Annotated in this window: 49 protein-coding genes and 2 pseudogenes (1 of these 51 running past the window's edge); 29 read left to right on the top strand and 22 right to left on the bottom strand. The window is 60.6% G+C overall.

Annotated elements, in window-relative coordinates:
* Together AC2LD7_RS16645 and AC2LD7_RS16640 are read left to right on the top strand one after the other, a co-directional pair.
* On the top strand, positions 1–1,614 hold the 3' portion of the coding sequence (locus AC2LD7_RS16645) for a long-chain fatty acid--CoA ligase (protein ID WP_484598838.1). Its footprint begins 30 nt before the window's first position; the window shows 1,614 of its 1,644 coding nt (coding positions 31–1,644); its start codon lies off the left edge, out of view; the stop codon is at positions 1,612–1,614.
* A 232-nt stretch (positions 1,615–1,846) separates the two neighbouring features.
* Positions 1,847–2,923, top strand: a complete 1,077-nt coding sequence (locus AC2LD7_RS16640) for a CaiB/BaiF CoA transferase family protein (protein ID WP_484598837.1) — start codon at positions 1,847–1,849, stop codon at positions 2,921–2,923.
* A 175-nt stretch (positions 2,924–3,098) separates the two neighbouring features.
* Here AC2LD7_RS16640 and AC2LD7_RS16635 read toward each other — a convergent pair whose 3' ends face one another.
* From AC2LD7_RS16635 to AC2LD7_RS16615, 5 genes are all read right to left on the bottom strand, one after another.
* Positions 3,099–4,232, bottom strand: coding sequence for an acyl-CoA dehydrogenase (locus AC2LD7_RS16635; protein ID WP_484598836.1), 1,134 nt, complete (start codon positions 4,230–4,232; stop codon positions 3,099–3,101).
* 9 nt (positions 4,233–4,241) lie between these two features.
* The gene (locus AC2LD7_RS16630) at positions 4,242–5,429 is read right to left on the bottom strand and encodes an acetyl-CoA C-acyltransferase (protein ID WP_484598835.1); all 1,188 of its coding nucleotides are present in this window, start codon (positions 5,427–5,429) and stop codon (positions 4,242–4,244) included.
* 13 nt (positions 5,430–5,442) lie between these two features.
* Positions 5,443–6,210, bottom strand: coding sequence for an SDR family NAD(P)-dependent oxidoreductase (locus tag AC2LD7_RS16625; RefSeq protein WP_484598834.1), 768 nt, complete (start codon positions 6,208–6,210; stop codon positions 5,443–5,445).
* A 404-nt stretch (positions 6,211–6,614) separates the two neighbouring features.
* A complete protein-coding gene (locus AC2LD7_RS16620; protein ID WP_484598833.1) occupies positions 6,615–7,640 on the bottom strand; it encodes an AraC family transcriptional regulator in 1,026 nt (341 codons plus the stop codon).
* Positions 7,637–8,527: a LysR family transcriptional regulator gene (locus AC2LD7_RS16615; protein WP_484598832.1), complete on the bottom strand. Its 891-nt coding sequence runs from the start codon at positions 8,525–8,527 to the stop codon at positions 7,637–7,639. The genes AC2LD7_RS16620 and AC2LD7_RS16615 overlap by 4 nt, the downstream gene beginning before the upstream one ends.
* Positions 8,528–8,705: 178 nt before the next feature.
* On the opposite strand from AC2LD7_RS16615, the gene AC2LD7_RS16610 reads away from it, so the two are divergent.
* Positions 8,706–9,482: an enoyl-CoA hydratase gene (locus AC2LD7_RS16610; protein ID WP_484598831.1), complete on the top strand. Its 777-nt coding sequence runs from the start codon at positions 8,706–8,708 to the stop codon at positions 9,480–9,482.
* Positions 9,483–9,564: 82 nt separating this feature from the next.
* Here the strand turns inward: AC2LD7_RS16610 and AC2LD7_RS16605 are convergent, their stop codons facing one another.
* Together AC2LD7_RS16605 and AC2LD7_RS16600 are read right to left on the bottom strand one after the other, a co-directional pair.
* Positions 9,565–10,161 (bottom strand): peroxidase-related enzyme, encoded by a 597-nt coding sequence (locus tag AC2LD7_RS16605; protein WP_484598830.1) that lies wholly within the window; start codon positions 10,159–10,161, stop codon positions 9,565–9,567.
* A gap of 58 nt (positions 10,162–10,219) precedes the next feature.
* Entirely contained in the window at positions 10,220–11,896 is a 1,677-nt protein-coding gene (locus AC2LD7_RS16600) for an AMP-binding protein (protein ID WP_484598829.1), read from the bottom strand.
* 229 nt (positions 11,897–12,125) lie between these two features.
* Here AC2LD7_RS16600 and AC2LD7_RS16595 point away from each other — a divergent pair, with 229 nt between their 5' ends.
* The 10 genes from AC2LD7_RS16595 to AC2LD7_RS16550 all read left to right on the top strand — a co-directional run bounded on the left by AC2LD7_RS16595 (position 12,126) and on the right by AC2LD7_RS16550 (position 25,210).
* Entirely contained in the window at positions 12,126–13,289 is a 1,164-nt protein-coding gene (locus tag AC2LD7_RS16595) for an isovaleryl-CoA dehydrogenase (protein ID WP_484598828.1), read from the top strand.
* An 86-nt stretch (positions 13,290–13,375) separates the two neighbouring features.
* A complete protein-coding gene (locus AC2LD7_RS16590) occupies positions 13,376–14,983 on the top strand; it encodes a carboxyl transferase domain-containing protein (protein WP_484596990.1) in 1,608 nt (535 codons plus the stop codon).
* Between the two features lie 95 nt (positions 14,984–15,078).
* Positions 15,079–15,882: a gamma-carboxygeranoyl-CoA hydratase gene (locus AC2LD7_RS16585; RefSeq protein ID WP_484598827.1), complete on the top strand. Its 804-nt coding sequence runs from the start codon at positions 15,079–15,081 to the stop codon at positions 15,880–15,882.
* 505 nt (positions 15,883–16,387) lie between these two features.
* Entirely contained in the window at positions 16,388–18,289 is a 1,902-nt protein-coding gene (locus tag AC2LD7_RS16580) for an acetyl/propionyl/methylcrotonyl-CoA carboxylase subunit alpha (protein ID WP_484598826.1), read from the top strand.
* A gap of 140 nt (positions 18,290–18,429) precedes the next feature.
* Positions 18,430–19,329, top strand: a complete 900-nt coding sequence (locus AC2LD7_RS16575) for a hydroxymethylglutaryl-CoA lyase (RefSeq protein WP_484598825.1) — start codon at positions 18,430–18,432, stop codon at positions 19,327–19,329.
* 130 nt (positions 19,330–19,459) lie between these two features.
* Positions 19,460–19,855 (top strand): MerR family transcriptional regulator, encoded by a 396-nt coding sequence (locus AC2LD7_RS16570; RefSeq protein WP_484598824.1) that lies wholly within the window; start codon positions 19,460–19,462, stop codon positions 19,853–19,855.
* 451 nt (positions 19,856–20,306) lie between these two features.
* Positions 20,307–21,392, top strand: coding sequence for a TRAP transporter substrate-binding protein (locus tag AC2LD7_RS16565; protein ID WP_484598823.1), 1,086 nt, complete (start codon positions 20,307–20,309; stop codon positions 21,390–21,392).
* A 124-nt stretch (positions 21,393–21,516) separates the two neighbouring features.
* Positions 21,517–22,131, top strand: coding sequence for a TRAP transporter small permease subunit (locus tag AC2LD7_RS16560; RefSeq protein ID WP_484598822.1), 615 nt, complete (start codon positions 21,517–21,519; stop codon positions 22,129–22,131).
* 16 nt (positions 22,132–22,147) lie between these two features.
* Positions 22,148–23,515, top strand: coding sequence for a TRAP transporter large permease (locus AC2LD7_RS16555; RefSeq protein ID WP_484598843.1), 1,368 nt, complete (start codon positions 22,148–22,150; stop codon positions 23,513–23,515).
* 207 nt (positions 23,516–23,722) lie between these two features.
* The gene (locus tag AC2LD7_RS16550; RefSeq protein ID WP_484598821.1) at positions 23,723–25,210 is read left to right on the top strand and encodes a sigma-54 interaction domain-containing protein; all 1,488 of its coding nucleotides are present in this window, start codon (positions 23,723–23,725) and stop codon (positions 25,208–25,210) included.
* A 104-nt stretch (positions 25,211–25,314) separates the two neighbouring features.
* Here AC2LD7_RS16550 and AC2LD7_RS16545 read toward each other — a convergent pair whose 3' ends face one another.
* Positions 25,315–26,952, bottom strand: coding sequence for a methyl-accepting chemotaxis protein (locus AC2LD7_RS16545; RefSeq protein WP_484598820.1), 1,638 nt, complete (start codon positions 26,950–26,952; stop codon positions 25,315–25,317).
* Between the two features lie 153 nt (positions 26,953–27,105).
* Positions 27,106–27,876, bottom strand: a complete 771-nt coding sequence (locus AC2LD7_RS16540) for a 3-hydroxybutyrate dehydrogenase (RefSeq protein WP_484598819.1) — start codon at positions 27,874–27,876, stop codon at positions 27,106–27,108.
* Between the two features lie 729 nt (positions 27,877–28,605).
* On the opposite strand from AC2LD7_RS16540, the pseudogene AC2LD7_RS16535 reads away from it, so the two are divergent.
* Both AC2LD7_RS16535 and AC2LD7_RS16530 read left to right on the top strand, forming a co-directional pair.
* Positions 28,606–28,951, top strand: a pseudogene (locus AC2LD7_RS16535) (con-10 family general stress protein).
* A gap of 98 nt (positions 28,952–29,049) precedes the next feature.
* Entirely contained in the window at positions 29,050–29,256 is a 207-nt protein-coding gene (locus AC2LD7_RS16530; RefSeq protein WP_484598818.1) for a DUF2795 domain-containing protein, read from the top strand.
* A gap of 198 nt (positions 29,257–29,454) precedes the next feature.
* Here the strand turns inward: AC2LD7_RS16530 and AC2LD7_RS16525 are convergent, their stop codons facing one another.
* On the bottom strand, positions 29,455–30,522 hold the full coding sequence (locus AC2LD7_RS16525; protein ID WP_484598817.1) for a M28 family peptidase: 1,068 nt from the start codon (positions 30,520–30,522) through the stop codon (positions 29,455–29,457).
* A gap of 198 nt (positions 30,523–30,720) precedes the next feature.
* On the opposite strand from AC2LD7_RS16525, the gene AC2LD7_RS16520 reads away from it, so the two are divergent.
* Complete coding sequence (locus AC2LD7_RS16520; protein ID WP_484598816.1) at positions 30,721–31,119, top strand: DoxX family protein; 399 nt, start codon at positions 30,721–30,723, stop codon at positions 31,117–31,119.
* 80 nt (positions 31,120–31,199) lie between these two features.
* On the opposite strand, the gene AC2LD7_RS16515 is transcribed toward AC2LD7_RS16520, so the two are convergent.
* Positions 31,200–32,261, bottom strand: a complete 1,062-nt coding sequence (locus AC2LD7_RS16515) for an SDR family oxidoreductase (RefSeq protein ID WP_484598815.1) — start codon at positions 32,259–32,261, stop codon at positions 31,200–31,202.
* Positions 32,262–32,346: 85 nt separating this feature from the next.
* Here AC2LD7_RS16515 and AC2LD7_RS16510 point away from each other — a divergent pair, with 85 nt between their 5' ends.
* The 7 genes and pseudogenes from AC2LD7_RS16510 (at position 32,347) to AC2LD7_RS16480 (ending at position 37,558) form a co-directional block, all read left to right on the top strand.
* Complete coding sequence (locus tag AC2LD7_RS16510; RefSeq protein ID WP_484598814.1) at positions 32,347–32,727, top strand: winged helix-turn-helix transcriptional regulator; 381 nt, start codon at positions 32,347–32,349, stop codon at positions 32,725–32,727.
* A 91-nt stretch (positions 32,728–32,818) separates the two neighbouring features.
* A complete protein-coding gene (locus tag AC2LD7_RS16505) occupies positions 32,819–33,220 on the top strand; it encodes a hypothetical protein (RefSeq protein WP_484598813.1) in 402 nt (133 codons plus the stop codon).
* A gap of 291 nt (positions 33,221–33,511) precedes the next feature.
* A complete protein-coding gene (locus tag AC2LD7_RS16500) occupies positions 33,512–34,507 on the top strand; it encodes a DctP family TRAP transporter solute-binding subunit (RefSeq protein ID WP_484598812.1) in 996 nt (331 codons plus the stop codon).
* A gap of 47 nt (positions 34,508–34,554) precedes the next feature.
* Entirely contained in the window at positions 34,555–35,031 is a 477-nt protein-coding gene (locus AC2LD7_RS16495) for a TRAP transporter small permease (RefSeq protein ID WP_484598811.1), read from the top strand.
* On the top strand, positions 35,021–36,316 hold the full coding sequence (locus AC2LD7_RS16490; RefSeq protein ID WP_484598810.1) for a TRAP transporter large permease: 1,296 nt from the start codon (positions 35,021–35,023) through the stop codon (positions 36,314–36,316). Before AC2LD7_RS16495 ends, AC2LD7_RS16490 begins: the two co-directional genes overlap by 11 nt.
* A 318-nt stretch (positions 36,317–36,634) precedes the next feature.
* Positions 36,635–36,853, top strand: a complete 219-nt coding sequence (locus AC2LD7_RS16485) for a gamma-glutamylcyclotransferase family protein (protein WP_484598809.1) — start codon at positions 36,635–36,637, stop codon at positions 36,851–36,853.
* A gap of 85 nt (positions 36,854–36,938) precedes the next feature.
* A pseudogene (locus AC2LD7_RS16480) lies at positions 36,939–37,558 on the top strand (LysE family translocator).
* 10 nt (positions 37,559–37,568) lie between these two features.
* On the opposite strand, the gene AC2LD7_RS16475 reads toward AC2LD7_RS16480, so the two are convergent.
* On the bottom strand, positions 37,569–38,507 hold the full coding sequence (locus AC2LD7_RS16475; RefSeq protein ID WP_484598808.1) for a LysR family transcriptional regulator: 939 nt from the start codon (positions 38,505–38,507) through the stop codon (positions 37,569–37,571).
* A gap of 138 nt (positions 38,508–38,645) precedes the next feature.
* Here AC2LD7_RS16475 and AC2LD7_RS16470 point away from each other — a divergent pair, with 138 nt between their 5' ends.
* Positions 38,646–39,053, top strand: coding sequence for a RidA family protein (locus tag AC2LD7_RS16470; protein WP_408100668.1), 408 nt, complete (start codon positions 38,646–38,648; stop codon positions 39,051–39,053).
* Positions 39,054–39,120: 67 nt separating this feature from the next.
* Here AC2LD7_RS16470 and pgm read toward each other — a convergent pair whose 3' ends face one another.
* The 6 genes from pgm to AC2LD7_RS16440 all read right to left on the bottom strand — a co-directional run bounded on the left by pgm (position 39,121) and on the right by AC2LD7_RS16440 (position 46,267).
* Positions 39,121–40,785: a phosphoglucomutase (alpha-D-glucose-1,6-bisphosphate-dependent) gene (pgm, locus tag AC2LD7_RS16465; RefSeq protein ID WP_484598807.1), complete on the bottom strand. Its 1,665-nt coding sequence runs from the start codon at positions 40,783–40,785 to the stop codon at positions 39,121–39,123.
* Between the two features lie 219 nt (positions 40,786–41,004).
* Positions 41,005–41,598, bottom strand: a complete 594-nt coding sequence (locus tag AC2LD7_RS16460) for a LysE family translocator (RefSeq protein WP_484598806.1) — start codon at positions 41,596–41,598, stop codon at positions 41,005–41,007.
* A 96-nt stretch (positions 41,599–41,694) separates the two neighbouring features.
* Positions 41,695–42,534: a helix-turn-helix domain-containing protein gene (locus tag AC2LD7_RS16455; RefSeq protein WP_484598805.1), complete on the bottom strand. Its 840-nt coding sequence runs from the start codon at positions 42,532–42,534 to the stop codon at positions 41,695–41,697.
* A gap of 208 nt (positions 42,535–42,742) precedes the next feature.
* Positions 42,743–43,981, bottom strand: a complete 1,239-nt coding sequence (locus AC2LD7_RS16450; protein ID WP_484598804.1) for a nucleoside permease — start codon at positions 43,979–43,981, stop codon at positions 42,743–42,745.
* Between the two features lie 42 nt (positions 43,982–44,023).
* Positions 44,024–45,097, bottom strand: a complete 1,074-nt coding sequence (locus AC2LD7_RS16445) for a sugar phosphate isomerase/epimerase family protein (RefSeq protein ID WP_484598803.1) — start codon at positions 45,095–45,097, stop codon at positions 44,024–44,026.
* 12 nt (positions 45,098–45,109) lie between these two features.
* Positions 45,110–46,267: a Gfo/Idh/MocA family protein gene (locus AC2LD7_RS16440; RefSeq protein ID WP_484598802.1), complete on the bottom strand. Its 1,158-nt coding sequence runs from the start codon at positions 46,265–46,267 to the stop codon at positions 45,110–45,112.
* A 311-nt stretch (positions 46,268–46,578) separates the two neighbouring features.
* On the opposite strand from AC2LD7_RS16440, the gene AC2LD7_RS16435 reads away from it, so the two are divergent.
* Both AC2LD7_RS16435 and AC2LD7_RS16430 read left to right on the top strand, forming a co-directional pair.
* Positions 46,579–47,586: a LacI family DNA-binding transcriptional regulator gene (locus AC2LD7_RS16435; RefSeq protein ID WP_484598801.1), complete on the top strand. Its 1,008-nt coding sequence runs from the start codon at positions 46,579–46,581 to the stop codon at positions 47,584–47,586.
* A gap of 283 nt (positions 47,587–47,869) precedes the next feature.
* A complete protein-coding gene (locus tag AC2LD7_RS16430) occupies positions 47,870–48,859 on the top strand; it encodes a formylglycine-generating enzyme family protein (protein WP_484598800.1) in 990 nt (329 codons plus the stop codon).
* 29 nt (positions 48,860–48,888) lie between these two features.
* Here AC2LD7_RS16430 and AC2LD7_RS16425 read toward each other — a convergent pair whose 3' ends face one another.
* From AC2LD7_RS16425 to AC2LD7_RS16410, 4 genes are all read right to left on the bottom strand, one after another.
* Positions 48,889–51,468: a LysM peptidoglycan-binding domain-containing protein gene (locus tag AC2LD7_RS16425; RefSeq protein WP_484598799.1), complete on the bottom strand. Its 2,580-nt coding sequence runs from the start codon at positions 51,466–51,468 to the stop codon at positions 48,889–48,891.
* A gap of 12 nt (positions 51,469–51,480) precedes the next feature.
* Positions 51,481–52,335: a DUF4123 domain-containing protein gene (locus AC2LD7_RS16420; protein WP_484598798.1), complete on the bottom strand. Its 855-nt coding sequence runs from the start codon at positions 52,333–52,335 to the stop codon at positions 51,481–51,483.
* Positions 52,328–54,382, bottom strand: coding sequence for a type VI secretion system Vgr family protein (locus AC2LD7_RS16415; RefSeq protein WP_484598797.1), 2,055 nt, complete (start codon positions 54,380–54,382; stop codon positions 52,328–52,330). Before AC2LD7_RS16415 ends, AC2LD7_RS16420 begins: the two co-directional genes overlap by 8 nt.
* Before the next feature lie 204 nt (positions 54,383–54,586).
* On the bottom strand, positions 54,587–55,114 hold the full coding sequence (locus tag AC2LD7_RS16410; RefSeq protein WP_484598796.1) for a hypothetical protein: 528 nt from the start codon (positions 55,112–55,114) through the stop codon (positions 54,587–54,589).
* A 281-nt stretch (positions 55,115–55,395) separates the two neighbouring features.
* Between AC2LD7_RS16410 and AC2LD7_RS16405 the strand changes: the two genes are divergently transcribed.
* The 3 genes from AC2LD7_RS16405 to AC2LD7_RS16395 all read left to right on the top strand — a co-directional run bounded on the left by AC2LD7_RS16405 (position 55,396) and on the right by AC2LD7_RS16395 (position 57,633).
* Positions 55,396–56,016: a tyrosine-type recombinase/integrase gene (locus AC2LD7_RS16405; RefSeq protein ID WP_484598795.1), complete on the top strand. Its 621-nt coding sequence runs from the start codon at positions 55,396–55,398 to the stop codon at positions 56,014–56,016.
* Positions 56,017–56,343: 327 nt separating this feature from the next.
* Positions 56,344–57,258 carry a hypothetical protein gene (locus tag AC2LD7_RS16400; protein WP_484598794.1) on the top strand — a complete coding sequence of 305 codons (915 nt, stop codon included), beginning with the start codon at positions 56,344–56,346 and terminating at the stop codon, positions 57,256–57,258.
* Positions 57,259–57,261: 3 nt separating this feature from the next.
* On the top strand, positions 57,262–57,633 hold the full coding sequence (locus AC2LD7_RS16395) for a hypothetical protein (protein WP_484598793.1): 372 nt from the start codon (positions 57,262–57,264) through the stop codon (positions 57,631–57,633).
* Positions 57,634–57,671: the final 38 nt, after the last annotated feature.

Raw genomic sequence — 57,671 nt, 5'->3', positions numbered from 1 at the left:
CTGATGATCAGCGGCATCCTGACCCATGCGGCCATGGCCCACGGCGACCGTGAGATCGTCTCGCGACTGGTCGACGAACCTCAATGGCGCTACGACTACGCAGGCCTGGCGAGGCGCGCGGGCCAGGCAGCCTCGATGCTGCGCAGCCTTGGCGTGCAGCCGGGCGATCTGGTGTCATCAATGGCCTGGAACACCCATCGGCATTTCGAACTGTTTTTCGCTGTTCCCGGCATCGGTGCCGTCTTGCACACTGCCAACCCTCGCCTGTCCGACGAACAAATCATCTACACGCTCAACCACGCCGGCAGCGGCGTGCTGCTGTTCGATCGCAGCTTTCTTGCCGTGGTCGAGCGTGTGCGGCCCCGGCTGGAACACGTTCGCACCTTCATCATGTTGTCCGATGCCCAACGCACTGAGCCGGGCGATATCGGTGCACTGAGCTACGAAACGCTGATCGCCGATGAGCAACCCATCACCGACTGGCCGCAGTTCGACGAAAACGCCGGCGCCATGCTCTGCTACACCTCTGGCACCACCGGCAACCCGAAGGGCGTGGTCTACAGTCACCGTTCCGTCGTCTTGCATGCCATGGCGGCGGGGCTTACCGGCGCGTTCGGCTTCTCTGCTTTCGATTGCATCATGCCTTGCGCCTCGCTCTACCATGCCACGGCCTGGGGCGTGCCCTTCACCGCCGCCATCAACGGCTGCAAGTTCGTCCTGCCCTGCGACAAGATGGACGGTGCCAGTCTGCAGGAGCTGATCCAGACCGAGGGTGTGACCTTCTCCGGTGGCGTACCGACCATCTGGACCATGTACCTCAACTATCTTGAGCGCACCGGCGAAGGCACCGGCGAGCTCAAGTGTTTGGTGATTGCCGGCTCGGCCGTGCCCAGGGCGCTGGCCGAGAAATTCGAGACCCGTTATGGCGTCAGCGTCCGCCAATTGTGGGGCATGACCGAAACCAGCCCACTCGGCGTGGTCGCCACTCCAACGCCCAAGCTTGTAGCCATGGGCGAGGCAACCACCAACGAGACCATCTGGACCCGCCAGGGCCGCCTGCAATTCGGCATCGAGCTGAAGATCGTCGACGAAGCGGGCAATGAACTACCGCATGACGGGACCGCCTCCGGCGCGCTGCTGGTTCGCGGCCCCTGGACCGTCGAGCGCTACTTCCGCAGCGAAACCACTGCGCTGGATGAGGACGGCTGGTTCGACACCGGCGACATCGCCACCCTCGACCCCAACGGATACATGCGCATCACCGACCGCAGCAAGGACGTGATCAAGTCCGGCGGTGAATGGATCAGCTCCATCGATATCGAAAACGTCGCGGTGGGCTGCCCAGGGGTGCGCATCGCCGCGGTGGTCGGCGTGACGCACGAGAAATGGGAAGAACGCCCGGTCCTCATCATCGAAGCGCATGACGACACCGAACTGACCACCGAGGCGGTGCTCGCCTATCTCGAACCACAGATCGTCAAATGGTGGATGCCCGACGCGGTGATTTTCGACAGCGTACCCCTTACCGCCACCGGCAAAATCGACAAGAAAACCCTGCGCGACCGCTATCGCAGCCATTTGATGGATATGACCACGAGCGCAGCGAGCATATAGCCGATGTCCCGCTGATCGTAGGATGGGGCGAGCCGCGCAGGTGCAACCCATCAGCGCGACTCGCAGCGACTGGAGCGCCCCGTATGTTCGGGTCGGGTTTCACCATCCTACGGAGCGGTGTGTCGGCGATACACGAGGTAAGTGAAACCCATCGGAAATCCGTATTCTATTCGCCGGCGGTTCCGGCTCAACGCGCGGCATACGCGCTGCGCCCGCTACGCTAGGAGCTACCATGCCAACCGAAAATACCCAACGCCGCCAGGGCCCGCTGGTTGGCCTGCGCGTGCTGGAGTTCACCAGCATCGGCCCCGGCCCGCATTGCGCGATGCTCCTGGCTGATCTGGGCGCCGAGGTGCTGCGCATCGATCGTGACGGCGGCAATGGCTGGCCCAACCCGGTGGCCGATCGCGGACGCAGGCGGCTGACACTGGATATCCGAAGCGATGCCGGGCGTGAGCGCTGTCTGGCCTTGGCTGAAGATGCCGATGTGCTGATCGAAGGCTTTCGCCCCGGCGTGATGGAGCGCCTGGGCCTCGGGCCGGAGCAGGTTCAGGCGCGCAATCCAAAGCTGGTCTATGGGCGCATGACTGGCTGGGGCCAGACCGGGCCACTGGCCAAAAGCGCCGGACATGACATCAACTATCTGGCGATTACCGGCGCACTGGCGGCAATTGGCGACCGCGAAGGCCCGGCGATTCCACCGCTCAATCTGGTCGGCGACTTCGGTGGTGGTTCGCTGTATCTGGCGTTCGGCATCATGGCTGCGCTATGGGAACGAGAACGTTCAGGCAAGGGCCAAGTAGTCGACGCGGCCATCGTCGATGGCGTGTCCTCGATGATGAGTTTCTTTGCGGGACTCCTGCCCAGCGGGGCAATTTCACTTGAGCGCGACCGTAACCTGTTGTCCGGTGCCGCTCCGCATTACCGTTGCTACACCTGTGCCGATGGCCGCGACATCTCCGTCGGACCGTTGGAGCCGCAATTCTTCGCTGAGCTGATGCGGCGGATCGATGCGCCTGAATCGTTGCGCCAAGGCTGCAACGACCCAGCCCTCTGGCAAGATCAGAGCGAACGGCTCGCCGCGCTGTTCGCCAGCCGGACCCAGGCCGAATGGTGCGCCCTGCTCGAAGGCACTGATGCCTGCTTCGCACCCGTACTCACCCTTGAAGAAGCCGCACAGCATCCACATATGCAGGAACGCTGCGTTTATCGGGACATCGACGGCGCCCTGCACGCCGCACCGGCCCCGCGCTTCTCGCGGACGCCGGGAGCGATCAAAGACTCGGAAGAAGCTGAGGGCTGGGATTGAGCTGGAAACCGATTTTATAGAGGTCACGTGACCTCGGTGTGGGCATGCTGGTCTGCCCTCAATAAGCGCTGCAGGACAACTAGGTAGGGTGGGCTTCAGCCCACCGCAGCGGAGTGCGGCGGACGTATTTGGTGGGCTGAACCCAATCGGCGCTGCCACTAAACGAACTGAGGCCTTATTCGCCCAAATTCCGCGCAATCACCAGCCGCTGAATATCGCTCGTGCCTTCATAAATCTGGCAGACCCGCACGTCGCGGTAGATGCGCTCCACCGGGAAATCCTGGAGATAGCCGTAACCACCCAGCGTCTGGATGGCCGCCGAGCAGACTTTCTCGGCCATCTCGGAGGCGAACAGCTTGGCCATGGAGGCTTCGACCAGCGCGGGCTGGCCTGCCTCGCGCAGCGCGGCGGCGTGCAGCACCATTTGCCGGGCGACGGCGATCTGGGTCGCCATGTCGGCCAACCGAAATGCGACGGCCTGATGCTCACTGATCGCCTTACCGAACGCCTCGCGCTCACGGGCATAGTCGCGGGCGGCCTCGAATGCCGCGCGCGCCATGCCGACCGCTTGAGCGGCGATGCCGATGCGACCGCCTTCCAGGTTCGCCAGAGCGATGCGATAGCCCTCGCCCTCCTCGCCCAAGCGCTGGGATTCGTGCACGCGCATGTCTTCGAACGCCAGCTGGCAGGTGTCGGACGCGTGCTGCCCGAGCTTGTCCTCAATGCGCACCACCTGATACCCGGGCGTGTCGGTGGGCACGATAAAGGCGCTGATGCCGCGCTTGCCGGCGTCCGGTTCGGTCACGGCGAAGACGATCACCGTGCCGGCGTGCTGGCCCGATGTGATGAACTGCTTGGCGCCGTTGATCACGTAGCCATCGCCGTCACGCCGGGCGCGGGTGCGCAGACTGCTGGCGTCGGAGCCCGCGTGCGGTTCGGTCAGGGCGAAGGCGCCAATCTGCGCACCGCTGGCCAGGGGCGTCAGGTAGCGCTGCTTCTGCTCCTCGTTGCCAAATCGCAGAATCGGCACGCAGCCCACCGAGTTATGCACGCTCATGATGGTCGAGCAGGCACCGTCGCCGGCGGCAATTTCTTCCAGCGCCAACGCATAGGCGATGTAGCCGGTCTCGCTGCCGCCCCACTGTTCCGGGCAAAGCATGCCGAAGAAGCCAAGCTCGGCCATTTCACCGATCGCCTCGGCCGGGTAGCGATGTTCGCGGTCCCAGTCGGCAGCGAAGGGTTTCAGGCGTTCCTGAGCGAACTGCCGGGCCATGTCGCGGATGCTGGTTTGATCGTCATTGAGCAGCATGGCAAATCCTCAATCGAGCAGTTCGACAGCCATGGCGGTCGCTTCGCCACCACCGATGCAGATGGCCGCGATGCCCTTGCGCAGGCCACGGTCGCGCAGTGCGGCGATCAGGGTCACGAGTATCCGTGCCCCGGACGCGCCGATTGGATGGCCCAACGCGCAAGCGCCACCGTTGACGTTGACCTTGGCGTGATCGAGCCCCAGCTCGCGCACGGTGACCATGCTGACCACGGCGAATGCCTCGTTTATCTCGAACAGATCCACCTCGTCGAGACGCCAACCGGTACGTTCCAGCAATTTGTGAATGGCGCCGATGGGCGCGGTCGGAAACAGATTGGGTGCATCGGCGAACACCGCGTGGCCGTGGATTACTGCCTGTGGCTTCAAGCCCCGGCGCTCGGCTTCGGAGCGGCGCGTCAGCACCAATGCAGCCGCACCGTCGGAGATCGAACTTGAATTGGCCGCGGTCACGGTGCCGCCTTCACAAAACGCCGGTTTGAGCGACGGAATCTTTTCCGGCATCGCCTTGGGCGGCTGTTCGTCGTCACGGATGCTGCGCTGCTCGCGGCCTTGAGTGACCTCCAACGGGACGATCTCGCTGGCGAAGCGGCCGCTAGCGATCGCATCGCGGGCGCGCTGCAGTGATGTCAGCGCGTAGGCGTCCTGTTCTTCGCGAGTGAAGCCATGATTCTGCGCGCAGTCTTCGGCGAAGGTGCCCATTAGCCGGCCCTTGTCGTACGCATCCTCGAGGCCGTCGAGGAACATGTGGTCGAGCACCTTGCCGTGGCCCATGCGGTAACCGCTGCGGGCCTTTTCTAGCAGGTAGGGCGCGTTGGACATGCTCTCCATGCCGCCCGCAACGATCAGGTCCGCACTGCCCGCGCGCAACGCATCGTGCGCGAGGATGGCGGCCTGCATGCCAGAGCCGCACATTTTGTTCAGCGTGGTGGAGGCGGTCGCCTGGCCCAACCCGGCGCCAAGTGCCGCCTGACGCGCCGGCGCCTGGCCGAGACCGGCCGGGAGCACGCAGCCCATCAGCACTTCCTGTATCTGTTCGGCAGCAACTCCACTGCGCTCGACCGCCGCGCGAATCGCAGCCGCGCCCAGCTCCGGCGCGCTGAGGCTTTTCAGATCGCCCTGAAAGCCGCCCATGGGCGTACGCGCACTGCCCAGAATCACGATTGGATCGTTGTTCATCACCTATCTCCCGTTATTTCGCGGCCATGCGCAGGGCGCCGTCGAGGCGGATCACCTCGCCGTTGAGCATGTCGTTCTCGACGATATGGCGGACCAGCGCTGCATATTCTTTCGCTCGGCCCAGACGCGGCGGGAACGGCACACCGGCCGCCAGCGAGTCGCGCACTTCCTGGGTCATAGCGGCCATCATCGGCGTCTCGAACACGCCAGGAGCGATGGTCATCACACGGATGCCGTAACGCGCCAGTTCACGCGCCGCGGGAAGCGTCATAGCGACCACGCCGCCCTTGGATGCGGCGTAAGCGGCCTGGCCGATCTGCCCGTCGTAGGCCGCGATGGACGCGGTGTTGATGATCACGCCGCGATTGCCCTGGGCGTCCGGCTCAGTCTTGGCAATGGCTTCAGCGGCCAGGCGCAACATGTTGAAACTGCCGATCAGGTTGAGATTAATGACTCGGCTGAAGCTCTCCAGCCCGTGCGGGCCTTGGCGACCGAGAATCTTTTCACCGCTGGCGACGCCAGCGCAGTTGACCAGCCCGTGCAGGCCGCCGAAATGTTCGACCGCCGCATTCACAGCCGCCTGCGCCGCGGCTTCGTCACACACATTGGTGATCACAGCGTGAGCGCTGGCGCCTAGCGCATCGCTACGCTCGTTCAACAGCTCGGCATTGATGTCGGCCAACACCACTTTGGCACCGGCAGCGACCAGCGCTTCTGCAGCTGCCGCACCCAGCCCGGAGGCGCCTCCGGTGATCAGGAAAACCTTGTCTTGAATGTTCACGACTCGACCTCGTAGTGATGGTTCGGATCAGGCAGACGCGCGTTGCTTGATCACCCTGACCTCATCTTCAACAGACCAAAAGCCTCCGGCAATAGTCGTTGCACGCAATCGCGATGACTGTTTTGGCCAAATCGTCCCAACGGCGCGGCGTCGGCGTCTTGTTTAGCTTAGCCTCGTTCCCCTCACCCCAACCCTCTCCCAAAGGGGCGAGGGAGCCGGTAGCCGGACGTGTCGGGCGGTGCCTGGCGGAGCACGGTGGTGGTCGTCTTGTCGGAGACGAACGTGGATGAGTGCTACCAGATTCACTTCCGATGACATCGCATATCTGGCTCAGGCCGGGCCCGTGGTTTATCACCTATGCGAGCAAACACGGCGCTCCTCGCTTCGACGGCAATACGCCTGGCCTATTCATCGGCATGAAGAATCAGCCCACGGTACTGGCCCGGATTGGTCCCGGTCCACTTGCGAAATGCCTTGTAAAACGAGCTCACATCAGCAAAACCCAGGCGCTCGGCGATTTCCGCATAACTGATGTTCGGGTCAGCCAGCCACAGCGTGGCCATTTCCTCGCGCACCAGATCTTTTATCGTCTGGTATGGCAACCCGGTGTCGGCCAGGCGCCGGCGAAGAGTCGAGGGCGAGATGCACAGTTGCTGCGCCAAGGCTTCGCTGGTCGGCCATTGCTCGGCAGGCAGAGCGCGCAACTGTGCCTTGATGCGGCTGCCAAGGCTGGTGTTGTCGCGGTATTTGACGAGGATGTTTGCCGGCGCCTGGGCGAGAAAGTCATGCAGCTCCTGCTCGCTGCGCCGCACCGGTAGAGCGAGCACTTCGGCCGCGAAAATGATCCGGGTGCTGGGCCTGGCGAAGCGCAGGTTGTCGGAGAACATCACCCGGTAATCGTCGGTATATGCCGGCTCTTCGCAACGCAATTCGACGGCCAGCAGCGGGATGCGTCGACCGGCCAGCCAGCAGGCAAGTCCGTGCAGCAGCATCCAGAAAGTGAAGTAGCCAAACGCCCGAAGTGCCGGCCCGCCCACCGGCTCTTGCAGGGTGATTTCCGCCAGGCTCTCGCTGCGATGAAGCTTGCCGTTGAACCCCTCGAATGTCAGCCCGAAGAAATCCAGCGCGACGCGCAGCGCACTGTCGAGGGTCGGCTGCGCCATCGCCGCGCGACAGACGAACGCGAAGCTGCCGGCACGCATCCGACGTGAGTCCATGCCAAAGAACTCGTCGTCGAAATGCCGCGCCAATCGACGCCAGAGCTTGCTGTATTCGTCCACATCGATGCGCGCGTCGGCATCTTCCATGTCGATCGGCGCAAGCCCAAGGTTATCCAGCAAGCTGTCGGCCGGCAGCGCCGATGTGCTGAAGGCCAGCAGCGCCTCTTTCACCAACCGCACGGAAATGGTGCCTTTGCCATCACGAATCATGCGCGACCCATCATCTGGTCGTGACTGTGAGCCGCCACTTCCCGCAAGAAATCCCAGCAGACGCGCATCCGCGCCAGATCTTTGTTTTCCACCGGCATCAACATCCAGAAGGTGCGGGTGAATTCGATTTCGTCTACGAGCACCTCCCTGAGCAAGGGCTCCTTGCGCGCGGAAAACGCCGGCAGAATCGCCAGGCCGGCGCCGCCCGCCACGGCTTCCTGCTGCGCAAGGATGCTTGTGCTGCGCAGCGAGTGCTGGCGCGGCCGTACGATTTCGTCGAGAAAGTACAGCTCCTTGCTGTACAGCAGATCTTCGATATAGCTGACGAATACGTGGTCGCTCAGGTCTTCGCGGCTGCGAATCGGTGGATGGGCCGCCAAGTAGGATTCCGAAGCGTACAACCGCAACACATAGTCGGTCAGTTTGGTAATCACGTAGGGGCCGCGCTCGGGGCGCTCCAGGGTGACGACGATATCCGCTTCGTGACGCGCCAGCCGCACCGAGCGCGGCACCGCGAGCAGGTCCACGCCCAGATGCGGATAGTCTCGCGTCAGGCTGGCCAACTGGCCGGCCAGCATGACCGTGCCGTAGCCTTCGGTGGCGCCGATGCGCACCTGGCCCGATAGCTTGTCGGCGGTAAGGCTCGGCTGCTCGATGGAGGTGATCGCGCTTTCCATCGCCTCGGCCTGAGCGAGTAGATCACGCCCCGCCTCGGACAGGCGATATCCCGCCTTGGCGCGGATGAACAACTGGCGATCCAGCGCCTTTTCCAGCGCCTGGACGCGTCGTGCAACGGTCGTGTGATCGACGCCCAGACGCCGCGCGGCGATGGTCAGCTTGCCCGCACGGGACAGTTCGAGAAAAAAACGCAGGTTGTCCCAATCCACTGCAGACTCCAGATCCGTCGAGGTCAGCACGCCCGCCCGCGGCCCACTGTGCAAAAACACAGAATACCTCTGCATTTCGCACCATGGGTTTACTATTTTTACGCTGCTAGGCTCGTTTATTGAACCCTGTTTCGCCGCACTACATTCGCAATCATTTCAACAAGAAGAAGGAATCGACATGAGCCAGAAGATCCAGCTCGAAATGCGCGGCCATACCGCCCTGCTGACCATAGCCAATCCGCCGGCCAATACGTGGGACCGCGAATCACTGGGGGCGCTGGAACAGATGATCGGCCAACTCAACGGCGACGCGAATGTCTATGCACTGGTCATCACCGGTCAGGGCGAAAAGTTCTTTTCCGCCGGTGCCGATCTCAAGCAATTCGCCAGCGGCGACAAGGTTGCAGCTCGCGAAGTGTCCGAGCTGTTCGGCCGCGCCTTTGATGCGCTGAGCCGTTTCCGCGGTGTTTCCATCGCCGCTATCAACGGCTACGCCATGGGTGGCGGCCTGGAATGTGCGCTGGCTTGCGATATCCGCATCGCCGAGGAGCAGGCGCAGATGGCGTTGCCGGAAGCCAGCGTCGGCCTGTTGCCCTGTGCTGGCGGTACGCAAAATCTGCCATGGCTGGTGGGCGAAGGCTGGGCCAAGCGGATGATCCTCTGCGGCGAGCGCATCAACGCGCAGCGCGCCGAGAAGATCGGCCTGGTCGAGGAAGTGGTGCCGCACGGCCAATCTCTGGAAGCTGCGCTTAAGCTCGCCGAAGGCGTCAGCGCACAAAGCCCCTCCTCCGTCAGCCGCTCCAAGCGCTTGGTGATGAATGCCCGCAGCGGTAGCCATGCAGAAGGCTGGGCTGGCGAGCGCGATCTGTTCGTCGAGCTGTTCGATACCCAAGACCAGAAGGAAGGCGTTAACGCCTTCCTGGAAAAACGCAGCGCCAAATGGCAGAACGCCTGACTCACAGACAAGCCATGCTTTCGAGCTCGCCCACGATTTCGCCTGGTTCGGGGTCACCATGCCGCCCAGCAAACGCTCATTGCTATTTAGTGGTGGCGTCCCTGGGCACACGGCCCAGCAAATAGAACTCGTCGTTGGGCGGCGTGCGCGCCATCGACACCAGGCGATTGGAAAGTCCGAACAACGCAGTGATGGCGCCAATGTCCCAGATGTCGTCAGAGGTGAAGCCGGCCTCTTCCAGACGGCCTTGCCAAGCGTCATCAAGCACGCCGCGCTGCGCCCCGATATGCAGGGCGAAATCGAGCATCACCTGTTGACGTGCACTCAATGGCGCGGTGCGGTAGTTGACCGCGAGCTGGTCGGCCAGCAGCGGACTCTTGGCCAGGATTCGCAGAATCGCGCCATGGGCGACCACGCAATACAGACAGCCATGATCGGCGCTGACTGCCACGACAATCATTTCCTTCTCGGCCTTGGTCAGGCTGTCGGACTCTCGCTCCATGAGCGCATCGTGATAGCTGAAAAACGCCCGAAACTCATCGGGCCGATGAGCCAGCATCAGGAAAACGTTGGGGACGAAACCTGCTTTTTCCTGTACCGCCAGAATGCGTTCACGTACATCGTCCGGCAGCGAATCCAGGTGCTCGACAAGCGGAAAACGACTGATGGCTTGGGTCATGAGATGCTCCGTACTCTTCAAGAAAAGCGGTGTGGTCGGGCGTAATCGGCAATTGCCTCTACTCGGCGAGGCCGAGGTCAGCGATGCTCACTTCCCGCATACGGAATTTCTGCACCTTGCCGCTGATGGTCATGGGGAAGTCGTCGACGAACTTGATATGCCGCGGTGCCTTGAAGTGCGCGATCCGCCCCTTGCAGAAATCACGCAGGTCATCGGCGCTGACCTCATGCCCCGGATGCAGCTTGACCCAGGCAACGATTTCCTCGCCGTAGGTCTTGTCCGGCACCCCAATCACCTGCACATCTGCCACCCCGGGATGGGTGAAGAGAAACTCCTCGATCTCGCGCGGGTACACGTTCTCGCCGCCACGAATGATCATGTCTTTATTGCGTCCGACGATCTTGAGATAACCCTCGTCATCCATGATCGCCAGGTCGCCAGTGTGCATCCAGCGCGCGGCGTCGATGGCGCCTGCCGTCGCCTCCGGGTTGTTCCAATAGCCGAGCATGACGCTGTAGCCACGGGTGCAGAGTTCGCCGATCTGTCCGCGCGGGACGATGCGATTGTGCTCGTCGACAACCTTGCTCTCCAGGTGCGGCTGGGTGCGTCCCACGCTGGTGACACGACGCTCCAGATCGTCGTCGGCTGCGGTCTGGGTCGAGACCGGGCTGGTCTCGGTTATGCCATAGGCGATCTGCATTTCATTCAGGTGCATGTCGTCGATGACACGCTTCATCACTTCGATCGGGCAAGTGGAACCGGCCATGATCCCGGTGCGCAGATGGCTCAGGTCCAGCGACTGGCGTTCCGGATGGTCGAGCATGGCGATGAACATGGTCGGCACACCGTACATGCCAGTGGCTTTTTCTTCGGCTGCGGCCTGCAGCGCGGCAAGCGGCTCGAAGGCGGCACTCGGATAAATCATCGTGGTGCCATGGGTCACGCAGCCGAGGTTACCCATGACCATGCCGAAGCAGTGATACAGCGGCACCGGAATCACCAGCCGGTCATGCTCGGTGAGCTTCAGGCTTTCACCAACCATGTAGCCGTTGTTGAGGATGTTGTAGTGACTGAGGGTGGCGCCTTTGGGGAACCCCGTGGTGCCCGAGGTGTACTGAATATTGATCGGGTCGTCGAACTGCAGCTGTTCGCCATATTGACGCAGCTGTTCAGGGCCTACACGTTCGGCCATGTCCAACAGACTGCGCCACAGCAGCATGCCGTCCACTGGTTGGTCGCATAGGCTGATCACGCCGCGCAGGTCCGGCAGCGTCTGGCTTTGCAAAGCACCCATGGTGGAGCGCCTGAGCTCCGGCAGCAGTTCATGGAGCATCGCATGATAATCGGAGGTCTTGAACGCATCGGCGCAGATCAGCCAGCGGCAGCCGGATTGCTTGAGTGCGTATTCGAGTTCGTTGAGACGATAGGCCGGATTGATGTTCACCAGCACCACGCCGATCTTGGCGGTCGCGAACTGCGCGATACACCACTGCGCATTGTTCGGCGACCAAATGCCCAGTCGCTCGCCAGGCTGAAGACCGAGCGCCAACAAGCTGCGTGCACAGCGATCCACTTCTCCAGCCAGCTGCGCCCAGGTGTAGCGCAGGTTCTGGTGACGCACGATCAAGGCCTCACGGTCGGAGAACCGTTCGACCGTCCGATCGAACGCCGCACCGATGGTCATCGCCAACAGAGGCTTGGTCTGCGGTCCGCAGGTGTAGCTCGGAAGACTCATGTCGAATTCCTCAGTCTCATGTTTGTTATGAGGCCTTGGGGCCCGTCGTGCTGGAGTTGACAGCCATTCCGGGCATTGTTACGTTAACGTAAAGGTAATCACGCAACAACCCACCGCACCCCACGCCAAAAACTAGTGTCGAAAGGTGCTAAGAGCAGGGCCAAACGTCAGGTGAAATCAGCCTCACGGCGCGCGGCACCAAACAACTACAAGACAAGCAGGTGGCGACATGAACTACTCCGGCCTCAACTTTGCCCTCGGTGAAACCGTCGACATGCTGCGCGATCAGGTACGCGGTTTCGTTGCCGATGAAGTGGCGCCCCGCGCCGAAGCCATCGACCGCGACAACCTCTTCCCCAGCGACATGTGGCGCAAATTCGGCGACATGGGCCTGCTCGGTATCACGATAGACGAGGAATACGGCGGCGCTGGGATGGGGTACCTGGCACACGTCATCGCGCTCGAGGAAATCAGCCGCGGCTCGGCCTCGGTGGGCCTGTCCTACGGCGCGCACTCCAACCTCTGCGTCAATCAGATCAACCGCAACGGTACACAGGAGCAGAAGGCGAAATACCTGCCGAAGCTCGTCTCCGGTGAGCATGTCGGCGCGCTGGCGATGAGCGAGCCAAACGCCGGCTCCGATGTGGTTTCGATGAAACTGCGCGCTGATCGCCAGGGCGACCGCTTCGTGCTCAACGGCAGTAAGACCTGGATCACCAACGGCCCGGACGCCAACACCTACGTGATCTACGCCAAGACCGACCTGGACAAGGGCGCGCACGGCATCACCGCCTTTATCGTCGAGCGCGACTGGAAGGGGTTCTCGCGCGGCAACAAGTTCGACAAGCTCGGCATGCGCGGCTCCAACACCTGCGAGCTGTTCTTCGATGACGTCGAGGTGCCGGAAGAGAACGTGCTGGGCGTCGAGAATGGCGGCGTCAAGGTGTTGATGAGCGGCCTGGATTACGAACGCGTGGTGCTTGCCGGCGGTCCGGTCGGGATCATGCAGGCCTGCCTCGACGTGGTGGTGCCTTACATCCACGACCGCAAGCAGTTCGGCCAGAGCATCGGCGAGTTCCAGTTCATCCAGGGCAAGGTCGCCGACATGTACACCCAGCTCAACGCCAGCCGCGCCTATCTCTACACTGTCGCACAAGCCTGCGACCGCGGCGAAACCACCCGCAAGGATGCCGCCGGCGTGATCCTCTACACCGCCGAAGCCGCGACCCAGATGGCGCTCCAGGCGATCCAGATCCTCGGTGGCAACGGTTACATCAACGAGTTCTCCACCGGCCGCTTGTTGCGCGACGCCAAGCTCTACGAGATCGGCGCCGGTACCAGCGAGATTCGCCGCATGTTGATTGGGCGCGAGCTGTTCAACGAAACCAAATAAAAGCGGCTGCAGGCTGCAGGCTGCAAGCTACAGGCGAACTGCCTGCAGCCTGCAACCTGAGGCCTGTAGCCAGGACGGAGTCCGTCATGGCTATCCTGCATACCCAAATCAACACCCGCTCGCCTGAGTTCGCCGCGAACCGTGGAGCAATGCTCGCCCAAGTCGAGGACCTTCGCGCCCTGCTCGGTCGTGTCCATGAAGGCGGTGGCGAGAAGGCGCAGCTGCGCCACACCTCGCGCGGCAAGCTCCTGCCGCGCGAACGCATCAACCGCTTGCTCGATGCTGGCTCGCCGTTTCTCGAGGTCAGCCAACTGGCTGCCCATGAGGTTTACGGCGAAGAGGTCCCAGCGGCCGGGTTGGTCGCCGGCATCGGCCGGGTCGAAGGCGTCGAGTGCATGATCATCGCCAACGACGCGACGGTAAAAGGCGGCAGCTACTATCCGCTCACCGTGAAAAAGCATCTGCGCGCGCAGACCATCGCGCAGCAGAATCGCCTGCCATGCATCTATCTGGTGGATTCCGGCGGCGCCAACCTGCCGCGTCAGGACGAGGTATTCCCCGACCGCGAGCACTTCGGCCGCATTTTCTTCAACCAGGCCAACATGAGCGCCATGGGCATTCCGCAGATTGCCGTGGTGATGGGTTCCTGCACCGCGGGCGGCGCCTACGTGCCGGCGATGGCGGACGAAGCCATCATGGTGCGCAATCAAGCGACCATTTTTCTCGCCGGCCCTCCATTGGTCAAAGCCGCCACCGGTGAAGTGGTGACGGCCGAAGACCTGGGCGGTGCCGATGTGCATTGCAAGACCTCCGGCGTGGCCGACCACTACGCCGAAAATGATGAGCACGCCCTTTCGCTGGCTCGCCGCAGCATCGCCAACCTCAACTGGCGCAAGCGTGGTGAAGTGAACAGTCGCGCACCGATTGCGCCGTTGTTCGATGGCGAGGAGTTGTATGGCGTCATCCCCGCCGATGCCAAGCAGCCGTTCGACGTACGCGAGGTAATTGCTCGCCTCGTCGACGGTTCGGTGCTCGACGAATTCAAGGCGCTGTACGGCAGCACGCTGGTCTGCGGCTTCGCGCATATACAGGGCTATCCCATCGCGATTCTGGCCAACAACGGCATCCTGTTCGCTGAGTCCGCGCAGAAGGGCGCGCACTTCATCGAGCTGGCCTGTCAGCGCGGCATCCCGCTGCTGTTCCTGCAGAACATCACAGGCTTCATGGTCGGGCAGAAATACGAGGCCGGCGGCATCGCCAAGCATGGCGCCAAGCTGGTGACCGCGGTGGCCTGCGCCAAGGTGCCCAAGTTTACGGTGATCATCGGGGGCAGCTTTGGTGCGGGCAACTACGGCATGTGCGGCCGCGCCTATGACCCGCGTTTCTTGTGGATGTGGCCCAACGCGCGGATTGGCGTGATGGGAGCGCAACAGGCCGCCGGCGTGCTGGCTCAGGTCAAGCGCGAACAGGCTGAGCGTAGCGGGCAGACGTTTTCGGCCGAAGAGGAAGCCCAGCTCAAACAACCGATTCTTGAGCAGTACGAGCATCAGGGCCATCCGTATTATTCCAGCGCGCGGCTGTGGGATGACGGCGTGATTGATCCCGCGCAAACCCGTGATGTGTTAGGCCTGGCGCTATCGGCATCCCTCAATGCGCCCATCGAGCCGACCCGCTTTGGCGTGTTCCGGATGTAAAGAAAAGCCGACAACGGCGCTGGAGGCTGGAGGCTCGACGTCCAGCTTTCAGCCTTAAGCCAAGGGCCGTAGGCCTTCGTTTGCAGGAACAATTTATGAGCACGTCCAACTTTCAAACTATCGAACTTGAGTATTCCGCCAAGGGTTTCGCCACGCTATGGCTCAACCGTCCGGAAAAGAACAACGCCTTCAATGCCGAGATGATTCGCGAGCTGGTGCTCGCCATCGATCAAATCCAGGCAGATAAGAAGTTACGCTTTCTGCTGCTACGCGGTCGCGGCAGGCATTTCTCGGCAGGCGCCGACATTGCCTGGATGCAGCAGTCCGCCAAGCTGGACTTCGACGCCAACCTCACCGATGCCCGTGAGCTGGCGGAGCTGATGTACAGCCTCTACCACCTCAAACTGCCAACCCTGGCGGTGGTTCAAGGCGCGGCATTCGGCGGTGCGCTCGGGTTGATTGCCTGCTGCGACATGGCCATCGGAACGGCTGATGCCCAGCTGTCGCTGTCGGAAGTGCGTATTGGCCTCGCTCCGGCGGTGATCAGCCCCTTTGTGGTCAAGGCCATCGGTGAGCGAGCCACGCGCCGCTACGCCATGACTGGCGAGCGCTTCAGTGGCGAGCGTGCGCGCGAGCTCGGTTTGTTGTCCGAGACCTATGCGGCAGATTCGCTGGACGACAGCCTAAGTGGCTGGATCGATAACCTGTTACTCAACAGCCCGCAAGCCATGCGCGCCAGCAAGGACCTGCTGCGCGAAGCCAGCAGCGGCTCACTGAGTCCGGCGCTGCGCCGTTACACCGAAAACACCATCGCGCGTATCCGGGTCAGTCCCGAAGGGCAGGAAGGGCTGAACGCCTTTCTGGAAAAGCGCAAACCGGCATGGTCGGGGAATGCTTGATGTCCGGGTTCGTCTGGAGTGCCGCCCCCTCTCCCCAGCCCTCTTCCCGCGGGGGCGAGGGGGTTGGTTTGTGCAGCATTTGGGCTAGGACGCCGGCCCGTGGCGACGGCAACGACGTCAGCGCGGCGCTGCTACAACGAAAGCGCCATTACGCGCATCCGCGTCAGCTCCGAAGAGTAGGACGGGTTGAACGCCTTTCTGGAAAAGCGCAAACCAGCATGGTCGGGGGATGTTTGATGTCCGGGTTCGTCTGGAGCGCCATCCCCTCTCCCCAGCCCTCTCCCCACGGGGGCGAGGGAGTTGTTTCGTGCAGCGTTTGGGCTGCAGCACCAGCCCTCAACACCGATACGCCCATCGGCAGAACCCGCTTTTGGACATTAACCAGACGCGCTAGTAACCGTCAAACCACACCATTGCCCCGCCCCACTCCGTTATCCCCTCGCCCCTTTGGGGAGAGGGCTAGGGTGAGGGGAAAAGTCTTCAAGGCCACGCAGGAGCCACAACAATGATAACCACCCTCCTGGTCGCCAATCGCGGCGAGATCGCCTGCCGCGTAATGCGCACCGCCAAGGCCATGGGCCTAACCACCGTTGCCGTGCACAGCGCCATCGACCGTGACGCACGGCATACCCGCGAGGCCGACATCCGCATCGACCTCGGCGGCGCCAAGCCGGCCGAAAGCTACCTGCTGATCGACAAACTGATCGCTGCCGCCAAGGCCAGCGGCGCCCAGGCGATTCACCCCGGTTACGGCTTTCTCTCCGAAAACGCCGATTTCGCCCGCGCCATCGAAGATGCCGGGCTGATATTCCTCGGCCCTCCCGCCTCGGCCATCGACGCGATGGGCAGCAAGTCCGCCGCCAAAGCATTGATGGAAAAAGCCGGCGTGCCACTGGTACCTGGCTATCACGGCGAAGCGCAGGATGTGGAAACCTTCCGCGTTGCCGCTGAAAAGATCGGTTATCCCGTGCTGCTCAAGGCCACCGCGGGCGGCGGCGGTAAGGGCATGAAAGTCGTTGAGCGCGAAGCCGATCTGGCCGAAGCGCTGCAATCGGCCCAGCGCGAGGCGCAATCCTCGTTCGGTGACTCGCGGATGCTGGTCGAGAAGTACGTGCTCAAACCACGCCACGTAGAAATTCAGGTGTTCGCCGATCAGCACGGCAACTGCCTGTACCTCAATGAACGCGATTGCTCGATCCAGCGCCGCCATCAGAAGGTCGTCGAAGAGGCGCCTGCACCGGGCCTGTCTCCCGAACTGCGCCGCGCCATGGGCGAAGCGGCGGTCAAGGCCGCGCAGGCCATCGGTTACGTCGGTGCAGGCACGGTGGAGTTTCTGCTCGATGCGCGTGGCGAGTTCTTCTTTATGGAAATGAACACCCGCCTTCAGGTCGAGCACCCGGTGACCGAAGCCATCACCGGCCTCGATCTGGTGGCCTGGCAGATCCGTGTCGCCCGTGGCGAACCGCTGCCGATCACTCAGGATCAGGTTCCGCTCAACGGCCACGCCATCGAGGTGCGGCTGTATGCCGAAGACCCGGATAATGACTTCCTGCCCGCCACCGGCACCCTTGATCTGTACCGCGAATCCGCCCCCGGCCCGGGCCGTCGTGTCGACAGCGGTGTGGCCGAAGGCGATACGGTTTCACCCTTCTACGATCCGATGCTCGGCAAGCTGATCGCCTGGGGCGAGAACCGCGAGGAAGCGCGCCTGCGACTGCTGACTATGCTCGATGAAACCTACGTCGGCGGCGTGCGGACCAACTTGGCTTTTCTGCGGCGCGTAATTGGCCACCCTGCTTTTGCCGACGCGGAACTGGACACCGGTTTCATTCCGCGTCATGAAGCGGAGCTGATGCGCAAACCTGGCGAATTGGCCGATGAATTCTGGCAACTGGCCGGCGAGCTCTTCGTGCAGACCGAGCCGGCCAAGGTCCGTGAAGACGATCTCCACTCACCATGGGCAAAGCGCGATGGCCTGCGCTTCGGATTACCGGCGCAAACCAGTGTGCATCTGATGTGCAATGGCGAGAGCCGTCAGGTACGCGTGAGCAGTCGCGCCGCAACCGAGATCACGCATCTTCCAAAAGCCATCCGCCAGGGCTGCACGCTCTATCTGGAATGGAATGGCGAGCTGCACGCCGTAACCGCGTTCGACCCCATCGCTGAAGTCGAGGCCTGCCACCAGCACCAGGGCGGCCTGACCGCGCCCATGAACGGCAGCATCGTTCGGGTGCTGGTCGAGGCCGGGCAAAGCGTCGAGGCCGGCGCCACGCTCATCGTGCTCGAAGCGATGAAGATGGAGCACAGCATCCGTGCGCAACAGGCAGGCGTGGTCAAAGGTCTGTTTTATGCCGAAGGCGATATGGTCAGCGAAGGTGCGGTATTGCTGGAGCTGGAAGACGCCTGACGCAGGATGGAAAACGGCGTGATGCGGAATGTTTTGCATGGCATTGGTGGGCTTCAGCCCACCAGGCACGATAGAAAAGATCTCAGGACTGACATTAACCCAGGTGACGCTGCAAACATCGCGACACCCATGGAGGACACATGACTCTGCCCAAACACGTCCGTCTGGTGGAAGTCGGCCCCCGCGACGGCCTGCAGAACGAAAAGCAGCCGATCAGCGTCGCCGACAAAGTGCGGCTGGTGGACGACCTCAGCGCCGCCGGCCTGCAGTACATCGAGGTCGGCAGTTTCGTGTCGCCCAAGTGGGTGCCACAGATGGCCGGCTCGGCCGAGGTTTTCGCGCAGATCCGGCAAAAACCGGGCGTGACCTATGCGGCCCTGACGCCGAACCTGAAAGGCCTCGAAGCGGCCATCGAAGCCGGTGTCAACGAAGTCGCGGTGTTCGGCGCCGCGTCCGAGGCGTTCTCGCAGAAGAACATCAATTGCTCCATCGACGAGAGCCTGGCGCGCTTCGCCCCGCTGATGGAAGCGGCGCGCGAAAACGGCATTCAGGTGCGTGGCTACGTGTCCTGCGTGCTGGGTTGTCCCTACGAAGGCGAGATCGATCCGCAGCGCGTCGCCCACGTCGCGCGCGAATTATTCGCCATGGGCTGCTACGAGGTCTCGCTGGGCGACACCATTGGCACCGGCACGCCGGGTAAAACCCGCCAACTGATCGAGGCCGTCAGCCGCGAGGTGCCGCGCGACAAGCTCGCCGGCCACTTCCACGACACCTATGGTCAGGCGCTGGCGAATATCTATGCCAGCCTGCTGGAAGGCCTCTGCGTATTCGACAGCTCGGTCGCCGGGCTCGGCGGCTGCCCTTACGCCAAGGGTGCCAGCGGCAACGTTGCCAGCGAGGATGTGCTCTACATGCTTAACGGCCTGGGCATCGAGACGGGTATCGATCTGGATGCGCTGGTCGCAGCCGGGCAACGCATCAGCGATCTGTTAGGTCGCCCCAACGGTTCGCGGGTCGCGCGGGCGCGCAGCGGCACCTGACGCCGCACTGGAGGCGCTAGACGATGGCCGGACGCCACTGTGCATAGTGTCCGGCCGCGTGTAGCCTTGCTCGACAACGACATACCCGGCTCGTCGCGAGCCACGGTTGGACACGCAAGACTGGATACTCATGGCAAAGCAGACCTTCAGCATTTCCGATCTGGCCAACGAACTCGATATCACCACCCGAGCTATTCGCTTTTACGAAGAACAGGGCATGCTCGCTCCGACACGACGAGGGCAGGAGCGTATTTACACACCCAAGGATCGCGTTGCGCTCAAGCTGATCCTGCGCGGTAAGCGTCTCGGTTTTTCGCTGGCTGAATGCAAGACGCTGATAGAGCTCTATGACCCCAAGGCAGGCAACCAGAAGCAACTCAACATCATGCTCGGAATGATCGCCGAGCGTCGCCAGCAACTCGAGCAGCAGCAACTGGATATCCAGCAGATGCAGCTGGAGCTGGACACCGCAGAAGAACGCTGCTTCACCGCTCTGAAAGCGACCCTGGGCAAGCAAACGAGCTGAACCATCCTGCGGTCGTTTCGACGGACTGAACTAGCCCGACCGAGCCCCTCGCGGCATACAAGCGCTGGCGCCCTCCCGCTGCTCTCCTCACGCATACATCGCGGTAAGCCATAGCGCTCAACTCCAGCTTGCCCGCCGCCGCCGTCCAGATAATTAGACATTGATCCAGGGTTATGGACACCCGTCAGACCACTCGCCTTGGATGTCCTGAAAATTGGACATCGACCTCTGAATGCGATTCGTCCAAAGGCTCTGAAACAAGGATTACAGCCGTTTTTCAGAGTCAGGCACAGAACCTGCTAAGCAATAGCTGCCAGACGCCAGAATACTTGGCAGAACGGGAGACGCACCGCTGCACGCAGACGTGCTCACTCGCTCCGCTTTCCGCTGCGCAAACGCGCACCGGCCGCAACCTTCTGGTCACCAAAACAAAAAAAAGAAGGAACCTGTAATGCCGTTAATTCGAAAATTGTCCCGTCTCGCCTATGCCATCGGTGCGACCACGCTTCTCAGCGCCAGCCTGATTAGTGCCGAGGCCACCGCCGCCGAGAAGATCCGCTGGCAGGTGCCGTTGGCCTTCCCCTCGCATCTCGTTGGCCTAACCACGCCGATCAAGCATTTGTCCGAATCGCTGAAAGCCATTTCCGCTGGCGATATCCAGCTGCGCTACTACGAGCCCGGCGAGCTGGTACCGCCATTCGAGATCATGGATGCGGTGAGCAACGGTAAATACCCTGCCGGCTACACCTGGATTGGTTATGACCAAGGCACCATCGCCTCGCTGCCGTTGTATTCCGGTGCGCCGTTCAACATGGAACCGCCGGCGTACCTGGCCTGGTATTACGAGGGTGACGGCAAGAAACTGCTCGAAGAAATCTACGCAGAACGCAACATTCACCCAATGCTGTGCAGCATCATCGGCCCAGAAGGCGCCGGCTGGTTCGCCAAGTCAATCGAGAAGCTGGAAGATATCGACGGACTGCGCATCCGCTTTGCAGGCATCGGCGGCAAGGTGCTGGAAAAGCTCGGCGCCTCGGTCACGATGATTCCCGGCGGCGAGATCTACCAGGCGCTGGAACGCAAGACCATCGACGCTACCGAGTTCTCTCAACCGGCAATCGACAAAATGCTGGGCCTCGACCAGATCATCAAGAACTACATCATGCCGGGCTGGCACCAGACCCTGACCACCTCACACCTGCTGGTTAACAAAGGCGTATGGGACAAGCTGGAGCCGCAAAGCCGCGCGCTGATCGAGATGGGTTGCGAGTCCGCCACGCTCAAGGGCTTCGCCGAAAGCGAGTGGGCCCAACCGACTGCGCTGCGCGAGTACGAAAAGCAAGGCGTGAAGGCCCAGGTTCTGCCAACCGAGGTATTGCGTGAACTGGAGCGGGTCACCAACGAGGTGCTCGACGAAATTGCCGCCGGGGATGAAATGTTCAATCGCGTCCTGACCAGTCAGCGCGACTTCATGAAGCACCACTCCATCTGGCACAGCAAGGGCTATCTGCCGCGCGACTACTACCAGTACGACTGATAGCGCCGCTGAGCCTGGAGGCCTGTGCGGTTAGCTAGCTCATTTACTGGCTAACCAAACAGGCCACTCGAGGCACGGCCACCGCCGTGTCTCTTTTCCCTAGTGCCGGATTGCCGAGGTGGCCGTGTCCGTTCATCCCGTTTCCCCCCACGACGCAGTGCCCGCCGCTCACGCGGATGGGCTACCGCACAACAAACTTTCCTTTTGGCTGGACAAGGCTCTGGTCGCCGTTGGCGAACTCAGCGCCTGGATCTGGCTGCTGGTACTGGCGGTGGTGCTGACCAATGTCTTCAGCCGCTTCGTGCTGTCACGTGGCTCGATTGCATTGGAAGAGCTGTCGTGGCACCTGTTCGGCGCCGCGGTGTTGCTCGCCCTGGCCTACTCCGTGGTCCGCGACGACCATGTGCGTGTCGATGTGCTGCGCGAGAAATTCACCCTGCGCAGCCAGGCCATTATCGAATTGCTGGCGATCTTGATCCTGGCGCTGCCGATCGTGGTGCTGATGGTCGACGCGCTGGTGCCCTTCGCCTATCAGGCGTTCATTTACAACGAACGCTCGCAGGCGCCGAGCGGCCTTCCGCACCGCTTCATCTTCAAAAGCGTGTTGCCTCTGGGCCTCGCACTGGTCGCCCTGGCGCTGCTATCGCGTGCTACGCGCTGCAGCACGCTGCTGTTCAATTTCCCGCGGGTCTTTACGACCCAGACGAATGACCGCAACCGCGCTCATTCGCAGCCCTGATGGAGTCGTCGTAATCATGGGTCTGGAACAAATACTCGTCATCAGCATGTTCGCCAGTTTCATGGCGCTTCTGCTGCTTGGTTTCCCGGTGGCCTGGTCGCTGGCCGGCATCGGGTTGCTGTTTGCCGTGCTCGGCCATGTAATGGTCGAACACTTCGATGCCGATCTCTGGTTCACCTGGGATGGCACCATCGGCGTACTGGATGCACGCATCTACGGCATCGTCGCCAACGAGCTGATGGTCGCCCTGCCGCTGTTCATCTTCATGGGCATCATGCTCGACCGCTCCGGCATTGCCGAGCGGCTGATGCACAGCCTGGTGCGGGTGCTCGGCCCGTTGCGCGGTGGATACGCCGTCACCGTGGTGCTGGTGGGCATACTGCTGGCCGCCTCGACCGGCATCGTCGGTGCTTCGGTGGCATTGCTCGGCATGCTCTCCGTCGGGCCGATGCTGCAGGCCAAGTACAACAAGAGCCTCGCGGTGGGCACTGCCTGCTCGGTCGGTACCTTGGGCATCCTGATTCCGCCGAGCATCATGCTGGTACTGATGGCCGATCGCTTGGGCACCTCCGAAGCCTCGGTGGGCAAACTGTTCATGGGGGCACTGATTCCCGGCATGATGCTGGCGGTGATGTACATCCTCTACATCGTCATCGTGTCCTGGCTGAAAAAGGATTTCGCGCCCGCCCCGGCCAACCGTCCAAAGCTCGACGGTCGCGCGTTGATCGATGTGTTCTGGGCCGTGGTTCCGCCCTTCGTGCTGATTCTGGCCGTGCTCGGCTCGATCTTCTTCGGCATCGCCACCACCACCGAAGCCTCGGCGGTGGGCGCCTTCGGCGCAGTGCTAATGGCCGCCTGCAGTCGCAAACTGAACATGGGCGTACTCAAGGAAGCGCTGTATCAGACCAGCCGCACCTCGGCCTTCATCTTCGGCATCTTCATCGGCGCCACGGTGTTCGCCGCGGTGCTGCGCGGCCTGGGTGGCGATGATGTGATTCGCGCCGCGCTCACCGGATTGCCGTTCGGCCAGACGGGCGTGTTGCTTACGGTATTGTTCATCACATTTTTGCTGGGCTTCTTTCTGGATTGGGTGGAGATCACGCTGATCATCCTGCCGCTGGTGGCACCGGTGCTGTTCTCCATGGGCGTCGATCCACTGTGGTTCGCGATTCTCTTTGCGCTGTGCCTGCAGACATCATTTCTCACTCCGCCGGTAGGCTTCGCACTGTTCTACATCAAGGGCGTCTGCCCACCGGAAATCACTACCCGTGACGTCTATCTCGGTGTGTTGCCCTACATCCTGATCCAACTGCTCGGCCTCGCGCTGGTGTTCTTCTTCGCGCCGCTGGCGACCTGGTTGCCCAACGAGATATACGCTCAGTAAAAAACTACCTGCGTTGGCAATACTGCGTTGAAACCTGCCTCAGAATGCTCATTTACATCACGTAAACTCCGCTTCTTCGGCCGGTTTCGCCTTGTCTTGCCTGCCTCGCTAACGTTTTTTTCAGCCTGCTTGCGGCGCTCCGGCTGCCTTGCCCGAGGCCGCCGGCGCCTTCCATAATCGGCCGAACCCAATCGGATTGCTCTGCCCATGGCGATAGCGCGCAACGACCTCGACCGCAACGGCCTGACCATCGGCGTATCCCCCGAGCGCTTTCGCGCCGTGGCGATGCCACTGTTGTTCGACCACCTCAACGCCCAATGCGAAGGCACCATCGCGGTCAATCGCCAGGCACGCATCGTCTGGATCAACGACAAGTACGCCGAAAAAATCGGCATCAGCGATCCACGCAGCGTGCTCGGCAAAGAAGTTGAGGACGTGTTGCCAGCCAGCCGCCTGCGCGAGGTGATGGAGAGCGGCCAACCGAGCATGCTCGACCTGATGGCTTTCGGCAGTGAGCATTTCGTCGTCACGCGCATTCCGCTGCGAGACGAGGACGGCACGCTGGTCGGCGCGTTGGGTTTCGTCCTCTTTGATCGAGCGCGACACCTGAAGCCTTTGATGGCTAAATTCAATACGCTCCAAACCCAACTGGTCGCCACTCAAAACGAGCTGGCCAAGGCTCGGCGTGCGCGCTACACCATTGCCGGCTTCATCGGCACCAGCCCCGCCGCCAGCGAAGTCAAGCGCCAGGCCCGCCGCGCCGCGCAACTCGACGCCACGGTACTGATCCGCGGTGAGACCGGCACCGGAAAGGAGCTACTGGCGCAGGGCATCCACAATCTGTCGCCACGCGCCAATGGCCCCTTCGTCGCGGTCAATGTCGCAGCGATCCCAGAAACCCTCGTGGAAGCCGAACTCTTCGGCACCGCGCCCGGCGCCTTCACCGGCGCGGATCGCAAGGCGCGCATCGGCAAGTTCGAAGTGGCTAACGGCGGCACCCTGTTCCTTGATGAGATCGGCGATCTGCCATTGCCGCTGCAAGCCAAATTGCTGCGCGTGCTACAGGAGCAGGAAATCGAACCGCTGGGCTCCAACCAGGTCAAGCCGCTTAACGTGCGTGTTATTGCCGCCACCCATATCGACCTGGAGGCCAAGGTCGCGGCCGGGCAGTTCCGCGACGACCTTTACTACCGTCTCAATGTACTCGCGCTGAAGGTGCCGCCATTGCGTGAGCGCGCGAGCGACATTCCCGCCGTGCTCGAGCATTTGCTCGACGACATCGCCAATCGCTCCGGTCAGGCACCGATGGAGCTCACCCCCGCCGCCGTGGCGCTGCTCTGCAGCCAACCCTGGCGCGGCAATGTGCGCGAGCTGAGCAATCTGCTCGAACGCGCCCAACTGAACGCCGATGGCTCGCCGCTGGACGCGCGGCACCTGCTGCCATTGCTGGGAGAACAGAGCGCCAACGCTGCGCCACCGGTGCCGGCCGCCATTACCGTCGCCACCGAACCGCCCGCTTTAGAAGACGCACCGCTGCCATTGCTCGCAGAAAGCATCGCCCAGGCCGAACGCCGTGCCTTGCAACACGCCCTGCATGCCTGCAAAGGCAACCGCCGCCGCGCCGCTGTCGAGTTGGGCATCTCGCGCGCAAGCCTCTATTCAAAGCTGCAATTGCATGGGCTGAGCGAGCGGTAATCGCGGCGAAGCGATTCCGATAACACGACGATCCGGCGGTCCGGCGGTCCGGCGATCCGGCAATCGCCGCGGCTAGAACAGCCCGCGGCACTTCGCCTTCTCGATCACGCCTTCAGCCGCTCCATATGGGTGCCAAGGACTTGCGCCAGTTGGCGCAATTCGGCGCTGGCGCCGCGGGTACTCGTCACCGTCTGCCCTCCCGATATGACCGTATCGCGAATGCCGCTGACGCTGCGGTTGATTTCCTCGGCTGTGACGCTCTGTTGCTCTGCGGCCGTGGCGATCTGCAGATTCATGTCGTTTATCGAGGAAACCGCTTGGGTAATGGCGCTGAGGGACTCGCCGGCGTGCGCAGCCTGTTCCACCGCGAGCTGCGCCTTGTCGGCATTTCGAACCATGCACTCGGCTGCCGTCGCTGCACCCGATTGCAGCCGCTCGATGATCGCGTGGATTTCGCGGGTCGATGACTGGGTGCGCTGCGCCAACGAACGCACCTCGTCCGCGACCACGGCGAAGCCGCGCCCATGTTCACCCGCACGCGCTGCCTCGATCGCGGCATTCAATGCCAGCAAATTGGTCTGCTCGGCCACGCCGTTGATTACGTCGACTACCGTGCCGATGTCCTGCGAGTCCTTGGCGAGCTTCTCGACCACGGCGCGCGACTGCGCAAGATCAGTCGTCAGCACCTCGATTGCACGCATGGTCTGCTCGACGACACGACGTCCATCGGCCGCTTGCATTTCGGTCTGGCGCGTCGATTCGGCGGCGAGACCGGCGTTGCGAGACACCTCTTGCACGGTCGCAACCATCTGGTTCATGGCCGCTGCAAGACTGGTGGTCTCGAGCTCCTGGGATTCGGCATCGCGCTGCGCGTTATCCGTTACCTCGGCAAGATGATCGCTGGCAGCGAGCAGCTTTAGATTCGCCTGGGTGACCTGACCGATGACATCGTTCGCAGCTTCGACCAGCGTATTGAAGCTTCGCGCCAACAGCGCTAGCTCATCGCGTCCTTCGACCGGCAAGCGCACCGTCAGATCGGTGCGCCCATCAGAGGCCTGTTCGAGGACGGCAACAGTCCGGCGCAACGGCCCGGTGATGCTACGAATAAGCAGCGTGCTGAATCCAGTCAACGCCAGAAGAATCAGCGCGCCGATGATCAGCGGCCCCTTCACCTCGCGATTCACTGCTGCATCGATGTCGGCCGGGTGGATGCCACTGGATACCATCCAGCCCCATGGCTTGAAGCCGCGCGCCTCGGTCAGCTTCGGCTCAGGTTCGCTGGCACCCGGACGCGGCCAGAGGTATTCCAGTCGCATCGAGCCGTTGCTACGTACACCCTCGACCAGCTGCTGAACGAAGGGCTTTCCAGCCTTGTCCTTGAGGTCACGCAGGTCTCGCCCGACGAGTTGCGGGCTGACTGGATGCATCAGCCAAACGTAGTCCAGATTGTTGATCCACAGATAATGGTCGCCCAGGTAGCGGATGGTACCGATCACATCCATCGCGCCCGTCTGTGCTTGCTCCAGGGTGAGCTCGCCCGTACGCGCGCGCCTCTCGTAGTGCTCCATGACACGTATGGCCGTCGTGAGAGCGGCGTCTACCGCCGCCAATTTTTCCTCGGTAAGGCTGCGCTGCAAGCTCATCACCATCCACAAGGTGAACAGCACGACAACCAGCCCGAGACCGAGCGTAAGCGCCCAGACACGCTGGGCAATGCGGAACTGACGAAAAAACGTATTCATGGCGGAATCCCTTTTTGAACGCCGAGACGACTTTCGGTCGACTGCTGGCGGCAGGCCCGCTCAGTCACGCGCGCGGGCATCGTTCCATTTCACAAATTGAGATGCGGCTGATCGCTTGTGCAACTGGTCGATGATGCAGCGACGGCGGCTGGACTATCGCGCCAGCCAACCACCATCTACATTCCAGGCGGCGCCGCGGACCTGCTTGGCGGCATCACTGCAGAGAAACAGCGCCAGGTCACCCAGTTCATCCGGCGTCACGAAGTCCAGCGACGGCTGCTTTTCCATCAGCAATTCGCGAGTGGCTCGCTGCGGATCGCCGTGTGCCTGGGTTTTGCTGTCGATCTGCTGTTGCACCAGCGGGGTTAGCACCCAGCCGGGACAGAGCGCATTGCAGGTAATGCCGGTGGTCGCGGTTTCCAGCGCCACGGTCTTGGTGAGACCGATCACGCCGTGCTTGGCTGCGACGTAAGCGGCTTTCTGCGCCGAGGCCACTAAACCGTGGACCGAAGAGATGTTGATGATCCGCCCCCAATTGCGTTGGCGCATGCCTGGCAGGGCCAAACGTGTCGTGTGGAATACCGAGGACAGGTTGATCGCGATGATCATATTCCAGCGCTCTTCCGGGAACGTTTCGATCGGCGCGACGTGCTGGATCCCGGCGTTGTTGACTAGAACATCCAGCGATCCGAATTCGCGCTCGGTCTGGCGGACCATATCGGCAATTTGCTCCGCATCCGATACATCAGCGTGGTGGTGCAGCACGCGCGTGCCGTGTGCCGAGACCTTAGCGATGGCCATATCCACATCGCCAAACCCGTTGAGCATGATGTTAGCGCCCGCCTCTGCCAGCTTGCAGGCGATGCCCAGACCGATACCGCTGGTAGAACCGGTGACGAGGGCGGCTTTGCCTTTGAGGGTCATGGCTGTCTCCGATTGCGACCGGGGGCGATCAAGACGGCGCCGCCAAAGGCAGCGAGTTGAGTACCAGCATAGCGGTTGCTACGGATGGCGCTCGGTGCGGCCGAGCGGAACGGCACTAGACAAGACGCTGGCGTGCCGACTGGTTCGAGAAGGGAATTCATTGCAGTTTTCCTTATTGTTTTTGTCACCTCGCTCGGTTAACCCTGTCGGACCCGAAGCACCAAAACGGCATCAGGAACAAGCGAGACCCCGAAGCTAGAGCGAAAGCCATGCCAGACCGGAATACAGGGCAGCGAAAAAGGCTGGCAGACCACTGCAAACCACGCACAGCAAGGCCCTACAAGCACAGTCGGCCACCAGGCACACAGGGCGTACCTGCACGCAACATGTCCAGCGTCCTGTACATGTTCGCCATGCAATACACATCATGGTGTGTGCATGTCCTGTTAGCTGGACTGACAGCATCTGCTTCGCTGCAGGTGTCGTTGTTCCGCCGGCACTCCAGTAGTTTGGAAAGCGAGCATGTATAAATATTTTTCAGCCCGTTTAACAAGCATCCGCACCGCCTCGTTAATTGCAGCGTAGTTGTTTACCACTCATCAGCTTCCCCCAACTTCCTCGAACTCTTACCTTTGCTTTGTTTCTTAAATTTACGGCGGGGCAAACTACAGCAGAACGGTAGTTCGCCTCGTTTAACCTAGCAACTTTCGAGACAGATAGGAGACAGACATGGCTGACAAGAAAGAAGGCATGAGCGTAAACGAAGCGGGACGTAAAGGCGGCGAAGCGACCTCGGCATCGCACGATAAAGAGTTCTATCAGGAAATTGGTAGCAAGGGCGGTCAGATATAGTGGTGGCAACTTCGCTAACGATCCGGAACGTGCCTCCGAAGCAGGACGTAAAGGCGGTCAAAACAGCGGCGGTAATTTTGCCAACGATTCTGAGCGCGCTTCTGAAGCAGGCAGCAAAGGTGGCCAGAATAGCGGCGGCAATTTCGCCAATGATCGCGAAAAAGCCTCCGAAGCCGGCAAGAAAGGCGGTCAGAACAGCCACGGCGGCGGCCGCAACAGCTGACGCGACAACCTAAGCAACCATCTGAGCAACAACCGACACGAGGATGGGAGTGCCGCTCCCACCTTCGCCTATTACATATGTACGAAGGAGTTTTTAACATGACACGAGGTGTTGGGGGTGAGTCACCTGCGAACGTTACGACTTATCTCAAGGGCATTGATTATCCAGCGAATAAGGAGCAGCTAGTACAACAGGCACAGAAGAACGGAGCGGAATCAGCTGTTATGGATGTGATTAACAATATGCCGGAACAAGAATACAGCAACATGGCTGACGTCATGAAAGGCTATGGTGAAGTTAAATAGAACATAGCCATTCAACTTCAGAGAAAGACATTGAAGATAGTTATACCTCAATGCACTGCACCTGATTGCGCGGATAGATGTTAGTGAATGGTTCGGTTAGCCAGAACAGTAATATATATTTCTAATGGCGAGAAAATAAAAGCGCTAGCTTTCATCCGCCTACGGAGCGACGGATCGTCCCTGTCCCGAAGCGCGGCCTCATGCCACCGTCAGTAGATATTCGGTCAGCGTGCGGCCGCAAGCCTCTATCCCATCATTGGTAATCAGCTCGTAGCCGTGGGTGTTTTCCGTTGGAATGGCCAGACAGCCAGCTCGCGCCGACGATCCCGAGCCAAGCACCGCACTTGCATCAGACGCAAACCCTGGCATCAAGGCTGGCTGCGGTGCATAGCCGCAACGCTCCGCCGCGCTGATTAGGTCGTCAGCGACCGACCTCGAATACAAGCCCTTCTCATCCCCGGTAAGAATGATCGGATCGGCACATAGCCGCGTGGCGTATTCGTCAGCAATCGGACCGACTTCCAAAGCGACTGATATGGCTCCAGGCAGGATGCGTGCGGCATATTGCGCGCCCGAATTGGTTTCCTCTTCGTTTGTCGTCATCACAAAATAGACGTCCCGCTTGAGCTCGCCCTTACGTGCAGCCAGCTGCTCGGCACTGCGCAGGGCCGCAACCACAGGCGCCCGGTCATCAAGGAAATGCGCGGCAATCGCATCGTGGACCCGGAACGGACGCCGCCAATGCTGGCTCAGAACCACGCGGTTTCCGGGCCTGACGCCCATTTGCGTCAGATCCGCCTTGCTGCGTCGAGTGATGACATGCACGTCGGACCACTGCACGTTGCCACTGAGAATATGAGTCGATTGAGGCGACTCGGACGTGCCATGCATCGTCCCGAAAGACAGTACGCCGGGCAAGATTTGCGACTCGCCCATGATGTCTACCGGGCACATGCCGAAGTTGACCGGAAATGCGCCGCCCAGCGCGACAATGTGAAGCCGGCCGTCTTCGGCGATACGCTTTACCAGCATGGCGATTTCGTCCTGGTGAGCCATCACCCGTATCGCCTCACTCTGTGCGGCTTCGCGAGATACGCCCGGCGCACGGATCAACCCGATGAGGTTGTTGGCCGGGTCGAGCCAGACCTCGTCACAGCTCGACTCCAGTTCTCTACGGCAAATCGTCCGCACTTCCTCTTCTTGACCACCCGGCCCGCGAGCAATCAGAAGCTCTTCAAGCAGGGCAAAATCCGCCTCGATCGACATGTAGTCTCCATTAGCTAACTATCCATCGCTATGACATCAAGCTGCCGGGAGCGTGCCACGTGCATCTGAAAGGCGGCGATTGCCCATCTACAGCTAATAGACCTCGTTTTTATTACTGTGAGCATCAGCAAATACCCTGGTCTATGTTAATAAGACGTTGATGCCAGAGCCCTGGCGCCAAATAGGACGAGACGAGCCATGACTGACGACAATGGAAAGCTGGTACTGAGAGTATCGGTAGGGGTGCTGATGCTGTTGCACGGCATCTTCAAGTTGCAAAGCGGGGTCGGTGGGATTGCGGGAATGCTGGGCGGACACGGACTACCCGCGTTTCTCGCGTACGGCGTGTATCTGGGCGAGGTGGTCGGGCCGGTATTGGTGATCATCGGCCTATACACGCGCGTTGGTGCAGTGCTCATGGTCGGCAACATGCTGGTCGCCTTCGCCCTGGCACATATGTCGGACCTATTCTCGCTCGGCAAGATGGGCGGTTGGGCGCTGGAGCTGCAGGGGATGTTCCTCTTCGGTGCCATCGCCATCGCCCTGCTCGGTGCCGGTAGATTCAGCGTGGGCGGAATCAACGGACGATACAACTAGCACGACAGCGCCGGTTGCATGGCACGGTCAGGCAACGACCCGCACAAGCCGAAACCCCCGGCCGTGCGGATCGTTACCAGTCACGGGATCAGCTTGCGCGCTCGCAGGGTAGCGAACACGTCGAAGAAGGCTTGATCGCTGGCCTGGTAATCGAGAAACCCAAGCCGGCGGCTCTTCGACATATCGGTCACCACCTCGATCGGTCGCCCGAGGTCTGCGTCGGTATGCCATGGTGAGATGAGCTGGCTGATGTCTTTCTCGGCAAGCTTGAAGCGTTCAGTCATCTCCTTCCAGATGCTGGCATCCTCCGCCATCTGCTGCTCCAGGGGCGCCGGTTCGCCTGCAAAAGGTGCCGCTTCGATGCCGAACCACTCGGCGATGCGTTGCCACATCCAGCTCCAGCGAAACACATCCCCGCTCACCACGTTGAACGCCTCATTGGCTGCTGCCGGCGTCGTTGATGCCCAGTGCAAGTGCCTGGCAAGCTGACGCGCATCCGTCATGTCCGTAAGGCTGTTCCACTGCACCTCGGAACCGGGAAAACGGAACGGCCGTCCAGTGAATCGGCAGATCGAGGCGTAGACCGCAAGGGTCGTCGCCATGTTCATGGCATTGCCGACCGCAACGCCGGTAATCGTGTGCGGCCGATGCACGCTCCAGTTGAAACCATCACGCGCCGCAGCAGCGAATAGCTCATCTTCCTGGGCATAGTAGAAGTTCTCGACATCCAGACGCCCCTGTTCCTCGCGAAACGGCGTCTGTGGCAGAGCGCCCTTGCCGTACGCCTCGAATGGCCCAAGGTAATGCTTGAGCCCAGTCACCAGCGCCACATGACGCACCGTCGATGACGGGCGAACCGCTTCCAAAACATTGCGAATCATCTGCGCGTTGACGCGGATGTTCTCCGCTTCGCTGGGCTGGCGCGCCCAGGTGGTGAGATAAACATGAGTCGGCGCCAGGCCGCTCAGCGCGGCGCCGAGTGCTGACGGATCCAGCAGGTCTGCGCTAATCTGCGTCACGCCCGCTTCGACGAGCGGTCGGCGCGCAAGTCCCGCCACTGGCCATTTTTCATCGACAAGCAGGCGCGCAATCGCACTCCCTACGATTCCACTCGCCCCGACTACCAGCGCATGATTTGCCATGGTTCGTGCCTCCAACTAAAACAGGTGGGCACCTTAACTGCGGTAAAAACGCAATCCAAGTCGGCACCAAAAGGTGACCACCCGCATGCAGCCTGGCTCTGACGAAGAACAATGGCGCGAAGACTGCGCACCAAGACGTGTGCTCGAACTCTTCTCGACCAAGTGGACCAGCATGATTCTGCACACGTTGCATGCCCGGCATGGCGGACTCGCTCGCACCGGTGTGCTGCACCGAAGCTTGCCCGGCATCTCGAAGAAAATGCTGATCCAGACCCTGCGCGAGTTGGAAGCAAGCGGGCTGGTGGAGCGCCATGTTCACGACACGGTGCCGCCGGCTGTCGACTATGGTCTGTCGCCGCTGGGCAAACTTATGATCCAACCGATCGAGTTGATCTACGAATGGGCTCGAGTCAATGCAGCGGCGCTCGACAGCCTGCAACCCAGGCGAACTTCCAGACGCCGCTGAGCATGCAGAAGCCAGAACCAACCTGTACAAGGGCGCACCACCCGCTGAATGGCCTGGGCAACGCCGCCCACGCATCGCTATGATCTGAGCCATGACCTCATCAGCTCCGATCCGCCAACCCTGCCCGCCCGGCGCCTGCATCTGCGGGCGTGAGGAGCTGCTGGAAGTCCCCGGCAACGATTTGCGCATCCTGCGTTTGACCCGCCAGGAAGAGAACCGGTTGCTGGATCGGCTGGAGAACCTGGCGAGCCTGGCCGACCTGGAGCTCATGCGGCAACGGATCCATGAGCAACTCGGCATTCGCCTGGAAATCGCACCGGGTTTTAATGAGGTACGCAGCATGCGCGGCATCCGCATTGATATCGCAGAGCTGCCCGGCCTCTGCCGCAAGACCCGCCAATCGATCCCCGCCGCGATTCGGCGAGGGTTGGAGAAGCGACCTGAAATCGCCTACAGCCTGCTCAACGCCCACGACCTGTTTCGCGATATTTGATTCGTCGACCTTGACGGTAGCAACGTAAATATCTGGCAATAGCGCTCGTCGGCACCTTCTGCGATAGTTGCCCAGGTCAGCCGCCGTGCGGCTGGCGCGCCCTCACCCACAAGGTTTTCGGCGCTCGTGACGCATTGCTAGCCATGCTGCACCTACCATCCGCAGCCTGCAGCGTCCTTTCGCGCTACCCGCGCGTCCTGATGGCCGACCCGCCATCGCCACAGCCGTCGCTGTTCGTCAGCGCCTGCCGTTCGCCAATAAAACCAAGACTGATCCGAACAAGGACGCCCCATGAAACTAACCCGCTGCTTTACCGCGCTGGCCGCCGCCGCTGCCCTGTCTGCCACGTTCTCCGTATCTGCCCGTGAATATTCTGTATCCACCGTACTGTCCGACGCCTTCCCCTGGGGTCAGGCGGCGCAAAAATGGGCCGACCTGGTCGAAGAACGTTCCAAGGGCGAAATCACGCTACGCGTCTATCCCAACGCGCAACTGGTCGCTGGCGACCAGACCAAGGAATTCTCCGCCATGCGCTCCGGGCTGATCGACATGGCTGTCGGCTCGACCATCAACTGGTCGCCACAGGTGCCGGAGCTGAATCTGTTCTCCCTGCCCTTCCTCATGGCCGACAATGCGGATCTCGACGCCATTACCCAAGGCGAAGCCGGCAAGCTCGCTTTCGCCGCCATCGAAAATCGCGGCATCGTCCCGCTGGCCTGGGGTGAGAACGGCTTTCGCGAAATATCCAACTCGGTGAAGCCTGTGAAGGCTCCGGCAGACCTCGCTGGTTTAAAAATTCGTGTGGTTGGATCGCCATTATTCCAAGACACCTTCAACGCGCTGGGCGCCAACCCCACCCAGATGAGCTGGGCCGATGCCAAACCAGCGCTGACCACCGGCGCGGTGGATGGCCAGGAGAACCCCTTGTCGGTGTTCGACGTAGCGCGCGTCGATCAGGTCGGCCAGAAATATCTGACGCTCTGGCATTACATGGCCGACCCGCTGATCTTCGCCGTCAACCAGCGCGTCTGGAAGCAACTGCCTGAAGCCGACCGTGAACTGCTGCGCCAGGCCGCGATCGACGCAGGCAAGTGGGAGATCGAGCTGTCGCGCAGCGGTGAAGCCAAGCGCCTGGAAGACATCCGCGCGCGCGGCGTCGAGGTAACCGAGCTGAGCGATGCAGAGCATCAGGCTTTCACCGAGGCGACCCGTAGCGTGCATGAAACGTGGACGCCGAAGATCGGCGCTGAACTGGTCGAAGCAGCCCGCACAGCGATCGCCGAGTAAAACCGTTTTACCCGGCGGTGCGACGCCGCCGGGATTCGAGGAAACCCATGAACAATCGACAGGACGCGCGCCTTGAGCGCGTGCTGGCTACCCTGGCGCTGGTGATCATCAGCCTGATCAGCCTGGCCAATGTGGTGGTGCGCTATTTCACCGACGCCTCTTTTGCTTTCACCGAAGAGCTTTCGGTCTTTCTTCTGGTCATCCTGACCTTCGCCGGCGCCTCGGTGGCGATGCGCAGCAACCGGCACATCCGCATCGGCTTCCTCGAGCGGCTATTTCCGCGCCTGCGCGTGCCGCTGATTTTCTTGCAATGGTTGGCCAGTGTGCTTGTGCTGGGCCTGGTGCTCTGGTTCGGAGGCCAGTTCGCGCTGGAGGAATACCAGTGGGAATCACAATCTCCCGGCCTCGGGCTGCCGAACTGGTGGTACGTGATCTGGCTGCCGCTTCTGGCGCTGCTGATGATTGTGCGACTGAGCCAGATGACCCTCGACCGGCTGCGCGGGAGGCTTACCGATGAGCCCTGATTTGTGGATGCTCGCCAGCTTTCTGCTGTTGCTGCTGATCGGCGTGCCGGTGGCATTTTCCCTGGCTCTGTCCGGCGCCATCGGCATCCTCGCCGGTCTCTCGCCGGATATGCTCGCGACTCTCGGCACCAACACCTACAACGGCGTCGCCAAGTACCCGTTGATCGCCATTCCGCTGTTCATTCTCACCGGGCTCGTGTTCGAGAAATCCGGCGTGGCACTGCGTCTGGTGCGCTTCGCTCAGGCATTGATCGGCCCACGCCACGGCGGTCTGGCGATGGTGGCGATTCTGGTCTGCCTGATCATGGGCGGCATGAGCGGCTCAGGCCCGGCGGACGCCGCCGCCGTGGCAATGGTGATGCTGCCGAGCATGACCCGCGCCGGTTACCCGAAGCCGTTTTCAGCGACGCTGATTGCCGCTTCGGCATCCACCGCCATCCTGATTCCGCCATCCATCGCGCTGATTCTTTATTCGATCGTGGTGCCGGGCGTGGATCTGCGCGCGCTGTTCGCCGCGGGTCTGTTCCCAGGAATCATCGCCGGTCTGGTCCTATTGCTACCGGCCTGGCTGCTGGCCCGCCGTTACGGCTGGGAAAACCCAGAAGACGCCGAGCGCCCACCCTTGGGCGAAAGCCTCCGCCAGGCGCTGCCGGCGCTATTCGCACCCGTGCTGATCCTCGGCGGTCTGCGCAGCGGCCTGTTCACCCCAACCGAAGCGGCGGTAGCCGGTGTCACCTATGGTGTAGTGATCGGCCTGTTCGTCACCCGCGAGCTGGACTGGCGCAATCTCTGGAAGCTTTGTGGCGAGGCCGCCGTGATTTCAGGCGTGGTGATGCTGATCATCGCCCTGGCTGGCATCTTCGCCTGGGCCGGCACCATGCTCGGCACCTTCCGCCATCTGGCCGAGTGGCTGATCTCACTTTCGGACAATGGCGCGGTGCTGCTGATTCTGGTGATGATCGCTGTGCTGCTGGCTGGCATGCTGCTGGATGCCATTTCGATCTACCTGATCCTGATGCCGATCCTGATTCCAGTGATGCAACACTTCGGCTGGAACCCGGTATGGTTCGGCATCCTCTTGGCGATGAACATCGCCATTGGCCAGTTCACCCCACCGGTCGCAATCAACCTGATGGTCACCGCCGAAGTCGCCAAAATCCGCCTGGAACAGACTGTCGGCTGGGCGATGCTATTCGTGTTGGTGATGGGCAGTGCACTGGTCCTCGTCGCGGTCTTTCCGGAAATTGCGTTGTGGCTGCCGCGCGTGCTGGGGTACGAGGTTTGAAGTCAGTGCGAAGGGCGACCCATGGCCGCCCTCCGTGCTGCCTTTCTGAGGCGAAATGAAACAAGCGGCGCTGTTTCGCTCTCGCTTCGATCAGGTTGCCCTTCACCCGGAGCTGCTTGCGTCCCCACCCGCCTGAGCGCAAGCATTGCGCCAGGCGGTGGTCGATGAACGCGACAGAATCCAGCTTCGATTCCCATGGAGGAAAGATGACCGAACGACTCTTCGTTTACGGAACCTTGGGGCCAGGCCGGCCGAACGAGCATGTACTAGGCAGCATCGACGGATCTTGGGAAGCCGCGAGCGTGACCGGAACACTCCATGATGAAGGCTGGGGAGCGGCCATGGGTTATCCAGGCATCGTGCTGGACACATGGTGACGTGATCCAGGGTTTTCTGTTCAGCTCGGGCGAGCTCGCCGATCACTGGGCCATGCTCGACGCGTTCGAAGGCGAAGCCTACGTACGGGTATCGACCGAGGTAATGCTCGATGAAAATCGAACAGTGGAAGCCTATATTTATACGCTGAGAGCGAATTAGCGCGGCCACTTGGTCGATGATTTGCTTCTCCGCGGCGCCACGGCTAGCTTCATTACCCTTCAACCTGCTCGGGAGTCGCTTTGCCATGCTCACTGCGGAGTTCTTGATTACCTCACTCGTTGTCGTACTCATCCTGGAACCGGCGTGGTATTCACCGTTTCGACCGGGCTGGTACAGGGTCGCCGTGCCGCTTTTTTCGCATCGGTTGGCTGTACGTTGGGCATTGTCCCGCACTTGCTCGCGACGGTATTGGGTCTGGCGGCGGTCATGCATACAAGCGCTTTGGCCTTCGAGACGCTCAAATATGCCGGCGTGGCTTATTTGCTCTATCTGGCCGTTGCAACCTGGCGCGATCGTTCGGCATTCGCCATTCAGCCGGTGCAGACCCGGAGCAGCGCTTTCAGCCTGATAGCTAGAGCGTTCCTGTTGAACATTCTCAATCCCAAACTCACCCTCTTCTTCTTGGCGTTCTTGCCGCAGTTTGTCGAGCCCGGCAGCTCGTCGCCATTGCTGCAACTGCTCACCCTCAGCAGCGTGTTCATGCTGATGACTTTTGCGGTATTCGCCGTGTATGGGTTGCTGGCGCATGGTTTTCGCAAGACCGTAATCGAGTCGGCTCGCGTCCAGGCCTGGCTACGACGGAGTTTTGCGGGTGCATTTGCCGGGCTCGGCGCGCAACTGGCGTTATCCGGACGCGAGGCCTAGCCGAGTTACCTCATGTTGGCGTCGACGACTGATCTCGGTCGGCCACCGGCACCTGTTGCGCCATCAGCTCAGCGACCCAATCGATGAACACGCGGAGTTTGGCACTGACGTGTCGGTTTGGCGGAAAGGCCACATACATCGGCATCGGGTCGAGTCGCCAGTTCTCGAACAGTGGCACCAATTCACCGTGCGCCAGGTGTTCCCTGGACATGTAGTCGGGCAGCCAAAGCACGCCCAACCCCGCCAAACCGGCTGATAGGTAAGCATTGCCGTCGTCCACCGCCAGTACGTAACGACCCAACACGTTGACGCGTTCGCCGTTGCAGTGCATCGCGTACGGAAAGACCTTTCCGGTGCGCGCCCACAAGAAGCCGACGATGCGGTGATGTGTGTCTTCCAGCTCTCGCGGGTGCACGGGCGTGCCGGCACGCTCAACGTAGCTAGGCGCCGCGTACACCCCCAGTTGCAGGTCGCCTATGTGGCGCGCCATCAGCGACAAATCGGTGAGCTCGCCCCCGCGCACCACGCAGTCCACGTTTTCATCGATCAGATCCACAACGCGATCGCTCACGCCCAAGTCCAACTGAATCTCAGGGTATTTCGCGTGAAAGGCCGGCAGCGCCGGTATCAGAATCATGCGCGCGAACGGGCTGGGCACATCCACTCTGAGCCGGCCCCTGGGCGATGCCGAGGCACTGGACAGGCTGGTTTCGGCATCGTCCAGATCAGCCAACAGGCGCACCACCCGGTCGTAATAGGCGGCGCCATCAGCCGTGACGTTAACCTTACGTGTGGTGCGGTTGAGAAGCCTGACGCGCAACCGCGCCTCCAGTTGTTGGACCAGCTGCGTCACGCTGGTCTTGCTTAGATGCAGCGTTTCAGCCGCCTTGGTGAAACTGCCTGTTTCCACCACGCGGGCAAATGCCTGCATCGCGACAAAACGGTCCATATCAGCTCCGAGCGTTGGGATTGTTTGGGATACAAGAACAGTGATGGTCAGGCTTGTGAGTTTATCCGTCCAGCGGGCAGCTCTACAGTCTCTTCGTCAGCTACTTCCACTCGATATCAACAGACAGAAGAGGCACCTATGAACACACGTGACGTCGTTTTCCCAGCCGGGCGCCAGGCGCTTTATGAGCGTAACCATTACTCGCCGGCCGTTCGATCCAACGGAATGCTATTCGTGTCCGGACAAGTGGGCAGTCGCGACGACGGATCGCCGGAGCCTGACCTCGAAGCGCAGGTCAGGCTGGCCTTCAAAAATCTCAACGCTGTTCTCGAAGCCGCCAATTGCACGTTTGATGATGTCGTCGACGTGACCATTTTCATCGTCGACCCCCAAACGCATTTCGAGAAGATCTGGAGTGTTGTCGTGCCGGAATACTGGGGAAGCGCGCCTCATCCTACCGTGACCGCTGTAGGCGTGACCTGGCTTTACGGGTTCCAGTTCGAGATCAAGGTGATCGCGAAACTGCCCGAACCCTCTGCCGGCTGAACGTCCCGGCCTCCGCGCATGAAAAAGCCGCCACCGATAGCCGGGGCGGCTTGTCTTGTGTCGCGCCTTAGCTGTTGAGCACGCCGTCGACCAGCGCCTTGGCTTCTTCCTGGATACGCTTGAGGTGCGCATCGCCTTCGAAGCTTTCGGCGTAGATCTTGTAGACGTCCTCGGTACCGGATGGCCGAGCGGCGAACCAGCCATTATCCGTCACCACCTTGAGCCCACCGATAGCAGCACCGTTGCCCGGCGCTTCGGTGAGGATCTGGGTGATCGGCTGACCGGCCAGCTCGCCAGCCTTCACTTGAGAAGCGGACAGTTTGCCGAGCTTGGCCTTCTGTTCGCGATCGGCCGGAGCGTCGATACGCTGATATACCGGCGCGCCGAAACGCTCGGTCAGGGCCTGGTAGCGCTCGCCCGGATCCTTGCCGGTTACGGCGGTGATCTCGGCCGCCAGCAGACCGAGGATGAGGCCGTCCTTGTCGGTCGACCAAGCGCCACCGGCCTTGCGCAGGAAGGACGCACCCGCCGACTCTTCGCCGCCGAAGCCTAGGCTGCCATCCATCAAGCCATCGACGAACCACTTGAAGCCCACCGGAACTTCCACTACCTGACGGTCGATGCCCTTGGCGACCCGATCGATCATCGACGACGACACCAGCGTCTTGCCAATTCCTGCTTGCGCGCTCCACTCGGGGCGGTGGGTGAACAGGTACTCGATCGCGACGGCCAGATAATGGTTGGGATTGAGCAACCCAACCGAGCGCGCGACGATGCCATGACGGTCATGGTCGGTGTCGCAGGCAAAGGACACGTCGAAGCGGTCCTTGTTCTCGATCAAACCAGCCATGGCATGCGGCGAGCTGCAATCCATACGGATCTTGCCGTCCCAGTCCAGCCGCATGAAGCGGAAGGTCGGATCAACACGCGTCGAGAGCACTTCAAGCGGCAAACCGTAACGGTCGGCGATGCGCGTCCAGTAATGCACGCCAGCGCCACCGAGCGGGTCGACGCCGAACTTCAGTCCCGAGCCGCGAATCGCGTCGAGATCGATCACCTGACCCAGGCCACCAACATACTGCTCGATGAAATCGAAGCGCTGAGTGGTCGGCGCCTTCAGCGCACGGGCGTAATCCATCCGCTCGACGCCTTTTAGCCCGGCTACTAGCAAGGCGTTAGCGCGATCCTGAATCCACTTGGTCACGCCGGTATCCGCCGGGCCGCCGTTGGTGGGGTTGTACTTGAAGCCACCATCGGCCGGCGGATTGTGGGACGGTGTGATGACGATGCCGTCGGCCAGTCCACCGCTGCGGCCCGCGTTGTATTCAAGGATGGCATTGGAGATCGCCGGAGTCGGTGTGTAGCCCGGCTCGCCATTGGTTTCGCTGCACCCGGCATCGATGCGCGTCTCGACGCCATTGGCCGCCAGCACTTCCAGCGCCGACACGAACGCGGGTTCGGACAGCGCGTGGGTATCCATGCCGACGAAGATCGGGCCATCGATGCCCTGCTCGCGGCGGTAGTCGCAGATCGCTTGGGTCACGGCCAGGATGTGCCACTCGTTGAAGCTGTTCTTCAGCGACGAACCGCGATGACCGGAGGTGCCGAACGAGACCTGTTGCGTCGGATCCGAGGGATCGGGACGCTCGCTGTAATAGCGCGAAATCAAGCGCGGAATATTTGTCAGGGTGTGTTCGTCGGGGAGGCGTCCTGCGTTGAGGTCGATACTCATCTGTCGTTCCTTTGAGGATAAAAAAGACGCCTCAGGCAAAACCGCGGGGCTGTCCGGGAGGCAGTGGAAGCAATAAGACATCGGCGAATGCCTTTTATCTAGGCGCTTCGACCATACAGTCAGCGGAATGTTTAGGCTGGATCGAACGCGCATGATATTGCCGTTTCCCACCGCGACGAAGCTGCAGCAAAGCTCATTCGTTTGCGAGGGCCGCTCCTTTCATGCCAGCAAGCTTGCCCAGGCCGAAACGAGCAACAACAGCGCCATGCCCTGATTGAAGCGCTGCAACGAACGCACCGAGCGCAGGACTCGTGCCGCACCCCGGCCGAGCACGGCCCATGCGACCAGGCAAGGCACAGCGACGAGAAAGAAGATCAATGCGTAAACAGCGTATTGGGACGAGCCGGCGTCCGCTCCGGTAAAAACGCTAATCACCGCAATCGCCATCATCCAGGTCTTGGGATTGACCAGCTGCAACGCGGCGCCGCCGCAGGCGCCCATGCGTTTGCTGTCGGGATCCATGGCGAGCCCGGACGCCGGACTGCGGAACAGCTGCCAGGCCAACATGGTGATCCACGCCACTCCGAGCCAGGCCATGCCCTGCTGCACCAGCGGATAACGCAGCAATACCCCACCGAGCCCCCATCCAACCAGCAGTACGATTGCCGCTGCCCCGGCACAGCCGCCAAACACAATAGGCATTGCGGCGCGCAATCCATACAGCGCGCTGTTGCTGAGAACCAGAATATTGGTCGGCCCAGGCGTAATCGATGCCACGAAAGCAAACAGAACGAAGGGCAGGAATTGGCTCATCGCGCCAACTCCTGATGAGTCCGTGATTCGCAAGGGATCGAAAAAAACATGGCAGAAACTCCGAGTGGTGTTTCTGCCATATTCCTTGGGGGCGCGTCAGCGGTCTGGAAGGTTTGAGCAGCGTTTGCGATAGGCTGCTGGGCTCAGTCCATAGGCGCGACGGAACCAGCGGCCGAGATGGCTTTGATCGGCGAACCCCAGCTGCACCGCGACGCTCACCGGGGCCAGGCCTTGGCGCAACAGCTTGCGCGCCAGACTAAGGCGCAGCTGCACCAGATAGGCGTGCGGCGCCATGCCAAATGCCGCCTTGAACGCCCTGGACAGCCGGAAGCGATCCACGCCGGCAACCTGGGCCAAGTCGTCCAGGCCGATATCCTGATCCAGATGAGCATGCAAAAACTCCCGAGCCCTGATCGCCACCGAAGGCAACCGTGGGCTCAGCTCCGTTTTCTGCCGCCAGTAGACATGGCTGGACAGTTTTTCCAACAACGCATCCAGCGCCGCGTGCCGGACGATTCGCAGGTCCGAGCCGTGCATCGCCTGGAATGCCCGGGCGATGTGATTTATCAGATCCGGCTCGCTCGCCATGATTTCGGCAAAGCTCGGCAGGCAATGCTCAGGCGCCTCCTCGAACAGCGCTTGCAGCTGCATTTCGAGCCATTGCGGTTGCAGGTAGAGCATTGAATAGGTGAAGCCGCCGGGCGCTGGCGCATGACCGTCATGAATCTCACCGGGCTCCAGCAAAAAACCCTGCCCCACCGTACTGCTGTGCAACACCTTGCGGCAGTGAAACTGCTGCACGCCCTGCTCCGTAAAGCCGACGAGATAACTGTCATGCCAATGCGGGTCGTAGGCATGCCCCTCGAAATGAGCACGAATGGTCTCGATGCCCGTTTCGGCATCCAGCTTCAGATCGACCCAGCTGTTGGCACCCATGATTGGCTCTTAGAGGTGACGAATGAGCACAGGCCGAAGGCCTGCAAATGTGCATGCTGTTACGTGAGGAGTGGAGGTTATAGAAGATTTGTGCACTGCGGGCTGCGCAGGACCGAAGGTCGGTCCTGCGCTGGGCCAAGGCGTCGCTATGCGCCAGCCGGTTCGGAGAACACCGGTCGTGAATGGCCGGCGTCTGATCCGCGACATTTCAGGTCGCTTTGGCAGCCGCCTCAAGCCCTGCCGGCCGTTGTTCGCGAAAGGCGAACAGGAACGTCAGGAAGACGCCCAACGCGAATACCGCCGGGAACAGCCAGATGCTCTGCCAATCGTGGCCGTCCATGCTCGCGAAGTGATCGGTGACTTTTCCGGCCACCCAGAAACCGATGAGCATGCCGACGCCGTAAGTGGCCAGCGTGATCAAGCCTTGTGCTGAACCCTTGTACGTCTCGCCGGCCTTGGCGTCGGTATAGATCTGCCCGGAGACGAAGAAGAAGTCATAGCAGACACCGTGCAACGCGATACCGGCAACCAACATGAACAGCAGCTCGCCGTTATTACCGTAGGCGAACAGTGCATAGCGCAACGTCCAGGCGAGCATCCCCAGCAATAGAGTCTTCTTGATGCCGAAGCGCTGGATGAACAGCGGTAGCAACAACATGAACAGCACTTCGGAAATCTGCCCCAGGGTCATCTTGCCGGTCGGGTTATCCACGCCGATTTCCGCGAGGAAGGGGTTGGCGTTCTGGTAGTAGAAGGCCAGCGGAATGCAGATCAGCACCGAGGCGAGGAAAAAGATCGCGAAGCTGCGGTCCTTCAACAGCTTGAGCGCATCCAGACCCAGCGCTTCCTTGAGCCCGCCCTGCTCGCGCCGGGCCAGCGGTGGTGTGCTCGGCAGGCTGAAGCTGTACAACCCCAGCACCGCCGAAGCGATGGCGCACATCAGGAAGGTGTTGCGTAGCGCACCGGCCGCGATGGCTTGCTGGGAATCCCAGCCGAACAGAAAACTGATCACCAAGCCGGCGATGATCCAGCCCACCGTGCCCCAAACCCGAATCTTCGAAAACTCCAGCGCCGGGTCACGCATCTGCCGAAAGGCCACAGCGTTTACCAGGGCTAATGTGGGCATGTAAACGATCATGTAGCCCAGCACGTATGGGTAAAACGCACTGAAATCGCTGGCCCGGTAAAGCTGGAACAACAGCACCGCGCCGACCAGATGCAGGATGGCGAGCAAGCGCTCGGCGTTGAAGTAGCGATCGGCGATCAGGCCGATCACGAACGGCGCCAGAATCGCGCCCCAGGATTGGGTCGAGAACGCCATGCCGATTTGGCCGCCGGTCGCGCTCAGGTTGTTGGCCAGAAAGGTGCCGAGGGTGACGAACCAGCCGCCCCAGATAAAGAATTGCAAAAACATCATCAGGCTCAGCCGTGCATTGAGTGTGCTCATGGTCTTGTCCTTATTGTTGTGCACGTTTATCAGGAGAAAGCGTTAATCGAGGCCCAGCAGCCGGCGGTTTCGCGACGCGCTACTCGCAACCCCGGCGAAATCATCGAAGGCCCGCGTGGCGCGGTTGATCATCTGCTGCCGAATGAAACGAGCGCCCTCCTCGGCCCCCTGCGCGGCATCCTTGAGGCAGCATTCCCATTCGAGTACTGCCCAGCCCTCATAGCCGTACTGCGTCAGCTTGCTGAATATCTGCTTGAAATCGATCTGGCCGTCGCCGAGCGAACGGAAGCGTCCAGGGCGATCGGTCCAGCTTTGATAACCGCCGTAAACACCGGAACGAGCGTCCGGGCGGAACTCGGCGTCTTTCACATGAAACATGCCGATGCGTTCGTGGTAGCGATCGATGAACCCGAGGTAATCCAGTTGCTGCAGCAGCATGTGGCTCGGGTCGTAGAGAATCTTCGCGCGGGGATGCTGATCGACCGCGTCGAGGAAGCGCTCGAAGGAGGCGCCGTCGTGCAGGTCCTCACCGGGATGGATCTCGAAGCACAGGTCGACCCCGGCTTCCTCGAACGCATCGAGGATCGGTCGCCAGCGCCGCGCCAGTTCGGCGAAGCCCTCCTCAACCAGACCGCTTGGTCGCTGTGGCCATGGATACATGTAGGGCCATAACAGCGCACCTGAAAACGTCGCATGGGCGGTCAGGCCCAGACGCCGACTGGCCTTCGCCGCAAGGTGCAACTGATCGATGGCCCACTCGGTACGGGCCTTTGACTTGCCACGCAGTTCGGTCGGCGCGAAGTCATCGAACAGGCCGTCGAACGCTGGATGCACCGCTACCAGCTGGCCTTGCAGATGAGTCGACAGCTCGCTGATTTCGACGCCTGCTTCAGCGCAAATTCCTTTGAGCTCATCGCAGTAGGTCTGGCTTTCGGCGGCGCGTTGCAGGTCCAGGCATTGCGTTCCGAGCGTTGGAAGCTGAACCCCGCAATAGCCGAGCGAAGCCGCCCAGCGCGTAAGGTTTGGCAAGGTGTCGAATGGCGCTTCCGGCCCGAGGAACTGCGCCAGGAAAATGGCCGGGCCGCGAATACCGCTGGGTGTCTTGGGTTGCTGCATATTAAGTTCCTGTCATTCGGTAGCGGCGAAGGGCGTCCACTTGGCATCGCTGTGATGGCTGGCGATGACCGTCTCGATGAAGGCCATGCCACGCAGGCCGGCATCGATACCCGGAAGTTCGGGCGCGCGTGCCGAGCGGATGGAGGTGGCGAAATCGGTGTAGAGATTGGCCATCGCTTCGAGATATCCCTCGGGATGCCCCGCAGGCAGGCGCAAACGCCGCAGCGCGTCGTCGCACAGCCAACGCTGATCGACACCGGTCCGCAGCACGCGCAGCGCCTCGCCGAGCGGGCGATGAACCAGGCTGTTCGGCTCTTCCTGGCGCCATTCGAGGCTGCCTTGCTCGCCATACAGGCGCAACGTCAGGGCGTTCTCTTCGCCGGTGCAAACTTGACTGGCGATGAGTACACCGCTTGCGCCGCCGTCGGTCTGGAACAGCACGGCACCGTCATCGTCGAGCTGCCGCCCTGCGACATGCACACCCAGATCCGCGCATAGCCGCTCGATGCGCTGGCCGCTGACGAACTCGGCGAGGTTGAACGCGTGAATGCCGATGTCACCCATGCAGCCACTCGGTCCCGCTTGAGCCGGCTCACCGCGCCAGGCCGCTTGTTTGTTGCCCTGCCCTGCCTGGTCCTCGCTCAACCAGCCCTGCGGATACTCGACAAATATTTTGCGCAAGCGACCGAGCGCACCGGCCTGCACCATATGCCGCGCCTGCCAGATCATCGGATAGCCCTGGTAGGTGTGCGCCAGTCCATACAGCCGGCCGCTGTCAGCCTGGGTTGCGGCAAGCTGCTGCATATCCGCCAGCGACAGCGCCGCCGGCTTTTCGGAAAACACATGGAAGCCGGCTTGCAGGGCCGCCGCAGCGATGGGGGCATGCAAATGATTGGGCGTGACGATGACGAGCAATTCCATGCGCTGGTCCGCCGGCCGCTTCTGCTCGGCCGCCAGCAGCGCCTCCCAGGAGTCGTAGCAACGCTGCGGGTCGAGATGCAGGGCTGCACCACTTCGCCTGTTGTTTTCGGGGTCGCGGCTGAAGGCGCCGCAGACCAGCTCGATATGGCCGTCGAGGCGCATCGCCTGTCGGTGCACTTGGCCAATGAACGCCCCTTCGCCACCGCCCACCATGCCCACACGAACCTTCGATCGACCGGTTGAATCCATGCCTTCACTCCCCGTTTCAACGTTTGGTCATTTGCAATGTAACCGGTTACATTGGTTGTGAAAGTAGCATTGAAGTTCCCAGTGTCAAGCTGAAAGGAAGACACGGACGGCAGCGCTCAGCTAGCGCTGCGCCAGATTGGCGAGATAGAGCGCCCGGCAGCTGTCCTGGAAAAAACGTTATCGCGCGGCGATGCCGCTCGCGGTCGAGCAGGTTAGGTCGATCAGCCAAACCGCTGACCCCATGGGCTCGCTGCGTTACGCTAGCCACTGCTGGCCGATAACCCACCGCCGGCACCGAACATCGAGGTGTTATGCCTAACATTCGCAAGGTGGCCGAGCTGGCTGGCGTTTCCGTCGCCACCGTTTCGCGCACATTGAAGACGCCCGAACGGGTTTCACCGCAGACCCGTGACCGGGTGCACGCAGCGGTCGAACAGGCCGGTTATCGCCCAAACCTGATGGCGGTGCAGTTCCGCTCGCGTAAAACGCGCAACCTCGTCGTGCTGGTCCCGGCCATCGCCAATGTGTTTTTTGCGCGGGTCATCAGCGGTATTCAGGAAGCCGCGCAGGCCTTCGATTACCGCGTGCTGCTGTGCAATACCTTGGGCCGTGAAGACGTCGAAATCGCCTACGCCGAGCTGGTTCACGCCCACCAGGCAGACGGCGTGATCCAGCTGCGCGCATTCAACCCGTTCGCTGAAACCTGTCTCCATGGCAACGCGCTACCGCCGATGGTCAATGCCTGCGAAGTGCTAGACGCTCCGCCCTGCCCGACCGTTCGCCTGGATAACCGCGCCGCAGCCCGCGCAATGACCGAACATCTGCTCGCGCTAGGTCATCGCCGCATCGGCCTGATCAAGGGACCGCAAGGCAGCCCGCTGACCCGAGAGCGTATCGCCGGATACGAGGATGCGCTGAATGAAGCAGGAATCGCGCTCGACCCCGAGCTGCTTCGCCGCGGCAATTTCACCTTGCAGGCCGGTTACGACGCTGCCGGCCAACTGCTCGATAACCCGAATCGACCAACCGCGATCTTCTGCGAAAACGATGAAATGGCAATAGGCGCCATGCAGCGCATCCGCCAGTCCGGAATGCGCGTGCCGCAGGACGTATCGGTCGCCGGTTTCGATGATATTCCCTTCGCTGCCTTCAGCGACCCACCGCTGACGACCATCGCCCAGCCCGCCGAGGCGTTCGGACGACACGCAGTCGAGATGCTCGTCGCGCAATTCGAACAGCGTGTCCTTGAGACGCCTCACCTGATCTTGCCCTACAACCTGATCGTACGCGGCAGCACAGCGGCTGTTGCACGCACCTGACCGCCCAGTTGCATCCGTCCTGACTAATCAATCGCGTTCGGCCACCGGTCGAACCCGACTTTGACCAGTACATACCGAAGGGTGACCGGCAGAGAACGGCCAAAAGCGGCCTTTTGCCAACGGTTGTATATGCCCAGATCTACTCCTGCAATCATCTCGGGACTAAAGGCAGTTCAGCCATCCTGTGAGCCGCTTCCAACTCCGAGCGATGCTGGCCCTCCCGCAGCTCGGCGTCTTGTTAAACTCGTCCGCCTCCGATGTACCGATTCAAGGACGAACACCAATGCTCCAGATTCGAACACTTGCCCTGCTCATCGGCTGTGCCGCAGCAACAGCCTGTAGCTCCGCCAACCTCCCCGAAAGTCAGAAGCTTTCTCCCGACAAGGTCGCCCAGATCGCTTCGCGCATCGAAGCCCAGTACCCCAAGTTTGCTCAGGACAAGCGGGACGAAGTGCTTCGCGTGGTAATCCGCTCGATTGACGAGATGGTGTTCATCGAGGGTGGTGCCTTCGAAATGGGCGATTTCGGTTGGAAGTGCGACTTCAATCCGGCCGAGGCGTGCACCTGGCCATGCGGCGCGCCAGAGGACAATCTATGCAATATCACAATGAATAGCGACGCTCCTCTTCATGAAGTTGAGGTGTCGAGCTATCACTTGGCGGCGAAAAAAACCACGCTAGGTGACTTTGACTTATACCGATCTTTGATTGGGCAGGAACCGGTATTGAGCGAATTGCGGGACCGTGAACGCCTCAAGTATGTATTCGATCCGATGAACGTCGCTCCCATCAGAGAATGGCAGGAGGCCAAGGACTATTGTCAGTGGCTTGGAAACGTAAGTGGTTACCCTGTTGATCTACCCACCGAAGCCCAGTGGGAGTATGCCGCGAGAAACAGAGGCCAAAACGTTCTCTACCCAACTAATGATGGCAGCTTGAAATTCGGAGAGAATTTTCCCGGTACGGGTCGCCGCCCAATAACTGAACGCGTCGACAAGTACCCTCCCAACCCTCTTGGGTTGTACTCGATGGCGGGCATGGCGATCGAAGTGCTGGATGATTGGTACAGCGAAGGTTTTTATCATGAGTCACCTAGGAAGGATCCCAAAGGCCCTTCATCAGGCAAGGAAAAAGTAGCGCGGGGAATCGACTCGGTCGACACGCCATGGCTGGCAGCCAACACTGTCCTTAGAAGGAACCTCCGCCTGAAGCGTGATACGCACTCTTTCACTGTCAGCTTCAGATGCTCTCTTCAAATGAGCAACCAGCTGTGACTCCGAGGGCCGAATGGCCCTCCCTCAGATTAAGCAATTCTCGTGTCGCTATGGCGAGCCGCAGAGGCAAGAAGGAATCGCTTCTGTTCGCCATAGACCATTGAGTCGTTTACGTTCCAAGCATAATGAACAGCCGGGGCGGAAGGCTGCCCTTGGAAGACCAGGCCGTCCAAGTAACGGTTGAAGTCTTCTTGCTGCTTTTCCACTAGGAAGCTGTTGATACGGTTCAGGCTGTCAGTAGCCTTTACCTTATGGGCATCCGGCGACATATGCTCTAGCGCCTCAAGCAGGTGCCGCCAGCGACGGATTCGAGAGAGAAGCTCTACGATCGCTTGCTCCTGTTCCAAACTGTTACTTTTGCCGATATAGGATTCAGTCAACACCCATAGCATTGGGCCGATCGTTTCAGGAGGGAGTCTGTCGATTGGCATTGTGCGACTGCCAACCCTCACCGCCTTATGCTTGAGAATCCCGTTGGTAAGGAGGGCTGCTTCTGCCATACCAGCCTCACGCAATTCCCACCATTCGTTTAGAACACCTACACCCTCTCCTATAAGACTTTCAACCGCTTCTCCAGGGGAAAGAGCGGCTTTATAGAGCAGTTGGCAGATGGACAGAAAGGCTTGTTGCTGAACACCTACCAAATGACGATATTCGATCTGGTTGAGGGTTTCGCATACGAGCCCAATTAGGTCCCAAACTTTCTCCAAATCCACCACGGTTCCAAACCCGCCGCCTGCGCCGGGACCAAAGACCAGATTGGCCTTGCACGTAATCGCGAAATTGCCCTCGTGCAGACTGACTCCAAAGTCGCCTTCAAACCCGATGCCGAGCGCCAGGTTGCCTTCGGCCTTGACCTGCGCCAGGGCACTCCAGCCGGAATTGCCGCTTGTGAGAGCGCCGGAATTGCCCGCCCCTTTGCCGTAGTCGGCTGGCGGTAGCCATTCGACGGCGCCGCTAAGCGCACCGCCGGCTTCGGCCCCGGCGAAGCCTTCTGCTTTCAGGCCGAGTCGGCCACCGGCTTTACTCGCGTCGATCGAGGGCGTGCCGAGCAGCGCAAGGGCGCCGGAAGGTCCCTCGGCGGCGCCCTTTCCTGTTTTGACGCCACCTTCGAGGCTTCCCTTTGCCCCTGCGAAGCAAGACATTTCCAGGCTGCCATTGAGACGGAAGCTGCCGAATGAATGCCGCACCGGTTTGCCGACCGCATTGCGGTAGCTGATCTGGAGCGTGCTGCCCGCCCGCGACGGAAAATAGGTTGTCGTGGTGATTTTGCCCTCTGCCAAGGCAAAGGCCGCCTCGCATTTGACGCCCACATCAATCTCGCCCTTGGCTGGGTTGAAGCTCTTGATGCCGGCGCTGGCGCTTGCCGCAAAGCGCAGGGCCTGGGCCTCGGCCGAGAGCGCATAGCGGTCACCGTCGGCCTGCTTCGTTTCGAACTTGTAAAGCTCGCAACGCAGCGCGTTGAGCGGATGGTCTTCCTTCGCTTTGATAGTCCACAGTTTGGCTTCAACCTTGCCAAGGGGACCCGACTTTGCGCTGTCGCCGATGGCCTTCTTGATGTCGTCGAAGAGGTCCTTGACCATCGCCGGACTGAAGGGCTTCTCGCGCAGGACTCGGGCGCTGGCCTTGTGGGCCCAGATCCGCTCGATCCTTGTCCAGAATTGCGCGCGCACGTAGTAGCGGCGGTCGGGACGGCTGAGGATGATGACTTCCTGGATATAGTGGCTGGTTTGCCTGCCGGCGCCAGCCTCCGAGGTGCGCTTGCTCGTATAGGGGCTATTTACGTCGGGTTTCCCCCCCCCGGCAAAGGTTTCGCCGTTTTGCGGACCCTGCGCCTTGAGCTGCCCCTGAAGTGTGCCGATCTCGGCATTGAGTTGGGCGACCTTTTTCTCGCACAGCTTGCGCCAGTTGCCCTCGATCACGTTGTGCACTTGGCCGCGGCGCGCGGCGACAAAGCTGTCGTAATTGAGGAAGAAATCCCGCGCCTGTTGCAGTTCGCCAATCTTGCCCTGGATGTCGCCCTCTGTCTCGACCGGTTCGGGAGTCACCGCTTTGGGTCGGTCAATAGGCCTGAGTAGGCCCACCTCGCCGGCCTTCTTAGCCCAGTCAGCCTTCTTGCATGCTGTGCAGCTGCAAGCCGCCTCGGGGTGAGCAGCGGTTTTCTTGCAGGGCGCGGCGGTCGCCGCGCTGACGATGCCGTGGAACTCGTCCATGAGCTTTTGGACCAAGTCGACCTCGGTCTTGAGCTCCTTGGCCTGGGCCTCGGTCAGCACGAACAGGCGATCCGAATCCGCGGTGAAGTGCACCACATCCACGAGCTCGTCGGCACACGGCGGTGCACTTTTGACGGCGGCACTGCTGCTGTCGCCGGCGTGCTTGGCTGGCGGAAGCGCCGCGGCGGGTTTTGCCTGTGTGGCTTGCGGCTTGGATGTCGGCGCACTAGCTGGCGTCGCCTCGCCGGGAATGCTGAGCTTCCAACCGGCCTGGATCTTGTCCCGGTCTTTGATAATCGGATTGGCAGCCTGTATCTCGGCCGGGCTCGTGCCATGAGCCTTGGCAATCGAACCGAGCGTATCGCCTGCGCGGACGATGTAAGCGTTAGTAGTCATGGTGCATGTTCCTTATGCAGTCGTTTGCTCGAGCGCGTCGAGCTTCTCGCCCTTGGCGAGGTCCTGGCGGGTCAGTATCTGGTGGGCCGAGGGGGAAGAAAGTGTGCCGGCGGGAACCTGCAGATCCAGACGCAACCACCGCTCCTGGGATGCCAGGTCGTCGAAACCCCACTGCCCAGCCTCAATGAGTGCGGCATGAACACGCTCTTCGGTGGCGGCCGGATGAAGAGGCAGGTAATCGCTGGAGAGCTGCGCAGCAATCATCGGCAGGCGCGCCTGGCTGAGCTGCGCTTGGCGCTCGTCGTCAAGCCAAAACCATCCACGATCCCTGATCACGCCGCTCCATTGACCGAACCGCGTCACCTGTCGCCAGCCGCGCTCGTTGCGCCACGCCATAGCGGTGAACGGCCCAAGAAAACTGGTGGCCTCTCCGGGCGACATGACGGAGAACAGAGGCTCGAGCCAGCGTGGCTCGAAGAAGCGAAAGAATCGCTCCTGGTTACGTTCATCCCGGGCGCTCAGCAGGCTGCGGCAGTGCGCGGCCGCCTGGTCCGGATGCACACCGTCTTCAAGCCACAGCACGCAACCCGCATCGAGTTGGTTAAGCATGGCCGATGCATAGTCGAGCAGCTGGGGTTGATCCTCGCACTCGACGAGACAGGGGCTGACCTTGTAGAGCTCTGCGAAGGGCGTATCGACGACCAAGGGATACCAGGTCGGCGCACCATCGTTGGCCTTGAGATAGACCTGCATGGCGAGGTCTTCATCGAAGGCGCCGTCGAGGATGACGAAGCAGCGGCCCTCTGCTTCCCCTGCTGCCGAGTCGAAAGGCATGGCGATGGGCTGGACCGCGGAGACCTTAAACATAGGCGTGCACCTCGCAGGTGCCCTGCGCGCACAGGTTGCAGTTTTTCTCGACCAACAGATGACCGGCCAGTGCCTGGGTGCGATAGAAATTGACGGTCGTGCCAGGGCCGACACCGGGGTCCACTGGATCGCTGTTCACCGGCAGGATGGGGCGGGCGCCCGCCCCTTTTCCTGGCGCGCCACCCGAGTTGATCTTCACCTGTGGGCCGACGATGGTCACCCCGCCCGGATCAAGCTTAATAAAGCTGCCACCGGCCTGGATGGTCAGCTCGGCTCCTGCGTCGATGACCACCTTCTGCCCAGCCGAGAGGTGAAACTCTTTACCGACCTGGACGTACTGGCCGGTCCCGATCTTGGTGTGCTGATCATTGCCTACCGTCAGGTGGTCGCTGGCCTTGAGCTGAACTTTACGATCGAGATACGTGGTGCGGTGCTCCTCCTTGCGCAGCTCGGTGTAGCTATTGGCTTCGACCGTATCGTGTCGCTCGTGCCCGACACGAACGTGTTGGTCGTTCTCGATATTCTCATCCCAGTCGCGTTGGGCGTGGATGAAGATCTGCTCTTCGCCCTTACGGTCCTCGATACGCAGCTCGTTGTAACCGCCGCCGCCGGGAGAGCTTAGGGTTTTGAAAACGGTACGGGTCTTATGCGTTGGCAGCTCGTAGGGCACCTCGTTGGCAGCGTGGTACAGGCAGCCGGTGATCAAGGGCTGGTCGGGGTCGCCCTCAAGGAAGGTCACCAGCACTTCCATGCCGACGCGAGGAATCGCTATACCGCCGTACTGCCCGCCGGCCCAACTGCTGGAGACCCGTAGCCAGCAACTCGACTTATCGTCCAACTGACCATCACGGTCCCAGTGAAACTGGACGCGAACACGGCCATATCGATCGCAGTGGATCTCTTCACCCTCGGGACCCGTGACGCAGGCCGTCTGGCTTCCATTGATAGTTCGCTTGAAGTGGCGTAGCGGTGGCCGGTAGATGGCAGACCAGGGACTTGCCACAAACGCGTTGCGGTAGCCCTGCTGAAAGTCAGCCCCGTCGTTCACCGTTAATGTCACGGATTCTTCAAGAACCTGGGGTTGCTTGCCCTCATGCAACACATCGGTGAGCAGCCACAGCTCATTCCAGTCCGGTCGAGGATGGCAGGCCAGCGGCATGAAATGGCCGCTGCGCAGCCCTGCGATGTCGCTTCGGCCCTCGGCGATATGCTGATCGGTTTGGTGACGTTCAGTAGCACGGCGACTCAGGTGCTTGCCTCGGCTGCGGTCCAAGAACCGCCCGGGATAATCGTAGTCCTCGAGATCCGGCGTCAGATCGCTTCGGTGGCTGGCCTCCATGACGAGGCGCGGCGTTTCGAAGTTGTAGTCACGCCGTGCCACACGCGAGGTACGGGTGTTGGCTTGAGCAGAAAACGCACGCACCACCTGATGGTCTGCCACCATGCCGCTGTCCTGCTGGTAGGTCGCTGCACCAAGCTCCGGAAAGACCGTCTGGTCGTCACCAAATATCAACACGTGTTCTGTCTGGGCGTGCTCGAAGTGGTAGTGAATACCCTCTTCCTCACACAGGCGATTGACGAAGTGAAGATCGTTTTCGTCGTACTGAACGCAGTATTCGCGTGGTAGATACTCACCGGACAATGTAAAGCGGAACGTGTTGGCCAGGATGCCGTGCTCCTGTAACACCGCTGCGATGATGCTTGGCACGGACAAGTGCTGAAAGATGCGCTGATTGTGGCGGTGGGCCAAGTACTGCAAATGAGGCACCAAACACACGCGATAGCGTGTCATGCGCTTGCCGGATTCACCTTGGGCTGCGCTGTAGAGCAGGCCATGAAAGCCCGCTCCTCCAAGACCAATCTCAAGGAAAGCGGACTTGTTTCTCAGTCCGAGGTAATCGAAGTCAGGTTGTTCGCTGATCAGCTCAATGTCAAAGGCATAGGGACTATTAAGGCTCTCGCGCCCTTTGAACGAGAGCACCTGAAAATCATGCTGGACGCCAAGGATCTTGAGCGCAAATTGCTTCTGGTTGGCCGGTGAGAACATCCTGTTTCCTCTGCTTCCTGCACATGACCGGCCGCAGCCAGCATGACGACTTATCCAAGGCGCGAAGGCTAGCCGCAAAGCAATGGCAGGTTCTTGCACACCCTCGTGCACAAATCACGTTTGGACAAGAAACAGTTTGAAAACTAGACACAGATCAAATTGGGTGAGGAACCACACAAGTCCGTAGGCCAAACGCCTGGCGGATCACGAGGTACTAGGGCGTGCGTTGCTGACCAGCCTGTCGTAATGCTGCTCGCCTCGCGCTGAGCGAAAGACGCGATGATCAATCTCGGCAAGCTGACGCTCGCGTTCGGCAATCGCAAGGGCTTTCGCCTCCTGTTCGCCATACAGGTCGATTCGAAATGACTTCTTGATCGGTTTACCGTCGCGACGTTTGGTCTGTGCGACCCAGTACCAGTACCTACCCATGCGATAACGGGTGACGCCCGGGTGGCCACTCGTGTTGGTCTTGCGAACCTTTTGGCGCACCTCACGGCTGTGTCTCGGGGGATACTGGAGCATGGTTTCGTCACGGCAGGCCTGGGCTTTCTGCAGCGCTAAAGCCTCGCCGCCGTGCGTCAGATGCGGGAACTCCTTGTCGATGACTTTTCGACCGTCTCGAAACAGGGTCACTCTCCAGGCTTTTGCGCCCTTGGAGTGAGTGATCGCGGTAATGCCGTAGAGCTCGGTCGACTCGGAGTCGATGGGTGCGGCAAGAGAGGTAGGCTGCATAGTTGTTTGGGCTGGCTCGATGGCACCCCGATCCTATCACTCAGTCATGAGACCTGATCCGCATAGTTCTCAGTTCTCGCTTTTCATGACGCACGCGAGCCACCTTTGCGTCGCGCATTAGCGCTCCGGCTTTTCTAATCCGTTCGCCTACTACAAGGGCTGCGCTCGCTCATTACCGGCCGCAGCCGGCTTTTTACCGGTAATGATTGGCGGGCTTGGGTAGGTTAGCGACCGTCGCCATGACGGCTCACTCTTGGCTTCCCGCACGAGGAGGACAAGCCATGAAAACCGTCAATACCCAGCGCAACCAACCTTGGAATAAAGGAAAGCTAGTCGGACAGAAAGCACCGCTTAGACTCAGAGATATTTGGGCTATCCGAGTCAGGCTCCAGATCGGAGAGAAAACTCGGGATCTCGCTCTGTTTGACTTAGCCATCGACAGCAAGCTTCGGGCCTGTGATTTAACAAAGCTTCGCGTACGGGACATAGCCCACGGGGTGCACCTGTCGGCACGGGCCATCGTAATGCAGCAGAAAACCCAGCGTCCGGTACAGTTTGAGATCACTGAACAAACTCGAGCGGCGTTAGAGGCGTGGATACATCAGGCACAGCTACGGGGTGAAAATTATCTTTTCCCAAGCCGACTGCATGCCTCAGACCACCTATCCACAAGGCAATACGCTCGAATCGTCAAAACCTGGGTAACAGCTATCGGTCTCGATCCGGCCGTATACGGTACCCACACAATGAGGCGAACTAAGGCGTCGCTGATCTACCGCAGGACAAAGAACCTCAGGGCCGTACAGCTGCTACTGGGCCACACTAAGCTGGAAAGCACCGTCAGGTATCTTGGGATCGAGGTAGACGATGCTCTTGAGATGGCTGAACAGACCGAGGTCTGACGAGGATAGCGGCGGTTGAACCCGACCGTCGCTATACGGCCAGGAGCTGCTGCTTGTTATAAAAAAGTGCAGTCAGTCAAGAATCGTCCCCGGCCGTACCTGCAAAACTGGTGAGATTCATGCTGTACAGATAAACAGCCCATGTATTTATCGAATCCAAATTACCGGTTCCTGCTAGACCAGTTGATAGCGTTTTGATAGCTTCTGAAGTATCCGAGGTCGCAGGGCCGCGAGAAGCAAACAGATGATGCCCCACTGGCACCTATAGATTTCGGAAGGATACGATGAGCATCGCCTCCAGATGAGTCTTCACAAGGCAGGCATGCAGTGATCACTACACCCGTTGGCAAATTCACAGGTATAACTTGGGAAGCGCAGTGTCAACTCGCATTTAAACTGAAGCATGGCGGTGACGGATATCAGCATATACCCGCCTCGCCTGGTGATTTTGGGATCGAGGGATACACGAAACACACAGGATATGCGTTCCAGTGTTACTGCCCAGACCGGCTTTATCATCAAGACGAGCTCTATGAGAAGCAGCGCACGAAGATCAACGACGATCTGAAAAAGCTCAGAGATTATTCTGTTGATCTACAGAAAATTCTAGGTGGTACAAAGATAAAAAATTGGTGTTTTGTCACCCCCGAAATCAGCAGGAATAAGCTGCACTCCTACACCCAGACCAAACAGACAGAAGTCAGGGGATGGAGCCTTCCACATCTCGATGAAGATTTCACAATCCTGATCCATGACCATGAGTTCTACATAAAAGAATTCAATCTGCTGCGAACGTCAGAAGGCCTGCCCCCATGCTTGGGCTCGCCGACAGAATCGTTGCCAAAAGTAAGCATTACCCCTGAACCGTATGACGAGAATCTGGAAAGAAAATGTCGCCTACGAATGCCAGGAAGACCAGCCCGAAAAATTGAAGACTTGATCAAGCTGACAACCAATAACTTCTTGGATCACGACACATATTTTCAGTCTCTGTATGACCGATCTCCCCAAACGTATGTAAATGTCGCCCGAATAGTGAATACCTTTGAGCAGGACGTTTTGGAATGGGGACTGACGTCTGACGCAACACCTGAAGAACTCACCACCCTGGTGAGGGATAGGCTGATGGAATACCTGACCACTGATCGCCATCTCAACATAGACAAGTCCATGGCAAGTGATGTGGTACGAAGGACTGTCGCGCGATGGCTTGCAATCTGCGAACTGGACTTCAACGAGTAAATCATGGCTCAGCTCAAATTTATAAGACGGCCGATTCCAGTACTCTCGGAGCTTCGCCCTCTCTACAAAATTTCTCAGGCGCTTCTGATTCTCCATCTGTCCGGACGTGGCGGCAGATCAAGCCTTCCAAAAATCCACCTGCTGAACTGGGCGCTCAAGACACCGGAGCGTACCCGGTCATTAACAGTTGGTGCCGAGCAAGGTCAATTGCAGCTCCCGATCTGGGGGTTTGATCCGGCAATGGCAATCGCACTTAATCTTGCCTTCAGCGAATCATTGATAGCACCCACCACAACGGGGTTTGAGCTCACTGCCTCCGGCAAATCTTATGTGGAACTGATACTCGCTGACGAATCCGTACTAAGGATGGTCTGAAGTAGTTGTGTATTTCTGGCTGACTTCAGCCCCTGCCG

Source organism: Stutzerimonas sp. (assembly GCF_982611455.1).
The sequence above is the reverse complement of the archived record's forward strand: the minus strand, read 5'-3'. Positions and strand labels throughout refer to the sequence as shown.

Bases quoted from the DNA above. Each gene is read 5' to 3' on its own strand.
- AC2LD7_RS16455 (WP_484598805.1), bottom strand. From the start codon at position 42,534: ATGGGTGCCAACAGCTGGGTCGATCTGAAGCTGGATGCCGAAACGGGC.
- AC2LD7_RS16570 (WP_484598824.1), top strand. From the start codon at position 19,460: ATGGCAAAGCAGACCTTCAGCATTTCCGATCTGGCCAACGAACTCGAT.
- AC2LD7_RS16555 (WP_484598843.1), top strand. From the start codon at position 22,148: ATGGGTCTGGAACAAATACTCGTCATCAGCATGTTCGCCAGTTTCATG.
- AC2LD7_RS16435 (WP_484598801.1), top strand. From the start codon at position 46,579: ATGCCTAACATTCGCAAGGTGGCCGAGCTGGCTGGCGTTTCCGTCGCC.
- AC2LD7_RS16470 (WP_408100668.1), top strand. From the start codon at position 38,646: ATGAACACACGTGACGTCGTTTTCCCAGCCGGGCGCCAGGCGCTTTAT.
- AC2LD7_RS16445 (WP_484598803.1), bottom strand. From the start codon at position 45,097: ATGCAGCAACCCAAGACACCCAGCGGTATTCGCGGCCCGGCCATTTTC.
- AC2LD7_RS16415 (WP_484598797.1), bottom strand. From the start codon at position 54,382: ATGTTCTCACCGGCCAACCAGAAGCAATTTGCGCTCAAGATCCTTGGC.
- AC2LD7_RS16490 (WP_484598810.1), top strand. From the start codon at position 35,021: ATGAGCCCTGATTTGTGGATGCTCGCCAGCTTTCTGCTGTTGCTGCTG.
- AC2LD7_RS16460 (WP_484598806.1), bottom strand. From the start codon at position 41,598: ATGAGCCAATTCCTGCCCTTCGTTCTGTTTGCTTTCGTGGCATCGATT.
- AC2LD7_RS16545 (WP_484598820.1), bottom strand. From the start codon at position 26,952: ATGAATACGTTTTTTCGTCAGTTCCGCATTGCCCAGCGTGTCTGGGCG.
- AC2LD7_RS16630 (WP_484598835.1), bottom strand. From the start codon at position 5,429: ATGAACAACGATCCAATCGTGATTCTGGGCAGTGCGCGTACGCCCATG.
- AC2LD7_RS16425 (WP_484598799.1), bottom strand. From the start codon at position 51,468: ATGACTACTAACGCTTACATCGTCCGCGCAGGCGATACGCTCGGTTCG.
- AC2LD7_RS16540 (WP_484598819.1), bottom strand. From the start codon at position 27,876: ATGACCCTCAAAGGCAAAGCCGCCCTCGTCACCGGTTCTACCAGCGGT.
- AC2LD7_RS16605 (WP_484598830.1), bottom strand. From the start codon at position 10,161: ATGACCCAAGCCATCAGTCGTTTTCCGCTTGTCGAGCACCTGGATTCG.
- AC2LD7_RS16520 (WP_484598816.1), top strand. From the start codon at position 30,721: ATGACTGACGACAATGGAAAGCTGGTACTGAGAGTATCGGTAGGGGTG.
- AC2LD7_RS16565 (WP_484598823.1), top strand. From the start codon at position 20,307: ATGCCGTTAATTCGAAAATTGTCCCGTCTCGCCTATGCCATCGGTGCG.
- AC2LD7_RS16395 (WP_484598793.1), top strand. From the start codon at position 57,262: ATGGCTCAGCTCAAATTTATAAGACGGCCGATTCCAGTACTCTCGGAG.
- AC2LD7_RS16440 (WP_484598802.1), bottom strand. From the start codon at position 46,267: ATGGATTCAACCGGTCGATCGAAGGTTCGTGTGGGCATGGTGGGCGGT.
- pgm (WP_484598807.1), bottom strand. From the start codon at position 40,785: ATGAGTATCGACCTCAACGCAGGACGCCTCCCCGACGAACACACCCTG.
- AC2LD7_RS16475 (WP_484598808.1), bottom strand. From the start codon at position 38,507: ATGGACCGTTTTGTCGCGATGCAGGCATTTGCCCGCGTGGTGGAAACA.
- AC2LD7_RS16620 (WP_484598833.1), bottom strand. From the start codon at position 7,640: ATGATTCGTGATGGCAAAGGCACCATTTCCGTGCGGTTGGTGAAAGAG.
- AC2LD7_RS16530 (WP_484598818.1), top strand. From the start codon at position 29,050: ATGACACGAGGTGTTGGGGGTGAGTCACCTGCGAACGTTACGACTTAT.
- AC2LD7_RS16500 (WP_484598812.1), top strand. From the start codon at position 33,512: ATGAAACTAACCCGCTGCTTTACCGCGCTGGCCGCCGCCGCTGCCCTG.
- AC2LD7_RS16405 (WP_484598795.1), top strand. From the start codon at position 55,396: ATGAAAACCGTCAATACCCAGCGCAACCAACCTTGGAATAAAGGAAAG.
- AC2LD7_RS16485 (WP_484598809.1), top strand. From the start codon at position 36,635: ATGATGAAGGCTGGGGAGCGGCCATGGGTTATCCAGGCATCGTGCTGG.
- AC2LD7_RS16610 (WP_484598831.1), top strand. From the start codon at position 8,706: ATGAGCCAGAAGATCCAGCTCGAAATGCGCGGCCATACCGCCCTGCTG.
- AC2LD7_RS16410 (WP_484598796.1), bottom strand. From the start codon at position 55,114: ATGCAGCCTACCTCTCTTGCCGCACCCATCGACTCCGAGTCGACCGAG.
- AC2LD7_RS16580 (WP_484598826.1), top strand. From the start codon at position 16,388: ATGATAACCACCCTCCTGGTCGCCAATCGCGGCGAGATCGCCTGCCGC.
- AC2LD7_RS16595 (WP_484598828.1), top strand. From the start codon at position 12,126: ATGAACTACTCCGGCCTCAACTTTGCCCTCGGTGAAACCGTCGACATG.
- AC2LD7_RS16495 (WP_484598811.1), top strand. From the start codon at position 34,555: ATGAACAATCGACAGGACGCGCGCCTTGAGCGCGTGCTGGCTACCCTG.
- AC2LD7_RS16525 (WP_484598817.1), bottom strand. From the start codon at position 30,522: ATGTCGATCGAGGCGGATTTTGCCCTGCTTGAAGAGCTTCTGATTGCT.
- AC2LD7_RS16515 (WP_484598815.1), bottom strand. From the start codon at position 32,261: ATGGCAAATCATGCGCTGGTAGTCGGGGCGAGTGGAATCGTAGGGAGT.
- AC2LD7_RS16640 (WP_484598837.1), top strand. From the start codon at position 1,847: ATGCCAACCGAAAATACCCAACGCCGCCAGGGCCCGCTGGTTGGCCTG.
- AC2LD7_RS16635 (WP_484598836.1), bottom strand. From the start codon at position 4,232: ATGCTGCTCAATGACGATCAAACCAGCATCCGCGACATGGCCCGGCAG.
- AC2LD7_RS16585 (WP_484598827.1), top strand. From the start codon at position 15,079: ATGAGCACGTCCAACTTTCAAACTATCGAACTTGAGTATTCCGCCAAG.
- AC2LD7_RS16510 (WP_484598814.1), top strand. From the start codon at position 32,347: ATGCAGCCTGGCTCTGACGAAGAACAATGGCGCGAAGACTGCGCACCA.
- AC2LD7_RS16550 (WP_484598821.1), top strand. From the start codon at position 23,723: ATGGCGATAGCGCGCAACGACCTCGACCGCAACGGCCTGACCATCGGC.
- AC2LD7_RS16575 (WP_484598825.1), top strand. From the start codon at position 18,430: ATGACTCTGCCCAAACACGTCCGTCTGGTGGAAGTCGGCCCCCGCGAC.
- AC2LD7_RS16590 (WP_484596990.1), top strand. From the start codon at position 13,376: ATGGCTATCCTGCATACCCAAATCAACACCCGCTCGCCTGAGTTCGCC.
- AC2LD7_RS16600 (WP_484598829.1), bottom strand. From the start codon at position 11,896: ATGAGTCTTCCGAGCTACACCTGCGGACCGCAGACCAAGCCTCTGTTG.
- AC2LD7_RS16420 (WP_484598798.1), bottom strand. From the start codon at position 52,335: ATGTTTAAGGTCTCCGCGGTCCAGCCCATCGCCATGCCTTTCGACTCG.
- AC2LD7_RS16505 (WP_484598813.1), top strand. From the start codon at position 32,819: ATGACCTCATCAGCTCCGATCCGCCAACCCTGCCCGCCCGGCGCCTGC.
- AC2LD7_RS16450 (WP_484598804.1), bottom strand. From the start codon at position 43,981: ATGAGCACACTCAATGCACGGCTGAGCCTGATGATGTTTTTGCAATTC.
- AC2LD7_RS16430 (WP_484598800.1), top strand. From the start codon at position 47,870: ATGCTCCAGATTCGAACACTTGCCCTGCTCATCGGCTGTGCCGCAGCA.